Genomic DNA, 57671 nt, shown 5'->3' with positions numbered 1-57671 from the left:
TACATACGCTGTTTAAGAAGTGACGGTCGTGCGAGATGATGATCATGGTGCAGTTACGTTGGTTTAGTGTATCTTCTAGCCAGCGAATGGTATCCATATCCAAGTTGTTGGTTGGTTCGTCAAGCAGCATGATGTGTGGTTCAGCAAACAAAACTTGCGCCAATAGCACACGCAGTTTCCAACCTGGTGCCACTTCGCTCATCAAACCAAAGTGCTGTTCAAGAGGAATGCCCACTGCAAGCAACAATTCACCGGCTTTAGACTCGGCCATGTAGCCGTCCATTTCCGCGAATTCAGTTTCGAGATCCGCAACCTTCATGCCATCTTCTTCGGTCATTTCAGGCAGAGAATAGATACGGTCACGTTCTTGTTTAACTTTCCACAACTCTTTGTGGCCCATGATTACCGTGTCGATAACCGTGAACTCTTCGTAAGCGAATTGATCCTGATTCAGTTTCGCCACACGTTCGTTAGGATCATAGCTAACGTTACCACTCGAAGGTTCAAGCTCTCCGCTTAGAATCTTCATAAATGTTGACTTACCACAACCGTTAGCGCCAATCAGGCCATAGCGATTACCTTCGCCAAACTTAACGGAAATGTTTTCAAACAGAGGCTTTGCGCCAAATTGTTGAGTGATATTCGCGGTGGAGATCAAAACCAGTACCTTAATAAATGTGAATTGTATAAAAAACTGCGCAACGTTACTTGTTCAAGGCTCGAACTGCAAGCGATGTTTTTGTTTCACTGCCCTCGTAGTGCGAGTAACTCGCTCATTTAATGCCTACCTGCCACTGATCATAAGTTTCGAGAGAGCAATCACATCCCCTGCGCTGGTTTTTGATACTTATTGATACATCTGCGACTATCACTGCAAACCTATAGGATACCCGTATGATTTCAGTTGCTTTGGTGGATGACCACCTCATGGTTCGCTCTGGTTTTGCACAACTGTTATCGGTTGAACCAGACATTCATGTCCACAGTGAGTATGGTAGTGCGCGCGAAGCATTTCGTGCGCTGGTGAACGCTTCTATCGATGTGGCAGTTATCGACATTTCAATGCCCGACGAAAGTGGGCTTGTGTTGTTAGAGAAACTGCGCCGCGCTCAGCCGGACTTTAAAGCCATCATTCTCTCTATTTATGATTCAGCGTCCTTTGTCAGTAAAGCGCTAGAAGCTGGCGCTTGTGGTTATTTATCAAAACGTTGTGGGCCTGGAGAGTTAGTGAGCGCCATTCGTACCGTAGCTAATGGTGATCGCTATTTGTGTGCCGATGCCTTAATTAACCTAAGCAATGCTTCAGGTACGCCATCTGTCCTTGAAGGGTTAACTAAACGCGAAAGAGAGGTGTTTGATCACCTGATTTTAGGCAAAGACGTCAAAGAGATTGGTTACGATTTATCAATTAGCCACAAAACGATTCACGTGCATCGGGCAAATATTTTAAGCAAACTGGGGCTTACCAACAATGTGGATCTCATCCGCTTTGCTATTACTCACCAACTGTTGGTTACCGAGACGTTATAGAAGCGATTATGCATTTTCATCATCGATTTTCTGAAGCTTTACCTCGGTTGTCTCTCTCCTCTGGCTTTAGCTATGCATTTGCATGCGTTTTGTATTCAATTGGTTGGTTTTGTTTATGGAACATCAGCCGCTACTTAACTCCTGATTTATTGCTGGCTGGTCTGTTTTTGCCCACAGGCTTAAAGCTGGCCACACTCGCTCTTGCACCACGTCGTTTTTGGCTTGGGATCACTTTATGCGAAATGGCTATAGTGGCGTTGCTCGGGCATGTGTTGGCTATCGCTGCTCATGAATATCTATTACTGCTGTTTGCATTGATCGCTTATTGGCTGGCGATTGCCTTTCAATCTCTCTGGATATCACTACACGTTTATTGGAAAAAACTGTTGGCGCTTACCGGGTTGACGGTCGTTTACGGCATCTTATGTGGAAGCTCGGTTTTGCTGTTGGTCAAACCGCTCAACCTCGAACTGCATTACGTGGCACAAGCGACCGTTTCAGCTCTGACCGGCGGTATACTGCTCACTCCGTTCTTATTTCTCCTGTACGATTATCTACATCAGCAGATCTGGAGACCACTGTCACCCGATCTCATCCATCAGGACGTAACACTTCGCCCCTCTGCGTTGCTGTGGTGTTTGCTTTTTTTTAGTGGCGGATTGATCGCGGAGTTAACCTTGCTAGAGCAGCTCAAACCGATCGCCCTGCTCATTTTCCTGCTTCCCAATATTTTTATGGCTTATAAATACGGTTGGCAAGGCGGCGTATTGGCTAGTCTAATGAACAGTATTTTGCTTGCTACGGCACGGCAAATGACAGGTTCATTTGAATCCGATATTGAACTACAAAGTTTTATAGCGACGCAGGCTTTTGTTGGTTTAGGGCTTGGTATCGCGATTAGCCGTCAATATTTCTTGGCGCAACGCTTAGCTAAAATTAACCAAAAGCTGGCAATCGAACTCGCGAACAAACAGCAACTGGCTCGGCAATTAGTCAAGGTTGAAGAGCAAATCCGAAAATCAGTTGCACGCGAACTGCATGATGAAATTGGCCAAAATATCACCGCGATACAGATCCAATCCATGCTCGCTAGTCGCTTGGCACAAAATGAAAAACAAACCAACATCGCTGAGACGATCAACACGCTCGCGCTACGAATTCACTCATCGACACGTCAATTATTAACCGAGCTTCGCCCTCATGTGCTTGATGAATTGGGGCTTGAGAGCGCAATTCGGCAGCTTGCAAGTGAAATGAAATTTGCGGAACGACACGTCGATTTTCGTCTGAATTTCGGAATTTTTGCAGAGCGTTTAGATGACATTACGGCCGTTACACTGTATCGAATTATTCAAGAGCTGCTTAATAACGTGTGCAAACATGCACAAGCATCAGCCGTGCAATTAAGCCTTGTTCCCGGTGACATGTTCAGTGTCGAGCTGCGTGATGATGGCATTGGTTTAGCTTCCGATTGGCGCAGCAAAGGCCAAGGCTTACTCGGCATCGAAGAACGCGTCAGCGCACTGGGTGGCACATTTTTAATTGAATCGCAGCGTAGCCAAATACCGCTTGGGACGCGCATAACTGTTAACTTGCCCACAAAACCGCTCACAATATCAACAAACTAGGAAAATTTCCTAGTCACTTATAACTTTGTCTCATTCATTTGGTGAATCACTCCGATACCATCTCTTAGCACTAGGGAGAAACAAAGCATGCTGGGTTTTCTGATTTCAAAACCGACATCAGCACCTATAGAACCACAGGACATTGATGCAACCTATCGTTACTGGCGCTTGCATTTAATGTTATCGATGTACGTCGGCTATGGGGTGTTTTATTTCACACGCAAAAGTCTCAATTTTGCCATGCCTGCGATGCTCACTGATCTCGGGCTTGAACATTCCGATGTTGGTCTGCTTGGTACGCTCTTTTACATGACTTACGGTTTGTCAAAGTTTGTTTCTGGCATGGTCAGCGACCAATCAAAACCGAGTTACTTCATGGGTTTGGGGCTGGTTGCAACGGGCGTAGTTAATGTGCTGTTTGGTTTGAGCTCTTCCCTAGCCGCATTTACCGTGCTTTGGACATTGAACGCTTTTTTCCAAGGTTGGGGATGGCCGCCGTGCGCTAAATTGCTCACCACTTGGTATTCCCGATCTGAACGTGGGTTTTGGTGGTCTATCTGGAACACTTGCCACAATTTAAGTGGCGCACTCATTCCGATCAGCATTGGTTTTATCGCTGTGACTTTTGGTTGGCGGTACGGATTTATTGCACCGGGTTGCTTGGCGATCATCGTTGGTTTAGTGCTCTGCTTTCGCATGCAAGATAAGCCCACAACGTTAGGGTTACCCCCAGTGGGTGAGTGGCGTAACGATGAATTAGAAAAGCGCCATGAGTCTGAAGGTAAAGGGCTGCCATTTCGCCAAATTTTAAGTCGTTACGTGCTAGGGAATAAGTACATTTGGCTGTTATGTAGCTCCTATCTACTGGTGTATGTGGTGCGTATCGCGCTAAATGATTGGGGTAATTTATACCTCACTGAACGGCATGGTTATGAGCTTTTTTCGGCCAACGCTGCCGTATCAATGTTTGAAGTCGGAGGATTTTTAGGATCGCTATTTGGTGGTTGGGGCTCGGACAAATTTTTTAAAGGCAATCGAGCGCCGATGAACTTGATTTTTGCGCTAGGCATTTTCATTTCAGTGGCCGCGTTATGGCTAACACCGATTGACAACTTTGTGGTGTTGTCGGGCTGCTTCTTTTCCATCGGATTTTTTATTTTTGGTCCGCAAATGATGATAGGAATGGCCGCCGCTGAATGTTCGCACAAGGATGCGGCTGGAACCGCGACCGGTTTTGTCGGCTTATTTGGCTATCTTGGTGCAGCGTTAGCCAGTTACCCATTGGCTGTCATTATTGAACAATTTAGTTGGGAAGGATTTTTCAGTGTCATTACCCTCTCAGCCGCACTGATTGGATTACTGATTTTGCCCTTTTTAAAAGCGCAGCAGCGTGCAGGGAATGCCGTCACTATGTCATAACCTTTCCTCACGTTGTTTTCTGATTTCGCTGTGTCATGCAGCAAAAACGAAATCACAGGAATGTGATGAAACTTAACGCTGCCCTACGTCTACGTTAAGTAATGAAAATAACAAGAGGAAACAGACATGAAAGATAGATTACCTCGCAGTGTACTTGCTACCTGCATTCTCGGTGCTTCGCTTGCCGCGCCTCAAGCATTTGCTGAAGGCCGACTCGTGGTTTATTGCAGTGCCACTAACGCCATGTGCGAGACAGCGACTAAAGCATTTTCTGATAAATATGACGTAAAAACCTCTTTTGTTCGCAATGGCTCTGGCAGCACGCTGGCCAAAATCGAAGCAGAGAAGAAGAACCCACGCGCGGATGTTTGGTATGGCGGCACGTTGGATCCTCAATCACAGGCGGGTGAAATGGATCTCTTACACGCTTACCAATCCCCGCAGCTTGAATTCATTATGGATGGATTTAAAGATCCAGCGAAACGCAAAGGGAACTACTCTTCGGCCGTTTATATGGGTATTTTAGGTTTTGGGGTGAACACTCAACGTTTGGCTGAAAAAGGATTACCGATCCCGCGCTGCTGGAATGATTTAACCAAACCTGAATACAAAGGAGAGATTCAAATCTCTGACCCACAAAGTTCAGGAACAGCCTACACCGCATTAGCCACCTTCATTCAACTTTGGGATGAAGATAAAGCCTTTGATTATTTCAAAGCACTCGACAAAAACGTCTCTCAATACACCAAATCAGGTGTTACCCCTTCACGTAACTCAGCGCGTGGTGAAATTGCGATTGGTATTGGTTTTTTGCATGACTACTCACTCGAACAATCGAAAGGAGCACCGCTGGAGCTGATTTCTCCTTGTGAAGGTACAGGTTATGAAATTGGTGGTGTGAGCATTATCAAAGGGTCGCGTAACCTTGATAACGCGAAACGGTTTGTTGACTGGGTCATGTCAAAAGAAGGACAAGAGCTGGCATGGAAAGAAGGTCAATCTTTCCAAATTTTAACTAACACTCAAGCGGAACAATCCCCCAACGCCCTCGACCCTAAAAAGTTAACCTTGATCGACTATGACATGGATACCTATGGCTCCTCTGATGAACGTAAGCGATTGATTAATAAGTGGGTTAATGTCGTAAAAATGGGTGAATAGCCAACGCATTCCCTTATCTTAGCCTCGATGGGCAGTGCCTACTGCCCTTTTTATAAAGCCAATACCAGGCTTATCACCGTGTGGCTACAAACAACTTTGGTACAGAAAAATGAATGAATTTACAGCAGGCACTGCACCACATCGGCCGCTAAAAACCTCGCATAGGGACCCAATTTTTTATTGGATCCTGACGTTATTGTGTGCGTTTGTGCTGTTGCCCTCTTTTGCACTTGATTACGGAGTGTTTGATTCAACATCGCAAGAGTTTTATGCCGCTATGGGTTGGAGCCGTGCCAATATTTCTTGGTTATGGTTTGCGCTTCCGGGTGTACTTCTCATTCGCCCTTGCTATGCAGGTAATAAGTACGCCAAACACCGTCACTATTTTGATATCGGTTATTCAGCGGCATGCATGTTTTTCGTGTTGGTCAGCTCTTGGTATACCCAGCAAGGTTTAGGTTATTCAACCATTGCACTATTTATTGCCTTAAGTGCTGTCATGACATTGGCATTGGCTCGTCTTGAGTTTTTGGGCGGTGACAGCTTCGTGATTGGTGCTCTGATCTCGATTGTTCTCTTGATCACGATTTTTATTATCTTTCCGAGTATCGCCATCTTTGTACCGATGTTCCAAGATGAAATGGGGAACTTTGTTGCGTGGCAATTCATTGAAATTTTGAGCCGAGCGCAGATCATACAAATTGTTTGGAACTCCGTACTGCTTGGCGTATCTGTGGGTATAGGTGCCACTTTCTTTGGTTTGATCTTTGCTATCTATACCACACGCATTGCCACTCGCTCCGCTTTCATTGCGCGAATTTTTTCTATTCTTCCCATTGTGACTCCCCCTTTTGTCGTTGGGCTTGGGGTGACTTTAATGCTTGGGCGCTCCGGTTATATCACCGAACTCATGGTGGATTGGTTTGGGTTACAACAGACAAACTGGCTGTATGGTTTTACAGGCATTTGGATGGCACAAGTGCTCGCCTTTGCTCCTATGTCATTCATGATTTTAGATGGCGCGATGAAATCCCTACATCCATCATTGGAAGAGGCGTCCTACACGCTGCGTGCTAATCGTTATCAAACTTTTTTTAAAATTGTCATGCCATTGCTCAAGCCTGCTTTGGCCAACAGTTTCTTAATCATCTTTGTCCAATCACTGGCCGACTTCAGTAACCCGCTTGTACTTGGGGGCAGTTTCGATGTGTTAGCCACTCAGATTTACTTCTACATCGCAGGAGCTCAATTAGATTACGCTTCCGCCAGCACACTTGGAGCCGTCTTGCTGCTATTTTCGTTGGCGATCTTTGTTGTCCAATATCTGTGGATAGGAAAGCGTTCATACGTCACCATTTCCGGCAAATCATATCGTGGCGATGTGCAAGCGCTGCCTACCTTACTTAAACATACGGTTTCGGCACTGCTCTATTTTTGGATGGCATTTAACATCTTGCTTTATGGCAGCATCATCTTCGGCAGCTTCACCGTGAACTGGGGTGTAGATTACAGTTTAACGCTTAAAAACTATATTCATCTGTTTGGCATGGGAATGAGTGAAGGTGCTTGGCCATCACTTATCACGACGATGATTTATGCCGGCGTTGCAGCGCCATTAACCGCCTTCTTTGGTCTGTTGATTGCGTATATCGTTGTCCGTCAGCAATTTTACGGTAAGAAAGTGATTGAGTTTGCAACCATGCTTTGCTTCGCCGTTCCGGGCACGGTTGCGGGGGTATCTTACATTCTTGCATTTAATGATGCGCCTATTTACCTCACCGGTACCGCGGCCATTGTTGTGATTTCCATGGTGATGCGTAACGTGCCAGTAGGCATTCGCGCAGGTATTGCAGGGCTAGGCCAGCTTGATAAATCGCTCGATGAAGCGTCACTTAGTTTGCGGGCTAACTCCTTTAAAACCATTACTCATATTCTGTTGCCGTTATTACGACCAGCAATTCTCTCAACACTGATTTACAGCTTTGTTCGAGCAATGACGACCGTCAGCGCCATTATTTTCTTGGTGACGCCAGAAACACGGGTGGCAACGTCTTACATCCTGAATCGTGTAGAAGATGGTGAGTATGGCGTTGCGATCGCATATGGCTCGATTTTGATTGTTGTGATGTTGGCTATTATTTTAATTTTTGATTTTATCGTTGGCGAGGCACGTGTTTCTCGTTCTAAAGCCAATAACCAAGAATAACCGTTGGAGATATCACCATGGAAAATGAAAACTTTGTTGTTTTAAAGAATGTCTGCAAGCGTTTTGGCGATAAAACCGTCATTGGTAATTTGGATTTAGAAATCAAAAAAGGCAGCCTTGTAACACTGCTCGGCCCTTCAGGATGTGGAAAAACGACCGTGCTGCGTTTGGTCGCAGGGCTCGAAAAACCAACCAGCGGCCAAATTTTTATTGATGGTGAAGATGTCACGAGTACCTCCATCCAGCAACGTGACATCTGCATGGTGTTTCAATCTTACGCTCTGTTTCCTCACCTTTCTTTACATGACAACGTAGGTTATGGCCTAAGAATGATTGGCTTGAGTAAAGATGAAGTGAAACAGCGAGTGGATGAAGCCTTGAAATTGGTTGATTTAGAAGGCTTTGGGGAACGTTACGTTGACCAAATTTCCGGAGGTCAGCAACAGCGAGTAGCACTCGCTCGCGCGTTGGTGCTTAAGCCTAAGGTATTGCTATTCGATGAGCCGCTCAGTAACTTGGACGCCAATTTAAGACGCAGCATGCGTGAAACTATTCGAGAGTTGCAACAGCGTTTTAATATCACCTCTTTGTATGTGACGCACGATCAGGCTGAGGCCTTTGCCGTTTCTGATACTGTGATTGTGATGAAAGATGGCGACATCATGCAGCAGGGCTCACCAACTCAACTGTATAAGCACCCAACCTCGATGTTCATGGCCAACTTCATGGGCGAAGCCAATATTTTTGAGGGTCAATATGATGGTGAATACCTGATCATCAATGGCTATAAGATCCCCGCTAATGATGACAGTGTCACGGCTTTGCCTGCGGGGAATTATCAAATTGGTGTTCGACCAGAAGCTATTTTGCTCTGCGCGGACGGTGATGCCTGCCAACAGTGTCAAATTACCAGTATTGCTTACATGGGGTCGATGTATGAAGTGTTGGTTAAATGGCACAACAAAGAGCTGTTACTGCAACTCAACTCGTCACAATTTGACCCCAGTTACGCTGATCACCCTTACCTGACGATCAACCCCGTGGGGTTATTCCTACTACCTGAAGATGCATAATACTGCCTAGCTTGACCAAACGCCTCCAAACTAATGGAGGCGTTTGTGTCTTAGTGAGAGCAATGAACAACTTAACGAGAGCAATGAAAAAGATCCACCCGCGCAAGTGAGATTGGTTATAATCATCAGCCAGTTAGCACCAAGGCATGAGTTGGGTTATCATCCTTACCTTGGTTTGTCGCCACTAAAAATGGGCGAGTGATGCTCAATCAATGAGTTTAACTTGTCTGTACGGCGCTCTTCTCATCGCACAATTAAGAGACATTTCATGTTACTTCCCACACAAACAAGTTGGGTTATTTTAGCGGGTGGGCAAGCCAGCCGTATGGGTGGACAAGACAAAGGGCTGATTGAACTCAATGGCCAACCTTTGATTCAACATGTCATGAATAAGCTTAAGCCGCAATCTACTAGCCTGACGATTAACGCTAATCGTAACCATGCACAGTATCGTCAGTTTGCGCCTGTCATTTCCGATACCATGGCTGATTACCCTGGGCCACTCGCTGGAATTCAGGCAGGGTTAACCCATGCACAAACCGATTGGGTCGGATTTGTCCCTTGCGATTGCCCGTTGATCAATGACGATCTTGTTGCGCGTTTTTGTCATGCTGCTCAAGACTCGCATGATATTTTAGTCGCCCATGATGGTCACTTCGCTCAACCCGTATTCACCCTTATTCACCAACGTGTGCAGCCAACACTGACTGCATTTTTAGAACGTGGCGAGAGAAAAATCACCCGTTTTTATCAAGAATGCCACACAGATTACGTTGACTTTAGCGACTCGCCAAACTGCTTTTTGAACCTCAACACGCCTCAAGATCTGGCACAATTTGGAACTTTGACATCATGAAATATCAAGCGCCTTCATGCCCTTTACTTGGTTTTGCGGCCTACTCTGGCACAGGAAAAACGACCCTGCTTGAAGCCTTATTGCCCAAGTTAAGGGCAGCAGGCCTAACATTAGGCGTACTTAAGCACGCGCACCACGATTTTGATATTGATAAACCAGGTAAAGATAGCCATCGGCTGCGTAAAGCGGGGGCAAGCCAGATGTTAGTTGCATCGCGCTATCGTCATGCCATGATGACTGAGACGCCAGAAGCCGAACCCGATTTCGAATATCTTTTGTCTCGCTTTGATTGCGATAAACTCGACGTAATTTTAATTGAAGGGTGTAAAAACCTCACCTTTCCAAAAATTGAATTGCACCGTGCTGAAGTGGGTAAACCTTGGCTATATCCAAATGATGAAAATATCATCGCTATCGCCGCGGATGAAGTTGTGAAAAGTGCTTTACCACAGATGAACATCAATGATCTCGATGCAATAACGGCGTTTGTGATTGAATATGTACAGCGTTGTAAATGAAATATCCTGCGCTATTTCGGTGGTGAAAGCGTGACAATTATCCCACTTAAAGGCAAAATCTAGCCCATTACATGTTGGTTAGTCATGTTTCAGCGCTACCAACGCCCCCATTTTCAATTGGTTGATAGTAAGCGATCAGCCTTTGTTTATTTTCCCGAAATTGGGAATGACGATTTTAGAGAGATGATCATGGCTCGCACCATTTTGTACACTTACAAAAATGAAGATAAAACGCTGACTTTTTCTTACGAAAAGCATCACAACATTCAAGAAGCAGTAGCCGAAGCAGAAGGTATTGATATTACTGATTTTTTAAAAATGGAACAGCAGCTGGAAATGATTTCTGACGCAAAAGCGGTACGCAATTACCGCGATAACCACTTTAAAAAGTTAGGTTTTAGCAAGCTAACACTGCAACAAAAAGAAAACGTAGGTGTGGGTAAAAAAGGTGCTAACACCAAATAAACAGAACTTAGGTTAAAGAGTTAACTTTTGACTGATATAAAAAAGGGCCCGTTTGATTATAGGCCCTTTTTGTTTGATTTTATGATTTGATATTAAGGAAAGCCGCACCACGTACGCCGCCTGAATCACCATGTTTTGCTTTGATGATCTTCGGACATTTCGCGACAGAAAGCAGGTATTTCGGTACGCGTTTAGGCATCTCTTGGTAGATCAATTCAAAGTTTGATAAACCGCCACCGAGTGCAACAACGTGTGGGTCATTGGCTGTGAAAATGTTGGCAAAACAGATGGCAAGTAGTTCCATAAAGCGCTCAACATGCTCAACGGCTTTCGCTTCACCTGCTTCATTGGCGTGAATGATATCAATCGCTTTTTTGTGCTCGCCATAATAGTGCTCGTACAATAGCTCAAAACCGCGGCCAGAGAGATAACTGTCTAAGCATCCTTTCTTGCCACAACCACAGCCGAGCATCGGCGCGTTATCACCAAGATGTAACCATGCATCAAGAGGCAGACGCATATGACCAAACTCCCCTGCGACGTGGTTACGGCCAGAGAACACTTTCCCTTCATAGATAAGGCCGCCACCAAAACCTGTGCCGAGAATTAGGCCCATAACCGAAGGCTCATTTTTCAGCTCATCGTCCCATGCTTCAGAAAGCGCAAAGCAGTTTGCATCGTTTTCAATCTTCACGCTGCGGCCAATTTTTGCTTCTAAATCAGCGCGTAACGGCTTGCCTTTTGCAGCAGGAACGTTGACGGTTAATACCGTAGCATCATCAGCATCTTCCATACCTGGTAGGCCAAGGCCTATTTTGCCTTCCACACCCAATTGCGCGTCATATTTACTCACCAACTGCGCAATGGTTTCAACTAGCAGATTGTAGTCGTTTGTTGGGGTAGGAACGCGCTCCGTTGCTACGCGTTCTAACTTCTCATTAAACGCACCAAACTCAATTTTAGTGCCACCGACATCAAAGCCGTAGTACATGCAATCTCTCCTAAAATTTGCTCATCAATGAGCTAAAAATAAAACTTTGGGCATTATCCACAGAGCTCAGCCTACAATCCGTGACCGAGTACCAATTTATCTGGTCTATAGGTTCGATTGAACAATTACTCATCACCGAATCGATCAACTTTAGAGTCACGTCTCGCTTTGCTGCTGGTCGATGAAACGTTTCAAGACTGGCCTGCTCAAATCATGCTTTAGGCGGGTTTTGCTCAGCAAGTAACTTTCTCGAAACACTTCAAACCATTGGCTTAATAGCAGAGAGGCTTGATGCTCACCCACTTCAGCCAATACCAACGACGCCACTTCAGCCGTTGATAAATGCTGCTCATTATCAGATTTACGCATCATATATTGCGATACGCTTTTAGGTGCGATAGACATCACCGGAAGCGCATCCAAATAAGGTGATTTGCGAAACATTCGTCTAGCCTCGCGCCAGCTTCCATCAAGCAATATCAACAGTGGTTTGCGTTTATCGTGCGCGCTGGGAGGGCTTTGCATTACTCGAGGCTTTTCATCCACATACTCTTCGGGAAAAATGACGACTGGTTGATAGGCGGGGTTATTCAACAGTGCTAGCATTTCCGCGTGAGGTTCGGTGCGATTCCACTGATAAACATAAGTTTCTTTAATCACATCGGCAATTAGTCGACCAGTATTACTGGGTTTAAATACTTCATTTTCAGAAACCAGCAGTAATACTGCGATATCCGTATCCATATCCGGTTGATGGCCGCATAAGCAGTATTGCGTGGCGACCTGACAATAGGCGCAACGTTCAACTTTCGCACCACGAGCTTGAAAAGGTTTGGTCGATAACGCTAAGCGATGTTGGAACAAATGGTTAAATGCGTGGATTCTCATAAATCAGGGCGGCAAGCTGGAAAGTGCTGCCGATTGTACTTACAGTACAAGCAGATTCCTAGCACAAGACCATTGAAGATGAGCCATTAAGCATGAACCTGAACCCTGAATTGATCCGTTTGAGCATATTTTTCGCTGTATTTATGCTTTGTGCGCTGTGGGAATGGTCTTGCCCACGTAAAACACTCACCCAAAGTAAAGCCACTCGCTGGCTGAATAATTTAGGTTTGGTTGGTTTAAATAGCGTGTGCTTATCGCTATTGATGCCAGTGTTAGCCATTGAAGCGGCTTATTGGGCGCAGCAAGACTCGATTGGTCTTTTTAATTGGGTGGATTTACCACAAGTGGCTGAAATTGCGCTGTCAGTTATTATTCTTGATGGCGTGATTTACGCCCAGCATGTGCTTTTTCACTTCTCTCCTTGGTTATGGCGTTTACACCGCATGCACCACGCTGACCAAGATATTGATGTGACCACTGGCTCGCGGTTTCACCCACTTGAGATGATCCTCTCTTTGTGGATCAAAATCACTTGCGTGATCATTTTGGGTGTCAGCCCATTCGCGGTATTGATATTTGAGGTTGTGCTCAATGCGAGCGCGATGTTTAACCACAGTAACGCCAAATTACCGTTGAAAATGGACCGTTGGCTTCGCTGGTTGGTGGTGACACCTGACATGCATCGGGTGCATCATTCAGTCATTGTGCGAGAAACTCACTCCAATTTTGGTTTTTTCTTGTCATGTTGGGATCGGCTATTTCGTACTTATCGTGCGCAGCCAGAATTGGGCCATAAGCAGGTCATTATCGGCCTACCACTCTTTCGAGCGAAGCGTGAGCAGTGGTTGGATAAAATGCTTACCCAACCATTTAGAAAAAAGTGACAACGTCATGAAAATACAGAAATTCGCACTGGATAAGCTAGTTGAGCGTATATTTATGCAACATAGCCTGCTGTTCACCCGCAACTTCAGCTACCTGCTCTGAACTTTCGACCATGGCTTCAAGCTGTAATTTGGTTTGCTCACCTTGCGATGAAACATGGCTGATAGATTGGCTTACATCGGCCGTCGCTCGCTCTTGCTCTTCTGTTGCAACGCTTATCTGCTCAACTCGAGCACGAATCTGTTCCACTGCTTTTTCTATCTGCTCAAATGTTGTTTTGACTTCTTGACTCGATTGCAGCGCATTACTCATCTCTTGGCGCGAATCCGATACCGCTTGACGAGAGCGCTGCGTTGCATTGGTGAGTTCATTCATCATGTCTCGGATATTGGTGGTTTGCTGTGATGTATCGCTGGCCAATTTGCGTACTTCATCGGCTACAACCGCAAAACCACGCCCTTGTTCGCCAGCTCTTGCCGCTTCAATCGCGGCGTTCAACGCCAGTAAGTTGGTACTGTCAGCAATACCGCTGATCATATCCACCATCTCACGAATTTTCTTCACGCGCTGGTCAAGCTCGTGCATTGCTTCATCGTTTAAATGCAGTGTATTTTCAAGAGATTCCAAGCGAACACGGTTTTGTTCCACTACTTTCACCCCTTGCGTAGAAAACTGGCTGGCAGCCACTGATTCTTCATAAGATTCACTGGTCACAAGCGCGATATTCCGAATCGCCGATTCCAACTCACTCACTGTGGAAACCATGTTAACCAACGAATCATTTTGTGCGGCTAAACTGCGGTTGGATTTATCGGCTGCATCGTGACTGGTTTCGGCATTTTGGTAGAGCATTTCACAATTGCGCGTTACGGTAGAAATTGAATATTTTGTTGATTCAATAACTTGGTTTAGTTGTAGAGCAACTTCTTTAAATTCACTCGGGCCAATCAAGCTAGCGGGTTGAGAAAAATCGTGTTGAGTTAATAATGCAAGCTTGGCCAATAAGTTATTCAGCCCCAGCTTTAGCCAGTGGCGTAACCCTAGCCATGCAAGTAAAACCAAAGCGACCAGAATAATGCCGCCAGTATATTGTACTTGCTTAACCATTAGCATTGCGTCATGAACCACGTTCTCACTGTGTTTGATCAACTCACTTGCGGTGGCAGAAATCGTATTTAGCAGTGCTACCGTGTCTTTGGCTAGCTGCGCAGCTTGTGCCATTTCTTGTCGCTGCTGCTGTGCTTGCCCAATTTTATTTAAGATCAGTGCTAAAATGCCATGCTCAACAAAACCCGCTTTAACCATTTCATAAGGTGCCGTCAGGCTTGCAAACTCCATAACATCAGGATGCCACTCTTTGAAATCATCAAAGGCTAGCTCAATTCCTGCCATGCGATTACGGATTTCCTTAAATTGCACTTTGGCCTGTTCAGGATCGCTTTGCATCATTAACAGTAAGAAGGTACTTTCCATCGAACTTGCACTAGCAATAAAGCGGTTAGCCGCATCCATCGATTCCGGGTTATCTAATGCGAGAAATGAACTGATCCGGTTCATCTCCGGTCCAATGGAGCTTAATCCGTAACGAAACGCAGTGGCGGAGTTATCGATAGCATTCTGCTGTTTAAGCAAAGAGGCCTGCGTTGATAAAATAGAATAGGTGAGCTGCTGAAATGCCGCACTTTTGCTGCGTAACGACAATTGATGATCTTGAGTAATCGCGTTACCGATACGAGTAGCGATGGAGAAAAGCTGGTCAGTAAGTTGGTCCGTCTGCTGGTTTAAGTGGCTTAATTGCTGGTTTACCGCTTCTAATTCTGCCGATTCCGTTGTGCGGATGCCATCGCCGAGAGATTGTACTTGTTCTAATATATTTTGCGTCAACCTTGCATTATTTAATGCCAAAGGTAGTGTTTGTTCAGACAATCCAGAAAACTGTAGCCCTACCTTATCGATGCTTTTTAAACTGGTGATGGATAAAAGGACCACCAGTAACGTCATCGTGATGAAAATGGCACTGATGGTTTGAATCAACGACAGTGAATGTCGATTATTTATTGAGGAATTCATGATAAATGCAACTAAGTGATTAGAGAATGTGTTAAGGCTCAACCATAGTAGGAATGCAATATTTCAAAAATGTTTCAGTTACATTTCATTGGGATGATAAATGATTAAAAGTCCAATACTCTTCGCATTATCAATAACTAGTGTGCTAACGGGTTGCGTAGGATCGCCTATTTCGTCCAATTCTGGCCCTACTTATGTTACTCAAGAAGAGATTCTGTCAATTGTCCAAGATAAAGACGATGGATTAGGCACGGTTTTTCAGCGCTGGAAAGGAGTGCCGTACCGATTAGGTGGTGAAACGTTGAACGGAGTCGACTGCTCAGCATTTGTGCAAATAGCGTTTAAAGATGTATGGCAGATCCCTCTACCACGAACTACACGCTCACAGAGTCAAACGGGGTTTGAGGTAAATTATCAAAATGCGCAGCGCGGGGATTTGGTCTTTTTTAGAACATCAAGGACGAGCAATCATGTTGGAGTCTATCTAGGAGACAAAAAATTCATGCACGCCTCTACGTCTAAAGGTGTGATGATCTCAAGAATCGATAACCCCTATTGGGCTTCTAAATTCTGGCAATTTAGGCGGATTATAAGCCCGCCTAACTCTGATTAGTCATACTTCAATTAGTCGTACTTCGCAACGGCAGTATCGAACAGATTCTTCACTAAGGCGATGTATTCATCAAGAAAAAGGATCTGTTCATTGGTCGCAGGTTTACTCCAAACACCCGCCAATACTTCACCAAGATCTTCCACTACAGAATCGGCTTCTTTGAGCAACTGGAATCGAACACTGGAATGTAGCTCAGGGTTTTGTTCAAAAATAGCCATGATGTTGCTTGAAACCATGTCGGTCACAACATCTTCTACACTTTCAGCGCCAATATCTCCGCCTGATGTGAACACATCCATATTAAAAGAGAGATGCTCTATCAGAGCCAAATAACCATCGGTTTCTACAACCACTTTAATTCTCCGCTTTACCGCTAAATTGCTAGTAATCACTGTACCTTCAATAATACTAAGCCATGTCAGCCCATTTTCACAGATTTGATAGTTTAGACGTTCAAATTTCCCGCGATTTCTTGATAAGCATCTATTTCACGAGCATTTATTTTCCCCAAAGTAGGATACGCCATCCTATAAATTGGGTTACTAGCACCTAAGCAAGATCAACTTATGGAAAATATAGCGTTATTTTTAATACTATTTCTGTATTCGCATCTGCAAATTCTTGCACTTAATCACATTTATGAGCATTGGTGCTCCCTCAAAAGGAAAGTGGCTAAATTATGTGTCACGCACTTCTGAAATATTCGTAACCATGACCTAAACTACGAATTATTAAGTAAATCAAGGCAGAGGTCGTTATGTGGCAAACTCTCATTCAGCAGTTATCCGATACGCTCATGTTTGAATTTAACCCTGTTGAAAAAGAAAAAGTCAGCGGTGGTGACATTAGTGATTGCTACATGATCAGCGATGGCGAGCAACGCTATTTTGTTAAAGTAAACACACGAGACTTCTTAGCTAAGTTTGAGATTGAGGGTGAAAACCTACGTTCGCTTCGTGAAACGTCAACAGTACAGGTTCCCGAGCTAGTGATGATTGGAACCAGTAAAAATCATGCGTTCATTGTTTTAAACTATCTACCAACCAAACCCCTAGATAACGCGACGAACAGCTATGAGTTCGGTGTACAACTGGCCAAACTGCATCAATGGGGAGAACAAAAAGAGTATGGGTTTGATGCAGACAATTATATTGGTTCCACTTTGCAGCCAAATCCGTGGGACAAAAAATGGGGTCGTTTTTTTGCGGAACAACGTATCGGCTGGCAATTGCAATTGTTGCGTGAAAAAGGAATTGAGTTGTTCAATATCAGCGAGTTGGTCGACGTTGTCCAATCTCGCTTAGCTAACCATAGCCCTCGCCCATCTCTGCTGCATGGAGATTTGTGGCATGGGAATGTGGCAAACTCGGTATTTGGTCCAATTTGCTACGATCCTGCCTGTTATTGGGGTGATCGTGAATGCGATATCGCAATGACAGAATTATTTGAAGGTTTTCAACCTGAGTTTTACCAAGGCTATGAGAGCATCTTACCCTTGAGTTTGGACTATGTGGAACGTAAGAATATTTATAACCTCTATCATGTCCTCAATCACTACAATCAATTTGGTGGCCACTATCTGGTCGAAGCGGAAAGTTTGATCAAGAAAATCCTCTCCTTTTAACGGTGTAAACAACCGAGCTGTATAGACAACAAATGAGCCTTAATAAATGGCTCTTTTGTTGTTTTATGGGCCAATTCAAAGTTTGAACTTAATTTGCCGCTTAAAGGAACTTAGCGACTTAGTATTAAGGTATCTCCAAGGATGTAAGGAAAGAGATATGAAAAATTATACGGAAAGAATGGTCAACTGCCCTCACTGCGGTCATTCCATTCGGATCACCCTAGATGCATCAAATGGTAGCCAAGAGTTTTATGACGATTGCCCCGCCTGTTGCCATGCGATTCATCTCAATATGATGGTCGATGAACGTTTAGACAAAATAGAGTTGTTTGTTGATGCCGATGATGAACAAATCTTTTAAAAAGTGAGCGCTTGGCAAGCGCTCTTCTTAATGGTTACGTGCAACACGCCAAGCCCCCTATCTAGCCTAATCAAGCTTTGTCTGAAATAGATTTCACCGCATATAGCGCGACGAGCAACCTTCCCAATAAACATTAGGTAATTTCATCAGTTTTTCATGGAGCTTAGTGTGACATTTCTTTATCATCCATGCCTACGCGATAAGTTGATTATTGGTCGCGATTTTTGCTTGTCCTTCCTCTGGAGATATTTGTGCATCGTTATAAACAAGAAGCTTCAAATTTAATCAAATTGGCAACACCTGTGTTGATTGCCTCTATTGCTCAAACTGGAATGGGCTTTGTAGATACCGTCATGGCAGGTGGTGTGAGTGCGATTGATATGGCTGCGGTATCGATCGCGGCGAGTATTTGGCTACCTTCGATTCTGTTTGGTGTTGGGTTGTTAATGGCGTTGGTTCCTGTTGTAGCGCAACTCAACGGATCAGGGCGGCAAAAGAAAATTCCTTTTGAAATACAGCAAGGTGCAGCGCTAGCGTTGTTTGTCTCTATTCCCATTATTGGTGTTCTTTTTCAAACTCAATGGATTTTGGGGTGGATGGATATTGAGCCGTTGATGGCTGAAAAAACTAACGGGTACATGTACGCCGTGATGTTTGCCGTACCTTCTTATTTACTATTTCAAGCATTGCGCAGTTTCACGGATGGTATCTCACTGACGAAACCCGCTATGGTGATTGGTTTCGCGGGCTTATTAGTTAACATTCCACTTAACTGGATTTTCGTATACGGAAAATTTGGCGCACCAGAGCTAGGCGGTGTAGGTTGTGGTGTGGCGACGGCAATTGTCTATTGGTTGATGTTTTTTATGCTGCTGTTTTATGTCGTCACTTCTAAACGCATGGCGCACATTAATATCTTTGGTGAATTCCATAAACCACAATTGAAGGCGCAAATTCGCTTATTCAAGCTTGGTTTTCCTGTGGCGGCAGCGATATTTTTTGAAGTTACTCTATTTGCTGTGGTCGCATTGTTGGTCGCTCCACTCGGTTCATTGGTGGTGGCGGCTCACCAAGTCGCTTTGAATTTCTCATCATTAATTTTTATGTTACCGATGAGTATCGGCGCTGCAGTGAGCATCCGTGTTGGCCATAAGCTGGGCGAAAAAAATATTGAAGGGGCAACCATCGCTTCACAGGTTGGCTTGTTAGTCGGTTTATCTACTGCAATTATCACGGCGACGTTAACGGTTCTATTTCGTGAATATGTGGCTTTGCTTTATACGGAAAACCAAGCCGTTGTAGCCATGGCGATGCAGTTGCTTATTTTTGCGGCTATTTATCAATGTATGGATGCGATTCAAGTCGTTGCAGCAGGAGCGCTACGTGGTTATAAAGACATGACGGCTATTTTTAATCGTACCTTTATCGCTTATTGGATGATTGGCTTGCCAACCGGCTATGTATTAGCAATGACAGATTTCATTGTCGAACCTATGGGTGCCAGTGGGTTCTGGATAGGATTTATCGTTGGCTTATCTTCTGCTGCTTTAATGCTGGGTATCCGCTTACACTGGATGCATCAACAAGCCGATAGCGTACAACTCGATTTTGCATCGAAATAACGGCTTGATTCTCTGAATTTCAACGTGGCGAAAAGGCGTTGCGATGAAATAATAAGGTCAGACATTGTCTGGCCTTATTTATATTGCTGGCCTTTCTCTCATAAAACGTGCAAATCTTGGTTTTCCTTCTGCAGTGAGATCATTAAAACGAAAAGTAATAATGGATCCGATCTTTGGCGGATTATTTCTGATCTCATCAGAAAAACCGCTGCCGATATAGAACTCAACACCGTTTTCTAAGCGCACTAGCACTGATCCCATCATACCTTGGTATTTGCCAGAACCCAGTTTATAACCAATGACCGTAGCTTCAGCATCTTGGTGTTTTTTAAGCTTAAGTAAATCGTTACTGCGGCCGGCTTGGTAATGGGCATTAATTTTTCGCAGCATCACCCCTTCACCCTGCCCATCACTTACGTTGTCTAAATACCCAAGCAGCTCTTTTTCTGAGTGAATTGGTGAATGTTCAATATAGGTAATGTGCGGAGCATTCATGAGTGAGGATAAGTGGATAAGATTGTGGTATCGCTTTTGGTAGTCACCGATCGCTTCGGGCATATCAAACAGCATAAAGCGGATGCTTTGCCACGCTTCATCGGTTGGTATGGTATCCAATACCGTTTGTTGAACGTGATGAAACTGACCTCGTCCAGCCCAAAGCTCTCCTTCTAATGCTTTATTAGGTAATGGTGCAGTAAACCAAGCAGGCGCATTGATCTTATTACCATTACGCGTATGAAGATATTGTCCATTCCAGATGGCGCGAATTCCATCCAGTTTTTCACTTTTCCAGTACTCAGCAACATCAATGCCATGTTGGTAACTATTGGCTGCTGTGACCGGAATAAACATCTGAAAGTTTTCCGTTGCAGTGACAGGAATTGTGTTCAATAAAGCGATGGAGAGTAGCGATAGTTTCAGTTGCATGCCATCAGGCTCGATCAATCAAAATGTGGTACATACTTAACACGTGCCACTCATATGAAAACCATAAACAAGATAAATTGCGATGAAATTCATACTCAATCATCTCTAAAAAACAGCTTATTACATAGACAGTTACGACATGTAGATAGTGTTTTATCAGCCTTTTAAACCTAAGCGTTTTTAGGCTGCACGTGTGTATTCAAGCCACTCCAAATGATTTTGCCCGGCTTTTAAGCCCATGTCATAGCCTATGTTGAGCAACGGTAACTTCATCGTCAATCTCTTAACGGGAAACCCTTCAGGTGGCGCGATTACTCGAATGATGGCATCAGAAGGTGGATTGCGAATAAATTCAAGTGATTGGTTGTAATGTTTCGCACGAAATAGCATTGATTTAGCCATATTTGGATGGCGTGAAAAGAGTTTTTTCATCATCCACTTACTTTTAGGGGGCGACATGATATAGCTAAGTGGATGTGATAAAACAACCGTAATATCTCGTGCTCCACGGCGATACGCTTCTTTAACAGGGATCGAGTCAGCAACCCCTCCATCAGTGTAGCAACCACCATGGAAACAAGGCGTATGCTTATAAACTATCGGTAGCGCGGATGTGGCCTCAATTGCCGTACTCAAGTTTTCTTGAGTCACTCGATAATAATCGGCTTTACCCGTTTCGATATTGGTTGCAACGGCAAAGAAAGGGACTGAGTTAAACAGTTTGTCTTCATCAATAGGATAACGTCGGTTGGACTCATCGATTAGCCAACGCACATCGACGAGATTTCCCCCCTTAATAAAGCGAATTGGGTTAAAAAAAAGACGGTCGGTGGCAAGCTGAGTTACAACGTGATAACTACGTCTCGGTTGCTTCGCAAGGTAGCCGATTAAGTTTGAAGCTCCAGCTGAAACACCTAATACAAAATCAAATGGGTTATGCTGATGTTGTAAAAAACTATCCAAGACTCCACTGGCAAAAATGCCGCGCATCGCACCACCTTCAACCACTAACGCTTTCATCATGATTCTCTCTCTGTACTTCATCGTTAAACGTTATGGTACGGAAAAAATCAGAAAGACAATAATAGGTTCTCTTTATCACTAAGATAGGCAAAACCGAACCAATGTCAGTCTTGATAATGACGATTCAAAAATCGTAAAAGGTCAGACGCCTCATCATCGGGCAGATGAGGCGCTATGATCAGATATTAGCCGTTTGCGCTTGCTGAACTTTTTGTAAACGAGAAAGGAATTTGATCCATCCTTTGGCATGGCTTGATGGGTTTAGGTTTTCAGCTTGCTTGGCTTGGTATAGAGCATTATCGAGTTGATTGAGTTTGTACAGCGCATGAACTCGCGCTAACGCGACATCGGCTTTTTTCTCACGCGTGGTGACTTTATCCAACGCCTGTAACGCTTCTTTAAATTGCCCTTGCTGGTTGTACAGCAGCGCCACTTGCCAATAATATTGCTCATCCTGTTCAGCTGCTTTTGTCCACGTTCTGATCGCGGCTTGCCACTCTTTGGCTTGCTGCCAGTAAGTGGCTTGCTCTTTCAGTAAAGTTAAGTCTTGATCAGCATCAGATAATGTTTGCAGAACTTGCGCCGCACGTTCTGGAATGCCGTTTTGCGCATACAATTGCGCGAGCAAGTGTTTATCCTTATCGGTTAATTCCACACCTTGTAATTTGGCTAACGCTAAACTGTTTAATGCTTGACGACGCTGATCTAAACGCAGATGTAAACCGACTAACTGTCGCCACCAACTGGCTTGGTTAGGCTCCAGCATGATCAGTTTTTCTAAAGTTGGAATGGCCGCATTCCACTGTTCTAGCTGAAGCTGCGCACCTAATTTAAGTGATAATGGATTTTTAGTATTAAGTGGTGTCACGGTTTGGTATTTATCCAACGCATGCAGCACTTTTTTCCATTGTGCAATTTGGTAGTGGGTCTGTGCGATACGCAACCACAGATCGTCTACTTTCTGTGAAGGCGGAACGGATTTCAATAATTGGTAGTAGTGCGGTAACGCCTTTTCAAATTGTTGTTCATTGACATACAGATCAGCCAACATACGTTCGGTGGTCCATGCCTGCTCATCTTGCAGCTCTCCACTCTCTACAGCGTACTTGATCTGTTTGACTGCCGCTTTGGGCTGACCACTTTGCCAATAAAACACACCAAGCATCCGGGCGACAAATGCTTTATCATAAAGACGTGACGTTTCAACACTGCTCAGTACCTCAATGGCTTGAGTGAGGTTCTCTTCTAATGCAAATTGCTGTGCTTTTTGCACTTTCAGGACTGTTGTCGCACTTAATTCGCTCGCATTTAAAGAGAGCGAGCCGATAACAAGTGATAAGCCAATCAATATACGTTTCATCATTTGGCGATTTTAAACTCCACAGTCACGGTTTGTCCCGGCTGCTCAATGGCTTTACCGTCGACAATCTGAGGTTGATACTTCCATTTTTTCAGCGCTTGCATCGCTTCACGCTCAAACATACGTTTAGGATTGGCATCGACGACATTGATATCGACGGCTTTTCCTGTTGTATCAATAGTAAAGCTTAATGTAACGAAACCTTCTACGCCTCGCTTTAGAGCTCGGCTTGGATAAACCGGCTCGACACGATATAACGGCATTGCTTGCTGGTTTGAGCCAAAATCACCAAAGGTTGGTGCGTTAATCGCCACCCCATTAAGCGCGGTATCCAAACCCAAAGCTGGTAAACTAGTGAGTGATGTAGCGGCCGTAGCAGTAGTTTGTGACTGTGTCACTTGTGCTTGCGGTGGCGGCTCAGGCAACTTTAAAGGTTCCGGAACGCTACGTTGGCGACGCTGTAAATCGTGTTCTTGTTCCATCATCACCATGTTAAATCGCAGTGCTTGAGTTGGTTTTACAGCGCGTTGGTTACCGTTATCCACCATCCACGCCATAAAACTGAACAGCGCCAGCGAAATCGCTCCTGCAATTGGCAAAGCAAGCAGTAAACGTCCCATTAACGTTTCTCCGCCGCCAATGCGATATTTTTCACTCCGGCCCCTTTGGCCGCATCCATCACTTTAACAACCGTACCGTTATAAGCATGTTCATCCGCTTGAATCACTAACACCGCGTCTGGTTGTTCGAGCAACAGATGTTCTAGGGTGGCCTCTACACGTTCAACATCAATCAAGCGTTTGTCGATGTAAATATCATTGGATGCATTGATAGCGACAAAAATACCCGCATCTTTCTGACTCACCGCGTGAGAAGCTTGAGGACGGTTAACCTCAACACCTGATTCACGAACGAATGAACTGGTAACAATGAAAAAAATCAGCATGATAAAGACGATGTCGAGCATCGATGTTAAGTCTATCTGCGCTTCATCATTTCTTGGCTGGCGTCTGCCTAATCTCATCGCAAACTCCTTAACGATTTTTCTAATTTTAATTCAAGTAGATGACACTTTTTTGCAAGACGAGCATGCACAAACATGCCCGCAAGGGCCGCGACCATTCCGGCCATTGTCGGTAATGTGGCCAATGAAATGCCAGATGCCATCAATTTAGGATCGCTACTGCCTTGATTTGCCATCACATCAAACACAGAGATCATTCCGGTGACGGTGCCGAGCAGCCCTAACATTGGGCAAAGTGTGACGAGCAGTTTTATCATGTTAAGGTTGTGGCGCAGCATCTGCTGTGCTTCACCAAGCCAACCCTCGCGAATGGCATGGGCATACCATGAATGGTGTTCCGCGCGTTGATGCCATTGCTCTAACCACCTTTTTCGATATTTAGGAAAGCTCAATACCACAAACAGTACGCGTTCGATGATCAACAACCAATAAAGCGCCGCCACCCCAGCTAGCCACCATAAGACGATACCCCCTTGCTGCATAAACTGCTGCAAGGTTGTTAGCCAGTCATTGCTGAGCAGTGCGCTTGGCAATACGCTGTTCATTACGCCGCATTCCTCATTGAAGCTTGGCATTCTTGCTCTGCTTGCGCAGCAACGAGGCCAATCCCCTGTTTTTCTAAAATAGAGCGAATATTTTCGGCTTGAGAGCTTAAGATATTATGAGCTAATAATAGTGGAATCGCAGAGACTAAACCCAGAACGGTAGTCACCAAGGCCATTGAAATACCGCCTGCCATTACTTTTGGATCACCGTTACCAAATTGTGTGATCACTTGGAAGGTTTCAATCATGCCGGTCACCGTACCCAATAGCCCAAGCATCGGCGCAATCGCAGCTAATAACTTCAGCATCGATAAACCTTTTTCCAAATGCGCTTGTTCATCGACCACCGCTTCCAGCAAGCGCAGCTCCAACGCTTCTACGCTGCGATTTTGCTCTTTGTTATAGACGCTGAGTACACGCCCCAATGGGTTATTACCAATTTTCTGTACATCTTTAAGCTGCGCTTTGATCTTGTGGTGAGTCATCACCAATGCGAAGCCGCGATAGAAAGCGATGATTAAACCAATACCAAGCAGTACCAAAATGATGTTACCAACCGCCCCCCCCATTTGTAGCCGTTCGGCTAACGTTGGCGTAAGGGCTAGCTGTTCAAGCATGATGCCACGCGAAGGATCGGCCACTAAGCTTTCGATTTCTCCCGTATTTAGGCCAGAGAAAATCGGTCCATTGTCCGGTTGTTTCAAATAAGCGGTGGCGGCTTGTTTATCCCCGTTCCATTTGACATAACCTTGCTCTGTCACCAAACCAAAGGTTCCAATACGATAGGCGGCCACATTTTGCGTGACACCGTCACCATTGATAAATGCGATCTGAACGCGTCTTAGCTCACCACTGGCGATGATCTGTTCAACATAGCTGTGCCATAACCCCGTCAGCTGCGGCATCGAGGGTAAAGATTTTGCGGCGACAATTTCTTGTACCCGCGATGTATACTGATGGCGATCAACCGCAGTGATGGAAGATTCCAATTCACTGCTTAATGCTTTGGCATTTTGGCGTACCACACCAAACAGCTCTCCAAGGCTTCCTGTTTCTAAGAGAAGCTGCTCTTCTAAACGTGCTAGTCGGTTTTCATTATTACTGAATTGCGTGCTTAGCTTATCCGCTTGCGCTTGTAAATCTTGGCGCTGAGCTTCTAGCTCTGCTTTGGCGCGGCGTAGCTGCTGTTCGGTTTGTTTAAAACCCGCTTCGCGTTCGATATTGTGCTGCTGTTGCTGTTTGTTTTCCACTTTGGCGTTGCTGACTAATTCCGTAGAAGCAAAGCTGTTGAAAGCCAATAGTGTTAAACAGAGTGATGAGAGAGAGAAAACCATCTTCATTTGCTTTGCTCCTCTACTAACTCAAGTGAAACAGGAATCGTCATTAAGTTTGGTGTAATTAAATTGTTGGCCATTTTGAAAGCGGTATCTAAATCGGCATATAGCCCACTATCTACATCGGTCCACTGGTGCGAGTTTTGGCTCCAGCTCCAATACTGTTTGCCATTTAAGCTACGAGCCACCAGCGATAAACGGCCAACGTATAAAATGTCAGCTTCAATGGTTTTGTTTTCATTGAGCACCACTGCGCCTTGATAAACACCCAGTTTAGTCCCGTAATCAATTTCGATTTGGTACGCTTCAAGAATACGGCGGTATTTTTCAGCATCGCTGACATCCGATCGCACCATCATCGATTCCAGCTTTTCTAAACGCTCTAAACGCGTTTCGCGCTTTAATGGTTTGTCGTTTTCGATTAGGGTACGTAGCCCGTCGATCATCTGATACATCAAAGGAACGATGCCTTGGCGAGTCAGTTTTATCTCATCAATTTGTGACGATAGACTTTGCGCTTCCTGATTCTGGTTTTCCACCAGCGATGCCAAGTGATTACGATAAATAGTGAGATTTTTCACTTCTTCTTTTAACTGATCGATGTCAGCTTGCATCAGCAACGCTGATTGAGAACTGTGATTGATGTTCTGTTGGCTGGCGACTGAAGCCGAATTGGTTTTATTTTGGATGGCATTCGCGTCACTGAGTGTAGAAGCATTTACTGCGAACAAACTGGTAGTCGCCACCAAGGACAAGCTGATTTTTAAAAGATTCATAGACGTTATTCATTACCTTCAACGAAGTGTTATCATCTTGTTGATAAAAGCTCTCATTATCATCAAGGATCGCATTCTAACGATTTTTTCCGGTGCAAACAACCACAGTATGCGGCGAACACTCTTTGCTGATGAGTTTTAAAGCCACTTACCCTTTATTTACCTTTGCTGACCCCAAATTGCCAAACAGACTTCATTAAACTTTTGACTTTTATTTTGACCACTCGCCAATGTGTGATGGGCCGTATAGGTGCGGTATTTAGCAGGTGTTGGTAGGTTTTTTCGCTCAAACGCCCCTCTTTGCCGTGTGCAAGAAGCAGTGTTTCAGGGTTGAGCTTGAAGATCCGTTCAAGTGACTGGCGATATTGATTGGGATGGAAAATAGGAAAAGGGGCAATCAACTGCTTTTTCACTTCAACCATTAAATCAGCAACATACACAATGCCTTGCTGTGCATGGTAGACAGACAAATCTCGATCGGTATGCCCTGGAGTTTCTAAGATTTGCCATTCGTTAAAATGAGGAATAGTGTCGCCATCGTTGAGCTTAATGTCAGGCTTTAAGACACGTGGATACCATAAATTCTGCCGCGGGCGGCCTAGGCGATTCGCCATCCAACGCGCAAGCGCAAGATCGGCTAAATGCATACAAAATCCGTCCAAACCACAATACCAATCATGATCTTTATTGGCAGAGATAATTTTACAACCCGTTAATGCACGCAATTGATGAGCCGCCCCAGCGTGATCTGGATGCATGTGAGTTACCACAACGGTATGAAGATGAGAAAAAGGACGGTTCAGTTCATTCTCAATGAAGTGCTGCAACGTAGGTATGTCTGCTCGACTTGCACCGTCTAGCAGTAATAATCGTTCTGGATATTCAGCCAGATACATATTCTGAATATAGCCTTTGATCGTATGTAGCTTCACCGTTATCCCTACTTGACAGATCAGACCTCCTGCCTGATGTTGGATAAGCATAGCATTAGCGAAAGTGATGTCCAAAGCGCGTCGTCTCTCATTTCCATCAATTTGAAGACAAAATAGAAGGCGCGCGCTATGCTGAGCCGGTTTTAATTGTGTAGAGATAACGCTATGAAGCCTATGATTATTGGCCACCGCGGAGTGGCCGGCCATTACCCTGAAAATACGCAAGTGAGTGTGCAAGCCGCTATTGATTTAGGCCTAAAGTGGGTTGAAGTGGATGTGCAACCGACTCAAGATCACATATTGGTTGTTTGCCACGATCACACCATTAATCGTTGCAGTAATGGTAAAGGGCGCATTGATTCTTACACGCTTGAGCAATTACAACAGTTCGATTTTGGCGGTTGGTTTGACCCTCAATTTGCAGGCGAACCCATCATGACATTAGAGACGTTGCTGACACTCGCAAATCAGCACAGCCTTGGTTTAAACATTGAAGTCAAAGTGGATAAACACGATGTTGCTCAAGTCGCTGCTCAGCTTAAAGCGCAACTGGATCAATGTGGATTACCGAATGAACAGATTGTTCTCTCCAGTTTTAGCCACGCTATCATGCGCGAGCTTTATCAGCATTGTCCGGGTTATAAATTGGCGGTGTTGAGCGAGCGATTAACGCGTAAAGATAAGCAAGTGTTAGCCGAAATTGACGCCTTTGGCTGTAACCTTAACTATCAGTGGATCAGTGCAAAACACATTGCCGAATTACATCAAGCGGGTTACCAAATTTGGTGCTACACGGTGAATAATCCGAAAAAGTTCAAACATCTCAACTCGGTTGACGCCATTTTTAGTGACGATCCACAGTGCTTTTTGTAAGCCTGCAAGCGTTTAGCTGACTGGTAGAATCTCTTTATTGAGAATGATTCTTCATAATGCGCCACTCTTCCACTCTGTCATCACTCAATAATATGGATGATTTCCTAAGGTACTCTCTATGATACTTGACTCATCGTTATGGATTTGGATCCCGCTGCTTTTTGCCGTTATCTTCAGTTTTCAAAAGCAATTACGTCCAGCATTCGCCTTGCTAGCACTGTCGTTAGTGGGCGGATGGTTCACAGACCGATTATCGTTAATGGCCCTGCTGTATGTCGCCATTGGATTATGTGGTGCTTATTATATTCCACAACTGAAAGGCCGCTGGAAATGGTTTGCTCATGGTGCGTTGCTATTATGGGCAATTGCATTACTGCTGCATGCTATTCCTGGTTTTAATAATCCTAAAGTGCTGGATAATGTGGTTGCAGGTGCAAATAGTGCCCCCTTTCGTCTCTACTTGAACCTAGATAAACCTATGGTATTTTTTGCTTTGCTACTCGCTTGGCCGCCACTCCTTGGCAACCATCAAACCATTCGTTGGGCCGCGATCGGTAAAGTGTCGATTCCTCTTTTTGCTTTGCTTTTTGTCGCATGGGCGCTTGGCGCGATTAAGCCCGAGTTATCTTTACCGACTTGGTGGTGGCTCTTTGCTCTCAATAATTTGCTTTTAACCTGTGTGGTGGAAGAAGCATTTTTCCGGGGCTATTTACAAAAAGCCGTTAGTGAAAAATTCGGTCTATGGCTCGGTATTGCGCTCGCTAGTACCCTATTTGGTCTTGCGCATTTTTCTGGCGGCGTGACTTTGGTACTATTTGCCACATTAGCTGGTATTGGCTACGGCGCGATCTATCATCTAAGCGGGCGTTTATGGACGGCTGTACTCTTCCACTTTCTCTTTAATTTTTCCCACCTTATTTTCTTCACTTATCCAGTATGGGTACAGCGTTAAAACCTTTAAGCCAGCTGAAGTTTTCGCTGGCTTTTTTCTTTTTTTCAGTCGATGAAATACCTTATTGATAGTTTAGTGACAACCGTTATGAACAACTGAGTATAAAACGAATTGTTCTCATTATTCCTATTTTTGGCCTAGGGTTTATGGTCAACATCATGTTGATAATAATACTCCAGGGAGGAGAGAATGAACCAGAAACAAACGTTATTGGCGATTGCGCTAGCAGGCTGTTTCAGTACCGCTTATGCAGAAGAAAAGGTGTGGATTTCCATTGGTGGTGACGCGACGCAAACGGCGCTTCGCTCTGGAGCCCAAAGCCTATTACCTGAAAATCTTATCAATCAAACATCAGTATGGGTTGGGCAAGTACCAGTAAGCGAGTTAGCGACGCTTTCACATGAAATGCACGAAAATCATCAGCGATGTGGTGGTTATATGGTCCACCCTTCTGCACAAAGTGCGATGAGTGTCAGCGCAATGCCGCTGAATCTAAACACTTTCAGTGCACCAGAAATAACTCAGCAAACCAGCGTTAATGCTTGGTTGCCATCAGTATCAGCGCAACAAATCACCAGTACCATCACCACCTTAACCCAGTTTAAAAATCGCTTTTATACCACCTCGACTGGTGCTCAAGCATCGAATTGGATTGCAGATCATTGGCGCTCACTCTCTGCGTCACTGCCCGCAAGCAAAGTGGAACAAATCACACATTCAGGCTACAACCAGAAATCGGTAATGCTCACAATTACAGGCTCTGAAAAACCTGACGAATGGGTGGTGATTGGCGGGCATTTAGACTCGACACTTGGCTCTCGAACCAACGAAAGTAGCATTGCGCCGGGTGCGGATGACGATGCATCAGGTATCGCGGGCGTGACAGAAATCATTCGTTTGTTGTCTGAGCAAAATTTTCGTCCTAAACGCAGCATCGCTTTTATGGCTTACGCTGCCGAAGAAGTGGGCCTTCGAGGTTCACAAGACTTAGCCAATCGTTTTAAAGCCGAAGGTAAAAAAGTAATGTCTGTGATGCAGTTAGACATGACTAACTACCAAGGTTCACGCGAAGATATTGTCTTCATAACCGATTACACTGACAGTAATTTTACCCAGTATTTGACACAACTATTGGATGAATATTTACCGTCATTAACCTATGGATTTGATACCTGTGGCTATGCTTGCTCTGATCATGCCTCTTGGCATGCGGTTGGTTACCCAGCTGCGATGCCTTTTGAATCCAAATTTAATGATTACAACCCTAATATTCATAGCCCGCAAGACACTCTGCAAAATTCCGACCCAACAGGATTGCATGCGGTGAAATTTACTAAACTTGGATTGGCTTATGTGGTTGAAATGGGTAACGCCTCAACACCGCCTACGCCGAATAATCAACTGAAAAATGGCGTACCTGTGAACGGTTTATCGGCCAGCAGAAATAGCAAAACCTGGTATCAATTCGAACTGTCGGAAGCGGGCAACTTGAGTATTGTATTGTCAGGGGGAAGCGGCGATGCCGATTTATACGTTAAGTATCAAACTGATGCCGATCTACAGCAATACGACTGCCGTCCTTATCGCAGTGGCAATAATGAAACGTGTCAGTTCTCCAATGCTCAACCGGGCCGCTATTCTATTTTGCTGCATGGATACAACAATTACAGCAATGCAAGTTTAGTGGCGAATGCTCAATAAACAGCGCAAAGAAAAGCCAGCCGCAAGGCTGGCTTTTCGATTAACTCTCAGCATCGGGCTGGTTTTCTGGTGCAGCGGCAATAAACGCCGGATGAGCACGAAGCTCAGCAGTGATTCGTTTGATGATCGGAAACTGCGCCATATCAAGATTAAAGCGCTCCGCGTTATACACTTGTGGTACTAAACAAACATCCACTAAGCTCAGTTGATCACCAACACAGTACTCCCCTGATACTGTCGCCAATTTCTTTTCCAAGGCATAAAACCCCGTGGCTATCCAATGCCGATACCAGTTTCCTTTTTGACTTTCATCTACGTCCAGTTCACGCGTTAAATATTGTAAAACTCGTAGATTGTTCAGTGGATGAATATCAATAGCAATGTCTTGCGCCAGTGCTTTAACCTGATATTTCTCTTTACCTGATAACGGAACCAAACGGACTTGGGGATATTGGTCATCCAAATATTCGATGATGGTTAACGACTGAGTAATGCAATGTCCGTTATCTTCCAGTACCGGAATTAACTCACTCGGGTTGAGAGCGCTAAACTCGGTTGAATGTTGCACTCCGCCCTCCTTAACTAAATGGATAGCAATCGACTGGTAATCGAGCGCCTTGAGGTGAAGTGCGATGCGTACTCGGTAAGCGGCTGAAGAGCGCCAATACCCATATAACTTGAGGCTACTCATGACCCTTTCACCACGCGTTGATCGATTAAACCAAACAGGCTGTTCCCTTTATCATCACGCATTTCTAACGTTATCCTGTCACCAAATTTCATAAATTCGGTGCTTGGTTTACCGTCCCGAATGGTTTCAATCATTCGCACTTCTGCAATGCATGAATAGCCGACTCCCCCTTCAGCAATCGCACTGCCAAAATCGGTTCCCTGTTTATTAGAAACTGTACCAGAGCCAATAATAGTGCCCGCGCACAATGGGCGCGTTTTTGCTGCGTGAGCAATTAACTGTGGGAATTCAAACGTCATGTCCACGCCAGCATTGGGGCAACCAAATGGTTTATTGTTATAGGTTGATAGCAATGGCAGGTTGAGTTTTCCGCCGTCCCAATGGCAGCCTAGTTCATCGGGTGTCACAGCGACAGGAGAGAATGCTGAAGACGGTTTGGATTGAAAAAACCCAAATCCTTTAGCAAGCTCTTGAGGGATCAAACCACGCAGCGACACATCGTTAACCAACATCACCAATCGAATCGCTTGCGCCGCTTCACTTAGGGTTGCACCCATTCTGACATCATCGGTGATCACGGCCACTTCGGCTTCAAAATCAATTCCCCATGCTTCATCTTGCATTTGAATATCATCACGCGGTCCAAGAAAAGCATCCGAACCACCTTGATACATTAACGGATCACTCCAGAAGCTTTCAGGGATCTCCGCTCCTCGTGCTTTTCGTACTAACTCAACATGGTTGACGTAAGCAGAACCGTCGGCCCATTGATACGCTCTAGGCAGCGGCGAATGACACAAGGTTTGATCAAACAGCATCTCTTGCAGAAATTCGCCTTCATTCAGCGCCGTATAAATTTCGCTGAGCATCGGTGCGGTTTCCTGCCAACGGTCTAAGGCTTGCTGTAAATGCTCGGCAATCTCAGGCACAGCAACGCATTTTGATAAGTCATGGCTGACCACAACCAATAACCCATCTCTTGTGCCGTTTTTTAGCGTAGCTAACTTCATGTCACTTCCTTATTCTTATTCGTTTATTCGCTCTTCCAACTGTAGACGTACTGTTGATTTTCAACCTGCTGCGCCGCCTCACTAAAGTGTAATGCATGCCGCGTATCAATCATCACTGCCACTTCATCGGTAAATTTTTTCTTATGCTCTTGCCCAGCTTGGAACGCTTTCGGATGTGGGCCATGGGTAAACCCGGCAGGATGAAAAGTGACCATGCCAGCTTCAATATTATCGCGGCTAAAGAAATCACCCGCATGGTAGAAGAGCACTTCATCGTAATCATCATTGTTATGATAAAACGGAACCTTTAAAGCGCCGGGGTCACTCTCAATCGGCCGAGGCACAAAGGTGCAGACCACAAAACCTTGGCCAACAAAGGTTGTGTGAGCGGAGGGCGGCAAATGATAGCGATGCGACATCAACGGCCGAATGTCTCGCCAGTTGAGTTTCACCACAGAAAGATCACCGTGCCAACCTACTGCATCCAATGGGTTAAATGGATAAGTAATGACGCTGATTTTCTCATGACGTTTTAAATGAACTTGGGTGGTCTTTTCTGAATACTGCGCTTTAAACTCTGGATTAATCGACGGGACTTGCAAAACCGCAGGATCGAATATGGCGTGGTTCCCTACTAGCCCTTTTTCTGGCAAAGCATACGCCGCATCCGTATTCTCTATCATTAGAATGAACATCGGCTCACTTGGCTCCAGCCGCCAATTGGTTGAGCGCGGGATCAACACATAATCCCCTTGTGAAACGCTCAAATGCCCGTAATCGCAATAAAAATCAGCGCTTCCTTGATGAATAAAAAGTAACTCATCCCCATCGGCGTTACGCACTAAATGATCCATCGCTTGAGCCAGCTTCCATACTCGGACTTTACATTGTGCATTATGCAATAGATGCGGCACGCTCCATGGTGAACTTTGCTTGGCTTGCTCGATCAAATTAAAATTAAAGGCTCTCGGCCTTAACTCACCTTGCCATTCACTCCACCCAGTCGGTGCATGTTGGTGATGGAAATGGGCCGCAGGGCCAAAAAAACCACTGCGCCCTGCTTCTCTTTCATAGATAGCCTCTTGCGGGAAGTCGGCATGAGCTTGGTTTGAACATACCCCTTCCCGATGAGGAAATGTGATCCATTTATGCATCGCTGAGTACTCCTCGCCGAATTTGATCTTTTTCAATCGACTCAAATAACGCTTTGAAATTACCTTCCCCGAACCCTTCATTACCTTTACGTTGAATGATCTCAAAAAAGACTGGGCCAATGACGGTTTGAGTAAATATTTGCAGCAAAATTCCATCTTTCATCGGTGCGCCATCAATCAGGATCCGCAGCGCTTTTAACTGATCAACATCTTCTTGATGCCCTTCAACTCGATCACTGACTTTTTCGTAGTAAGTATCCGGTGTCGGCATGAAATCCATCCCTCGTTCGCGCAGAGTACGTACCGTCTGATAGATATCATCAGTGGATAAAGCGATGTGTTGGATCCCCTCACCATTGTATTCACGAATAAACTCTTCTATTTGTGATTTATCGTCAGACGATTCATTGATTGGGATGCGAATTTTGCCGCAAGGCGCTGTCATTGCGCGGCTAACTAACCCAGTTAGCTTCCCTTCAATATCAAAATAGCGAATTTCACGGAAGTTACCAATCCGCTCATAAAAGCCAGACCAAACGTTCATATGACCTTGTTTAACGTTATGCGTTAAGTGGTCAATTTCGAACAAGCCAACATTGGCGTCGGTCATTCGTTGATTAGCATCGGCATAGAACTTGAAATCCACATCATAAATGCTCTGGCTACCATAACGATCGACAAAATAGAGCAAGCTATCACCAATTCCATAAATCGCAGGAATACTCAGTTCCATTGGGCCAATTTGTGTTTTGTATTCTCGCCCGCCATTTGCCTGCACATGCTGCATGGCGACAGATGCATCATGAACGCGAAACGCCATCCCACACACTGAAGGTCCATGCACTTTGGCAAACGCTGCAGCTTGGCTATGGGGTTGAGAGTTAACGATAAAATTAATATCCCCTTGACGATATAACCACGCCTCTTTTGAGCGGTGCTTGGCTATCTCAGCAAAGCCAAGAGAAGTAAACAGCTCTTTTAACTGCGCGATTCCAGCGGGATCAGCCGCGGTGTACTCCACAAATTCAAAACCGTCTGTTCCCAATGGGTTAAATGTTGAGGTCATCTCGCGCTCCTTTTTTGTTAACGCTTGTGTTGAGTATTGCGAACATGGCGTAATTTTCAGCAAAAATGAACCCTATAACGAAAAACGGTTTAGCGGAGAACAAATAGTGTCGATGTAATTAAAATGTTACACAAATCTATTAATGAGCAGTAGGATAGTAAATTAGCGAATTTCACAGAGATGATTTATTTTTATTACACTGAATATTAAGCGCTTTTTCTTAATCGGCCACGTTAATCACAAGTCAATCATAACCAGTTGCTCAGTAAAGCGAATAGCACGGCGTAACATTTTAGCTACATTTATTAAAAGCCGACACTGCCTCCGGCAAAAAACACACAATCGGGCGAGGTGTTAGGCGCACATGATTTTTATATGCCGAGCTACACGAACAAAACATTAGGCCAATACAGGTGAATCATTAAGTTTAAAACAATAGTCATTGGCTATATATAAGCGAAAAATTCGGTTATTTTGTCGTGCTTCTTTGATTTATCGCAGAACATCGCGTCATCCACACGCGATATGGTATGGCTTCTGTTTCCTACGAGATAACAAAATGACCATGATAAATGAACAGCGCTTGGTTGAGCACTTTCTACAACTAATTCAAATTGACAGCGAATCGGGTAACGAAAAACAGATTGCAGAAACGCTGTCTGAACAATTGGGTGAGCTCGGTTTTTCAGTCCAAAAACTGCCCGTACCTGAACATGTTTCCAATGGCTTTAACCTTTATGCTCGCCTAGCAGGACAACTCGATGACAGTGTCGTACTGAGCTGTCACATGGATACCGTCAAACCGGGGATTGGTATCACACCCGTCATTGAAAATGGCGTCATTCGCTCTAACGGTGAAACCATTTTGGGCGGCGATGACAAATCGGGTATTGCGGCCATTATGGAGGCGATCCGAACGATTAAAGCGCAAAAACAACCTCATAAAACCATTGAAATTGCATTCACCGTCCATGAAGAAGGCGCGCTACAAGGCTCCAAACACTTTGATATGTCTCATATTCAATCGGCTAAGGCGATTGTGCTCGACACTGGTGGTCCAATAGGAACCATTGTTAAAGCAGCCCCAGGGCAGCAAAAAATCATCGTTAATATCAAAGGCAAACCCGCACACGCAGGCCTTGCCCCTGAAGAAGGTATTAGCGCTATCGCCGTCGCGGCCGATGCGATTACCCAAATGAAATTGCTGCGTATTGATGAGGAAACCACGGCGAATATCGGCCTTGTTCATGGCGGTGGCGCAACGAATATCGTCATGCCTGATCTTAGAATTGTCGCTGAAGCCCGCTCATTGAATGATGATAAGTTGAGCCTACAAGTTGAACATATGGTGTCAACATTTCAGGCCGCGGCGCACAAGCATGGCGCGCAGGTTGAGATTGAATCTACTCGTGCTTACAACGCCTTTGTATTGGATGAAGAGCATCCGCATATCGCTGCGATCAAAAAGAGCTTTGAATCGGTTGGGATTGCACCAAAAACCAAACGTACTGGTGGAGGCAGTGATGCAAACAACTTTAACGAAAAAGGATTAGTGACCGTCAATTTGTCAACGGGTATGGCGAAAGTTCACACCACAGAAGAGTATATTGCGATCAGTGATATGGTGAAGATTGCAGAATTCCTAACAACGTATTTGACCGAATAAGCCTTACGATAAAACAGGCCTCATTTTCGCGAGGCCTGCTAAAGAAACATTGGTGGGATTGGTATAAATTATAAGCCTATATTTTCCGTTAACGCTTTGATTTGTTCTAAATCCATGCGGTGAACTTGGATCATCTGATCGATTTGGCTAATTCTTGAATTCGCTTCATCTTGCTTATCACATGCGTCTGATTTTGCATCCCACGACTTACCTTCTAAGTAGACATCACAATCGGTTTTGAGCGTTTTGAGCTTCGGTACTAAACTTTCTTTCTCTTTTTGCAGCGCTTCTAACTCTTGCTTAATTTTCAATTCACGTTGGAACAGTTCGCGTGAACGTTCAAAAATCGTTGCCTGCATATCGGCTTGCCGATTTAATTTAGAATTTTTGTTCTCAACTTGCGCTAGTGCATTTTCCTGTGTATTGAGTTTCGCTTGCAGCGCTTTATTTTCTGCCATTAACGCTTGGTATTGGCTTTGCGCTTGATCCAGCTCTTGCTGATACTGCTTTTGTTGCTCTTCTAATGCTTGTTGAAGTTTATTTGCTACTTCAGCGTCGACACTGGCGACTTTTAATTGCACTTTTTCAGCTAATTGGCTTTTATCTTGGGTGAGCTGTTCATATTTTTCTTCTAGCTGATGGTATGTTTTTTGCCAGTTATTCGTGGTGATACTTGAACCGATTAAGCCACCTAATGCTAACCCCAACACCCCTGCTAACGCGATGTAGACGTAGGTGCGTTTGTCTCGTTCTTCAATCACTACGACATCGTCTTGTGCATCAATGTCCGTCTGTTTGTTCACTCTTTCGCTCCTATCTATCTCAGCGAGTTAATTCAGTAATCACAATTGAGGCAGCATAAATGACAAAAGCAGTGAGTAAAGAAACCACCACCCCTTTTTGCAACTTTTCGTTGGTACGATAACGAATAAAAATAAAAGCAATGGCGATCAATAAAATAATGGTGATGAGTCGTGTCATTAGCCTATCCTCTCACGTAGTGTATATCATTTATAACACGCGATAAGTCAGAAAAAAGTAGAACAATCGACAACAAGCGTAAAGTTTTCCCCCCTCATCCTACGTTTACGTCTATAAATGGTTAACAAACCACCAAACGGCAGCAAATTGAGATCAAAAGCACAATTTTTCTTGTCTTGAAAAACGCTTTATGTAACATATCTCGCCTTGATGGTAAGCGCACTTATCATCAGTTCCGATGAAGACTGCAGGAGAGTAGCCTTAGTTTATTCAAAGTATGAGTAAACAGGCTCGCCGAAGAAGTAAATCTTTCAGGTGCTAATGCTCTCTCTTATGAGAGCTGGCGAGGACTGTAGTTGGAGGAACCTCTGGAGAGAACCGTTTAATCGGTCGCCGAAGGAGCAAACCCTATTTGGGGTGAAACTCTCAGGCAAAAGGACAGAGGAGTGGAAAGTTACAATCATAAATAGGTGTGGTTTCTTCACCACCGGCCTGCTGTGATCTTTTTGTGGGATCTTTTCAGATTACTGCCCTTTCCCTCTTCTCCTTAACTGTCGTTTTATTAAGGGGAACTAATGAACAACCTGCAATCTATTCTTGAATCTATAGACAACTTTGTCTGGGGACCACCACTTTTAATTTTATTGGTCGGTACAGGCATCTATTTTACGTTTCGTCTCGGTCTTATCCAATTTCGACATTTGCCTACCGCACTTAAGATGGTGTTTAGTAAAGACAAAGACGCCGGTAAACAAGGCGATGTATCAAGTTTTGCCGCCTTATGTACCGCACTTTCCGCGACGATTGGAACCGGTAATATCGTTGGCGTAGCGACAGCGATTAAGCTCGGTGGGCCGGGCGCGCTATTTTGGATGTGGTTAGCCGCGCTGTTTGGTATGGCGACCAAATACGCTGAATGTTTACTGGCAGTAAAGTATCGTCAAGTGGATGACAAAGGCCAAATGGTTGGTGGCCCGATGTATTACCTGCAATATGGCGTGGGCTCGCGAACTTTGGCGGTTTTATTCGCCCTATTTGCCATCGGTGTCGCTTGTTTCGGCATCGGTACATTCCCACAAGTCAACGCGATTTTAGATGCTACTGAAATCTCTTTTGGTGTGTCACGCGAAATATCAGCAGTGGTTCTAACGCTGTTAGTCGCATTTGTCACGGTCGGTGGTATTCAATCAATTGCTAAAGTGGCTGGGAAAGTGGTACCTGCCATGGCCCTTTTTTACATCCTTGCGTGTTTGAGTGTGATCATCAGCAACAGCGATCAATTACTCACGGCCATCAGTTTAGTTATTACTTCTGCCTTCACTTCCACAGCCGCTACTGGTGGTTTCTTAGGAGCGAGCATCATGCTAGCGATTCAATCAGGGATTGCGCGCGGTGTATTTTCTAATGAATCTGGTCTTGGCAGCGCGCCAATGGCCGCGGCGGCAGCGAAAACTGACTCTTGCGTAAAACAAGGGTTGATTTCAATGACTGGTACTTTCTTTGACACCATCATTATTTGCACCATGACCGGGCTTGCGCTGATCTTAACTGGCGCATGGCAAAGTGATTTTTCTGGCGCCGCTATGACAACCTATGCATTTGCCGTAGGCTTAAATGCGCAAACCTTGGGCCCAATGATGGTCTCCATTGGTTTGATGTTTTTTGCTTTTACGACGATTTTAGGCTGGAACTATTACGGTGAACGCTGCGTGGTGTTTTTGTTTGGCACCAAAGCAGTAATGCCTTATAAGCTGATTTTTATCGGTTTGGTGGCATCAGGTGCGTTCTTGCACCTTGATATGATTTGGATTATTGCTGATATCGTTAACGGTTTAATGGCTATCCCTAATCTGATCGGATTAATCGCATTACGTCATATTGTGCTTGAAGAGACCAAGCTATTTTTTGAAAAACAGTCAGCGCCTTTTACCCGTGGTGCTCAAACCCAACATTAATCGTTTGCCAGCCGATAAGCATGTGGCAATGCTTATCGGCAACTTTAGGCGACTAAAGAGCAACTTCTTAAGCCGCTTCATCTTCTAGTAGCAATTTCACCCCAAGCGCGACTAGCACAACGCCTGTTGTCCCTTCCATCCATTTCATAAACGACGCATTTTTGAGTAAGTTTTTTGCAAAACTCAATGCGCCCGCTAAACCGCACTGCCAGCACATAGCGATAACAAAATGAATGGCAGCCATCAAAAGCGATTGCAACAACGGAGAATATTCTGGGTTAATAAATTGCGGCAAAAATGCGAGATAAAATACTGCCGTTTTAGGGTTCAACACATTGGAAAGAAAGCCTTCACGCAATGACCGCTTCAGCGTAAATTCACTGTGTGAAATCGCCGTAACCTGCATACCTTGGCTACTTTTCAGCAACGCTTTTAAGCTGGATAGTCCCAGCCAAATTAAATACGCCGCACCAATCATTTTAACCACATGAAACAGCTCGGCCGATTGTGCCAAAATCGCCGAAATACCAACGGCGGAAAAGGTCGCATGCACAAATAGCCCCATGCAAATACCCAAACTTGTTATGCTGCCGTCAGTGAACCCTGCTCGTGATGTGTTACGAATCACCAGTGCCGTATCTAGCCCTGGAGTTAGCGTTAATATAGTAATTGCGATCAGAAAGGCTTCAACGTTTTGGATATACATACCCGTCCTTGTATAAAAGAAATGTCATCGTTTGCCTTTTTATACCTGAGCTCTTTTATAAAGTCTTTAACAGTTTTCACTGGATAAGAAAATAATGAAATACTCACAGCTTTGTCGGTTTGGGTCACGCTCTTTCACCTTGATTGCCTTGGATAGCCTTGGTTAGACACTTAATGGTTGCTACACTTACTTCTCTTTTACGTCACGGAAGGCTAATTCCATGGATGCATTCAATCAATTAGTTCAACATTCTAAGAAAATTTCACATTTCAATCATTTAGCGGCTATTTGTGGCTGGGATCAAGCCGCAGTAATGCCTGCTGGCGGCGCTCAAGCTCGCTCGGAAGCGATGGCGCACTTGTCCGTTCATATTCATAGTTTACATACTCAACCTCAATTGGCTGAATGGTTTGATAAAGCACAAAATGGGCCATTGGACGATGAGCAAAAAGCAACTCTGCGTGAACTCAAACGCCACTGGCAGCAGGCAAACGTACTGCCTGAAGCTTTGGTGCAAGCGAAATCTCTTGCTGGTTCAAAGTGTGAACATGCTTGGCGTACCCAACGCAAAAACAATGATTGGGTCGGTTTTGAGAAAAACTGGGCTGAGGTGGTCACACTCTCACAGCAAGAAGCGCAGATCCGCGCTGATGCTACAGGTTTAACGCCTTATGATGCGATGCTCGATCTTTACGAACCGGGTACAACAACTCAATCATTGGACGCTGTTTTCAGCGATGTTAAAACTTGGCTGCCAACGTTAATCGATCAAGTCATAGAGAAGCAACGCGCCGAAGAGATAATCATACCGACTGGCCATTACCCTGCTGAAAAGCAAAAGGCGCTAGGCTTAGAAGTCATGAAACTGCTTCAGTTTGATTTTGAACACGGTCGCCTTGATGAAAGCGTTCACCCTTTTTGTGGCGGTGTTCCAACCGATGTTCGGATCACCACTCGTTATAATGAGTTGGAGTTTATTCAGTCTCTAATGGGCATTGTCCATGAAACGGGCCACGCACGTTATGAGCAAGGCTTGCCTAAACATCTTGCTGGTACACCAGCAGGAGAAGCGCGTTCGATGGGTATTCATGAATCTCAATCGCTCTTTTTTGAAATGCAGATGGGGCGCAGTGAACCCTTTATTGAGCACTTAGCCACCCTAGCCGCCCGCTATTTTTCAGGTAGTGAAGATAAAGTATTTGCACAAGCGAATTTCCAGAAGATCTACACTCGCGCTGAAAAAGGCTTTATTCGTGTCGATGCCGACGAGTTGACTTATCCAGCGCACGTCATTTTACGTTATGAAATTGAACGTGATTTGATCAATGGTCATATCAAACATACCGATGTGCCTGAGCTATGGGATCACAAAATGCAGGCTTACCTCGGCCTTTCTACCCAAGGAAATGACCAAAACGGCTGTATGCAAGACATCCACTGGACAGATGGCGCTTTCGGATATTTTCCAAGTTATACACTTGGCGCGATGTACGCTGCGCAGTTTATGGCAGCTATGAAGAAAACGGTGGATGTTGATGCCGCCATTCGCAGTGGCAATTTATCACCAATATTTACTTGGCTTGCCGATAATATTTGGCGAAAAGGTAGCCTATTAACAACCGATGAATTAGTGAAACAAGCAACTGGGGATGTGCTTAACGCTCAATATTTCCAAGACCACCTAAAGAATAGATACCTTTAGCGCCAAACTTAAAAAGCAGCTTAAATCGCTGCTTTTTTTACACTTAGTTAACGCTCAATAACACGCAGGAATTCATGATGAACTTTTCATCAATGCATCTTTACGCAAGCGCCATACTGTCAGTAACATCGCCAGTAATGCTAGTACGCTCATGCCAATATAAACCAAGCTAAAACCTTGTGATAATACCTGAGTGGAAACGCCGGCCTGCTCGGCACCGTGTTCAGCAACCATGACTTCGCTTGGCACTCTCAGATAAAAGAGCGCAGAACAGAACGCAACACCGAGTGCACCGCCGAGTTCTCGTCCAAAATTAAACAGTGACATGCCAATGCCGCGATCACGTGCGGGTAAGACACTTTGTACGACAACGCCTAAGGCCGGTAAGGTTAAACCAATACCTATACCCGCAAAACCCAATGCAAATTTCACCCACATATCGTAATGAACTTGCCACAATGCAGCCATAGCCAAAGCAAAACCGACGCTCACTAACATCTTATAACGGCCAAACTTCGCGATGAGCTTCCCACCCACATAAGCGCCAGAGGTAATACAGACCATGAAGATCACCATAATCGCACCACTTTCTGACGGAGTGAGTCCTTTTTGCCACTGAAACTGCAGCGGCAAATAAACCAAAAGCGCAAACATCAGCATTTGCGATCCCATAATAAGAACAATCGCGGTCAGATAATTCGGAAGACGTGCTAAACGCGCCGGTAAAATAGGATCACTCACTCTGCGTTCAACAACCACCAAAGCAACTAAACACGCCAGTAATGCAAACGCCCCCCAGCCAGTAGGGATAAATGAATGTGAAGAAAGTAATAACAGCAGCAAAGTCGTCGCACTCATGAGTAACGCTGCTCCCACCCAATCAAAGCGACTATCTCTGCGTTTATTGAGATGCTTCAAATAGCGGTTAACCATGTAAAGTGTCACCAACCCTAACGGTAAATTAATACCGAATACCCACCGCCAACTGAGGTAGTCAGCAAAATAGCCGCCAAGCAGTGGCCCTGCAATACTGGACACCGCATAAACCGCTGAAATATAACCTTGGTACTTGCCCACTTCGCGCGCAGGAATTGAATCGGCGATAACGGTAAATGCCAGAGCTATTAAGCCTCCACCGCCAATCCCTTGAATCACACGAGCACCAATTAAACTGGGTAGATCAAAAGCAAAGGTACACAGCGCGGAACCCAACATAAAGATCACGATACTGACATTTAGCATCCGAACTCGTCCGAACAAGTCGCTCAGTTTACCGTAGACGGGCAATACAGCGGTCGATGCTAATAGATAAGCAGTAATCACCCATGTTAATGCTTGTCCTGCCGAGAGATCTTGCCCAATAAGAGCCAATGGAGTGGTAACGATGCTTTTTTCAAGCGAGCCTAAAGCGATGACTAAAGCAACGCTGGCAAAAATAATTTTCGGATTAGCTGAATAAGTTGAATCGGTAGGCATGTGCCCCTCATATGAACTTGATTAGAATGCGCGACCGACACGATAACGTAATAGTGCACATCCTAAAATAGGATAGAATGGGATGGCTTATTGCATAAATGGGATTAATGATGAAACTTGATGATTTATCACTCTTTTTAACGGTAGTGAAATGTGGCAATTTTACGCTGGCAGCAAAACAAAAAGCCTTGTCCACCAGCACGTTGAGCCGCAGAATTCAGCAGTTGGAGCAAGATATTGGCAGCATTCTACTGATCAGAAACAGTAAAGAAGTGGTACTAACGAAAGAAGGCGAGCATTTGTTTGAAACCTATGCCAACCTATTTAGCCAAATAGAAGATAAACAAGCACAAGCTTTAAAAGCCAAACAAGAGTTTAGAGGCGAGATCGTCATTAACGCGCCAATCCTACCCATTCGGCATCAGCTAAGTCCATTAGCACTGGAATTTTGTCAGCAACATCCTAAAGTCAACATTCGTATTCAAGTCGGTGCAGGGCTGGATTATCATACCCAGCACGACCTTGATATAGCGCTACGTTTTGGTCCACAACCTCAATCCGATTGGGTTGCGCGCAAACTAGCTAATAACCCTTCCGTGTTGTGCACAAGCCCTGACTACTCGGCCTCTTTGCTGCTAAAACATCCAGAGCAATTACTTTCTCTGCCACTACTCACTTTAAATACCAAACAAGCGTGGATATTTGAACATCAGCAAAGCAAAGAACGTTTTCAATTTATCCCTCAGGCACGTATTAGTTCTGAGGAAATTGATACGATTTTACAAGCCACATTCATGAATATGGGTATTGCAAGGTTACCTAAAGGATTAATTGATAAGGAGTTAGAGGAGAAACGATTAGTGCCATTATTGCCTAATTGGCAGATTGAAGGAGCGGATGTTTATTTGCTGCACCCTCAGAGACGTTTTCTTCCTGAGCGAACTCAGGCATTTATTGACTACATCATCAATCACTGGTCGCGCTTTGCTTTCAGTTACTGGCGTACTTGAGAATGTACACCACACCATACTGCTCAAATAAAAAACCACTTCTTGCTACTAACGAGCAAGAAGTGGTTGAAAGCGATTGAGTGACTAGATTAAAGAAAGTGGAAGGTCGCGTTGAATGAAACCGTACCAATATCGTCATCGCCCAGAGTGTAATTCATGTAACTTGCACCAACTGAAATGGGCCCCATCAGGAAGTATTCAGCGCCTACACCGTACATGATGTCAAAACCATCATCTATTTTATTGCTGTTTAATTTTTTATCCCAAGAATGCAAACCACCCTTGGCATACACATGCAGAGGGCCAAAATCAATGCTTGGCTTTACCGCAAAATAAACAGAAGAGGCCGCGATTTCATTCGTGGCACTGACTTCAAATTTGCCATGGTCGGTGTAACCCGCTTCGAGGCCAATCAGAGGAAGAATACCCGTACCGGCATGAATGTTGTACGAAGTACCGCTTTTACCATTCAAATCCGATTGGCCTACCGATGCGCCGCCATAAATCCAAGAGTCAGCAAACGCCATTGAAGATGTACTGATCAGCGCCAGTGCGATTAAAGTCTTTTTCATGATGAACCTTCTTTATTTAATTTGGCAGTGGCCTCAAAACGGCGACCGATTGCCACATAGCGTCAAATTATAGTGAACTGTTGGTTAGATGCAAATCTTATACCTAACAAGCATCAATCGCATTTTTTATACGTTTATCTGAAACTGGATAAGGAGTGCCAAGTTGCTGAGCAAATAAACTCACGCGAAGCTCTTCAATCATCCAACGGATCTCTTTAACATTTTCAGGTACTTCTGCACCACGAGGTATCTTGTTTAGTAGCGCTTTGTAATCATTGGTTACCGCTTCAATTTTCAACATGTGCAAACGATCCTTATTTGGATCAATGGGTAACTTCTCCATCCGACGTTCAATCGCGCGCATGTAACGCAGAATATCCGGCAAACGCTTCCAGCCGCATTCGGTGGCAAAGCCTTTAAAGATCAAACCTTCGATCTGCGCTTTGATATCCGATAACGCAAAGGCCATCGTAAAATCGATTTTCCCTTTCAGCTTTTTATTAATGTTGAATGCCGTGGTAAGAATCGTCTCCACTTGTTGGGCGATATCGACCACAGTATCGCCCAATTCAGCACGCACAAACTCTTTCAGTGCCTCAAACTGCTCCGGCTCCCACACTAAACCGCCTTGCTGCTCAATTAACTTATCAATCCCACAAGCAATACAGTCATCAATCAGGTCTAGTACTTTGCCATACGGGTTAAAGTAGAGCCCCAATTTTGACTTGTTCGGTAAATTGGTGTGCAGATATTTAATCGGTGAAGGAACGTTCAGCAAAATCAGACGCCTTTGCCCTGCTTTCATTGTATTGAGTTGTTCTTGCTCAGTCTCAAAAAGCTTAATTTCAACACTTTCTTTACTATCCACTAACGCTGGATAGGCTTTAACCTCGAAACCGCCGCGCTTTTGTTGGTACACTTTCGGTAATTCACCAAAGCTCCACGTATGCAAACCTTGCTGTTCAATATCATCGTCTGCCACTTGAGAGAGTGTTTCTTGTACTTTCTCTTTCAAACTCTCTTTCAGCTGATATAAATCTTTATGCTCATTGAGTTTGCGATTTTTATGATCCACCGCGCGAAAAGTGATTTTTAAATGATCCGGAACTTGCTCTAACTTCCAATCTTCACGCTTCACCTCGACGCCCGTCATGCGTCTTAACTCTTTTTCCATCGCATCCAATAAAGGCAATTCCATCGGTGTGACACGAGCTAAAAACGCATCCGCATAGTTAGGTGCTGGTACAAAGTTTTTGCGCAGTGTTTTAGGCAAAGACTTGATGAGGCTGACAACCAATTCATGACGTAACCCGGGGATCTGCCAATCAAACCCTGTCGGCTCAATTTGATTTAGGATCGGCAATGGCAAATGTACCGTGACACCGTCACTATCCACGCCAGGTTCAAATTGATAGCTGAGCTTCAGCTTAATACCATTTTGATGCCAAAAGTTGGGATAATCTAAATCAGTGATGTGGCTAGCATCACCTTTAAATAGCATCTCTTTTTCAAAGTTGAGTAGATCTGGGGTGGCTTTGCTGGCTTTTCGCCACCACGCATCAAAATGACGCCCAGAGGCCACATCCGTTGCGACTCGCTGATCGTAGAACTCGAAAAGCTGTTCATCATCAATCAAAATATCGCGGCGGCGAGATTTATGCTCAAGCTCCTCGACTTCAAGTAATAAGCGACGGTTTTGCTTGAAAAACGCATGTTTGGTTTCCCAATCACCTTCAACTAATGCGCTGCGAATGAAAATCTCACGACATAGTGGCTCGTCAATGGTGCTGTAGTTAATCAAACGTTTAGGCACAATAGGAATGCCATATAACATCACTTTTTCATAGGCCATGACGGCGGCTTGTTTTTTTGACCAATGCGGTTCGCTGTAGCTACGCTTGATCAAATGCTGTGCCAGCGGTTCCACCCATTCAGGCTGGATTTTAGCTGCAATACGCCCCCACAGTTTAGAGGTTTCCACCAATTCGGCGACCATCACCCACTTGGGCTGCTTTTTAAACAGACCAGAAGCGGGAAAGATATTAAAGCGGGCGTTACGAGCCCCTTGGTATTCATTTTTCTCTTGGTCTTTGATACCGATGTGCGACAGTAAACCAACCAAAATTGCACTGTGGATACTTTGGTAATTGCCCGGTTCGTCGTTCAATTTGTAATCCATTTCACGCATCGATTGGTGAATTTGGAAGTAGACATCCTGCCATTCGCGTACCCGCAAATAATTGAGGTAATCTTGTTTACACTGCTTACGAAATTGGCTGCTGCTTAACGCTTTTTGCTCAGTTTGAATGTGGTTCCACAAATTCACTAGACTCAGGAAATCGGACTCTTCATCAAAAAATCGGCGATGTTTCTCATCTGAGGCTTGTTGTTTATCTGATGGGCGTTCACGTGGGTCTTGAATCGAAAGTGCAGCGGCAATCACCATCAGCTCTTTTACGCAGCCAAGCTTTGGCGCTTCGAGCACCATACGCGCCAAACGGGGATCAATCGGCAAGCGTGCTAATTTGCGCCCCATATCCGTCAACTGCTTTTTGCTGTCGTGACCGTGTTTATTGGTATCAGGAAGAATCGCACCAAGCTCTTCAAGCAAACGCACACCATCTTGAATGTTGCGTTTATCCGGCGCTTCCACAAATGGGAATGCTTCAATATCACCCAGCCCAAGTGCGGTCATTTGTAAAATAACCGAGGCTAAGTTGGTACGCAGTATTTCCGGATCGGTAAATTCTGGGCGTGAAAGAAAATCCTCTTCGGAATAGAGGCGTATGCAGATCCCTTCTTCAACACGGCCACAACGTCCTTTACGCTGATTTGCACTCGCTTGAGAAATTGGTTCAATCGGCAAACGTTGGACTTTGGTGCGGTAGCTATAACGGCTGATACGCGCCGTACCTGGGTCAATGACATATTTGATCCCCGGAACGGTAAGGGATGTTTCTGCCACGTTGGTGGCTAAAACAATGCGCCGCCCTATATGGGGCTGAAAGATTTTATTCTGCTCACCGGCGGATAATCGTGCATAAAGCGGCACAATTTCAGTATCACGTAAGTTACGTTTACTGAGCGCATCGGCCGTATCACGAATTTCTCGCTCGCCATTCATGAAGATCAGAATATCGCCAAGCCCTTCAGCGCAAAGCTCATCGACGGCTTCAAAAATACCTTCCAGCTGATCGCGGTCCTCATCCTCTTCGCCAAGCAGTGGTCGATAACGCGTATCGACCGGATAAGTACGACCCGACACTTCAATGATAGGCGCGCCACTAAAATGGTTAGAGAAGCGTTCAGGATCGATGGTGGCCGAAGTAATGATGACTTTGAGATCCGGACGACGCGGCAGCAGTTCTTTCAAATAACCTAAGATAAAATCGATATTTAAGCTGCGCTCATGCGCTTCATCGATAATGATGGTGTCGTACTGATTGAGAAAACGATCATGCTGGATTTCAGCCAACAATATCCCGTCAGTCATCAATTTGATCTGAGTCTGCTCGGAAATTTGATCGTTAAAACGAACTTTATAGCCAACAAAGCCACCCAGTTCTGTTTCCATCTCTTGCGCTATTCGGCTCGCGACCGAACGCGCAGCAAGGCGACGGGGCTGAGTATGGCCAATCAGGCCATATTTACCGCGCCCAAGTTCTGCGCAAATTTTGGGTAACTGAGTCGTTTTGCCTGACCCTGTTTCACCCGCCACAATTACCACTTGGTTTTCAGCAATCGCTTTGGCGATATCATCGCGTTTTTGGCTTACGGGCAATAAATCAGGGTAGTCGATGGTAACGCGGTTGTTGAAACGCTGCTGCGCCACCATCATTGACTGAGCAATATCGAGCGCAATTTGATCAAAAACGGCATGTTTGGCTTGCTCATTTTTTATTTTGCTCGCACCAGAGATGCGTTTACTCAGACGAAAACGATCACGCATCATGCATTCTTTCAATGCATTGCGCAGAGATGCCGCACTGTTGCTGCTAGCGTTCATTGACTTGTGTTGATTGGGCTGTGACGAGGTCAAAGCATTTCCTATTCATTTCATTACATAAAACTGAGCGGATTGTAGCATAATCAACGCGCCTGCAATCAGTTATCCTTTCACAAACGGCGAGCATTTATTCGCTTCCTCCTCGATTCCGGTATGTTTTGCCATCGTTCGTATGATTAAGCGATTTAAAATTGGGCAATCGGATCAGGATTTCTTATGTTTATAAGAAAATCGCCGCTACAATAGCGACATGATTACTGAAACGATAAAACTGTGAAAGCATCTGAACTGAAACACATACTCGATTCACTACCCGATAACACCGATCCAGAATTGGTGATGGGTGAGGCTTGGTTGCCTGAACGTCTTATTGACACACAATTGGACGGCCATTTTCTGTTTCTGGAGTTTGATAATGCGCCCGAGGAAGGTGAAGGAGAGGAAGAAGGTCGCGGTTTTGTTGAACATGAGATTGCCATGATACGGCGACGCTTTGAAGAAATTTTGCTAGAAAAAGCGGACAATAAATCCAAAGCCGATGCCATGTTAGCGCTTTTCCTGATGGGGCATGAATACTCAAGTTCAGAAGTCATTGAAATACTAGAAGACCCTAGCGTTCCTCAAGATCCGAATGATTTTTATCACGAGAGCGATGAAGATGAATCTCGTGATATTTAGAATCTCACTTTATTCTGACTTGTGTTTTGCTCAATACGCCACTATTTAAACAATAATGACTCGAAATTTTCAGTAGGTTTTTTTATGTTTAATGCCATTACATCGCTATTCAAGCAACTCTTGGACGGAGAAGATTTAGGCCAGCGCTCCAACACTAACCCCAACCTAGCGATTGCTTGTTTGCTCAGAGAAGTGGCAGGAGCCGATCATCAAATTGACACACGAGAAAATGACGCTAAGTTTCAATTAGTTAAACGACTATTAGCGTTAGATGATACAGAAACCACGGAACTGCTCATTCGGGCAGAACAAAGCGTCAAACAGTCAGCTTCATTGTATGATTTCACTTCACAATTACGCGAGCTCTCACAAGATACGCGATATGAACTTATCAAGGCGATGTGGCAAGTGGCGCACGCGGACGGTGAGATAGACCCACTCGAAGAGGCGGTGATCCGCAAAGTGGCAGAATTATTGTATGTCGACCACAGTGAATTTATCCGCGCTAAACTTTCCGCTCAAAAATAGAGCGGATTACAACATCGTTAACGCCAATTTCGCAAGGTTGTAGGCATCAACATAAGCGGAGTGCTGTCGCCCTTCCCACTCAATGCCTTGCGCTTCTTGTGCGGCGCGGTGACCAATACGTTTTTCTTTCATTCTCTGCTGAATACGGTAAAGCGTTGCTAGGTTGATGAACTCGCTAAAAGGCATAACGATCCCCTTCTGCTCACACTCTTTAGCTAAAATTTGGTCATCACGCCCCCACGAAACATAAATCTTATTTGGGCCGCCAAAGTTCTTAACCATTGATTGAATGACACCTGCGAGTGATCGCCCCTGTTTTTCAATTTTACGCGGAGTTATCCCGGTTAACTCACTACAAAACAGCGAAATTTCGTCTTGCTCTGGCCTGACATAATATTGAGCACGCTTCACAATCGTGCCCAATTGCACATCAATTTCAGCTAAACCCACTTCAATGATTTCACCCGTTGTCCCAACCCCATTTTCATTCCAGCAGCACATTTCTAAATCGAAGCAGACAACTCGGTTATAGTTCATTGTTCAGGCGTATCCTTTAAATATAAGTAGTCAAAGAACGTTATCTTACTCGACTCCTCTCAAAAACTCGACTCTCGCCCTTTCGTTCGGACAGTTATTGGGCGATTGAAACTCGGTTGCGACCATTTTCTTTGCTTTCGTATAACTTACTGTCTGCCAAATGTAATAAAGACTCTTGATCATAAGTATGATTGATCGCCGCCCCAATACTGAGCGTGCAATACAGCACCTCATCCATAAACTCATATCCGGTTGATTCAACAGCCGCTCGTAACGTTTCTAGATAACACTGCAAAGGTTGAAGTTCTGACAATTCACAAATAATGCAAAATTCGTCCCCACCTAACCGAGCTAAAACATCATTATTTCCCATATGACGTGAAATAACCGTTGCGATATGTATTAGCATCTCATCGCCTGCAATGTGGCTATGGTTGTCATTAATCAGTTTAAAATCATCGACATCAAACATTACCAACGAAAAAGCTTTTTTCTGTAAGACGTTCTCTTGCAGTAAACGTCCGAATGCACGTCGGTTATACAACCCAGTCAAACTATCGTGGTCCGCTAAAAAGCGCAGTTCTTCAGTACGTTCTTCTAGCATCTCGCTAAGATGAAGTTTTTCTCTCATCAACAAATAGACAACATAACCTAACAAGATCGAAATAATTAAACCACCGACGCTGAGCGCTACTAAAATCCACTGTATGTTGCTCGCTATTGGTTCTGAGAACTTAAAATCAATTTTCCAATCACGGTTAGGCAGAGATAAGCGTTTCTCTATTTCGATGCCTTTAATAGAATCCCAATCTGGGCTTTGGAATAGAATCGGATCATCTTCGGCATCAAATCCGAGATCGGTTACTTTCATATACAATCGATGATCGGACGCCGTGCGGCTCACCAATCCATCAAAATAAGTAGAGAGTCGAATAACACCCACTACCACACCAATCATTTCCTGTTTGTTGTAGCTAAAAACGGGATGATATACCAATAATCCATCCTTTTTGTGGTGTGCTTCTATGCCATCTTGCAATAGGCGGACCTTATCGGATATAGCAGGTAGCCCCGTACTCTCAATATGTGCAGCAATTCTTTGAAAGCGAGGGCGTAGCGAATAGAAGCCGAGCAATTCAAGGTTACTTTTGGTTTGAGGATAAATATCACTCAGAACATAAACGGGTTGTTCATTCTCTTCAGAAAATCCAATCACCTTTTGAGCCGCTTTAGGTACTGTAAATAACTCAAATTGAGGCAAACGATCCCTCATTAATGTTACAAATTCGTCAGCATCATCTTTTGTTACTTTCGCTAACCATTGCAAACCGATAAGGCTGTAGGATGTTGACATAACCCCATGGGCAAAAACGTCAAATCCTTGCACACTCCCCCCCTCGGTAGCATGCAAAAAATTGGCAGCCGAACCAATAAAACTGACATCATTTGCAACCAACGTGTCTAATATGCTTGCTTGATGCTCGGCGTGGCTATCAAACAACATGACAATATGATTCTTTTGATTAATGTAGAGTAATGAGATGACTGACGCTGTCATCATTAAGGTAATAATTGAAATACATAAAGGATAGATCACCTTTTTGTCGCTCTCGAACATAACAGCCTCTCCGTGACTCAGGACTCAGGACTCAGGACTCAGGACTCAGGACTCAGGACTCAAATTACTCTTATAAAAGTAGGTAAATCAATAGCCAGTCACCAATTTATTAACCAATTAATCTTAAAGTTGAACCAGAATAGAGAATTAATGATTGATACTGCTCAAAACGCAAGCAATCACTTTAGCTTAAACGTGATGATGCGGACTTTCTATCCTGTATTCGCCTTGAATATGGTAAGCTGCGCCCCTATTTTTAAGTCTATTCACCGTAGGCTCACGAGAATTCCCACGCCTACTTCATTGTGTAAAGAGAATTGTGATGAACTTCGATTTAAATATGATCCCTACCACCTTTGATATGCTGCATGCTGGGCTAAGTGCATCAAGCCTTTTGCTACTTCTCATTGTGGTATCACGCAAATCAAAAGTCGTTGAGAAAGTTGTTGAAAAACCTGTCGAGAAAATTGTCGAAGTCGAAAAGCCGGTTGAAACGATTGTTGAAGTCGAAAAAATCGTAGAAGTAGAAAAAGTGATTGAGCGCGTAGTTGAAGTCGAATCTAAATTAGCGACAGCGCCAACCGATTCCGCCCTACAACTTTTGTCGTTAATGCAGCAAGAAGCTCGTCTGATTGACTTCTTAAATGAAGATGTCACCGCCTTTTCAGATGAGGAAGTTGGAGCCGCGGCGCGCGTGATCCACGCCGGTGGTAAAAAAGTTCTACAAGATTACATTCAGCTCACGCCCATTCGCGGCGAAGATGAAGAGAGTCGAATTACCATTGAAGCTGGTTTCAACCCGCAAGAAGTTCGCTTAACGGGTAATGTGACGGGTTCAGCACCCTTTAATGGCACCTTAGTCCATAAAGGCTGGAAAGCAACAGCTATCACTTTGCCTAAATTGGCTGAACAGTATGATGCTTCAATCATCGCCCCTGCCGAGGTTGAATTGTAATGGAACAGACAGCGCCAAAATTTAGTATTGGTATTGACTTAGGCACAACACATTGCGTGCTCTCTTATGTTGATACACAGGATGAAAACGCTCGCGTTTCAGTAATGAGCATCCCTCAACTTACCGCGCCCGGTACGGTTGAAAGCCGTCATCAATTAGGCTCGTTTTTATACCAGCCTCATGAACATGAGATGAGCCCTGCCGCACGCGTTTTGCCTTGGTCGGCCGAGCCAAAAGCCTTAGTCGGAGCCATTGCGCGCAACCTTGGCAGTAAGACACCGATTCGTTTAGTCGCCAGTGCCAAATCATGGCTATGTCATGGTGGCATCAATCGACGTGATGCATTTTTACCCGTGGGTAGCAGCGATGAAGTGGAAAAGATCTCGCCATTAAAAGCCACTGAGTATTATCTAGAGCATTTAAAAAGCGCTTGGGATCACGCTCACCCTAACTTCCCCTTAGCCACACAAGATGTCACGTTAACAGTACCCGCTTCATTTGATCCAGCCGCCCGAGATTTAACCGCTGAAGCAGCACGCAACGTTGGTTTTGAGCAATTAACGCTGCTTGAAGAGCCACAAGCGGCTTTATACAGTTGGATAGATAATAGCCACGATGCGTGGCGCGATGAAGTCAAGGTGGGTGACATTGTTCTCGTGGTTGATATTGGTGGGGGAACCACTGATTTATCCTTAGTGGAAGTGACTGAAGACGCTGGTAACTTAACGCTCAATCGGATTGCGGTTGGTGAGCACATTTTGCTCGGCGGCGACAACATGGACCTTGCCCTTGCTTACCGTTTAAAAATGAAATTGGTGCAAGAAGGTAAAGAATTAGCCCCTTGGCAAGTGCAAGCAATGACGCACGCTTGCCGAGATGCCAAAGAGGCGCTTCTTAATGACAGTGCCCTAAATTCCGTACCGATTGTGGTACCAAGTCGCGGTTCAAAACTACTCGGTACAACGCTTAAAACCGAATTGACTCAACAAGAAGTGCAACAAACCTTGGTCGATGGTTTTTTCCCACAAGTAAATATCACTGATCATCCCGTACAAAAAGCACGTGGCGCATTAACGCAAATGGGCCTTCCCTACGCGCAAGACGCTGGAATTACCCGCCATATCGCCGCGTTTTTGGCAAAACAAGCCCATGCAATGGGTGGCGACATATCCGCTCTAGAAAAATCCGCTCTGAATGATAACCCATTTGCTGGCATGCCCGGTATGGGCGAAGCTCCGGAGATGGATTTTATCAAACCGACCGCCATCTTACTAAACGGTGGCGTGTTAAAATCCGATTTATTAGCAAACCGTCTTCTCAGCACGATTAATGCTTGGTTGAGCACTGTGGGAGCACCACAGATGAAGCGCTTAACAGGCTTAGACCTTGATTTAGCCGTCGCATGTGGCGCAGCGTATTACGGCGCAGTTCGTCGTGGACAAGGTGTGCGTATTCGCGGTGGCATTGCCTCGAGTTATTACGTCGGTATTGAAAGTGCTATGCCTGCCATTCCGGGGATCGCACCGCCGATGGAAGCCTTGTGCGTCGCTCCATTTGGCATGGAAGAAGGAAGCAGTGTCAGCGTACCAAGCCAAGAGTTTGGATTGGTCATTGGTGAGCCTGTACATTTTCAATTCTTTGGTTCAACAATACGCCGCGATGACGAAGCTGGCATGCACTTAGATTATTGGGCTCCAGAAGAACTTGTAGAGCTGCCCGAGATCCACGTCACCTTGCCTGTTTCTGAAGGACGTCGACAAGGCGAAGTCGTTCCGGTTCACTTAGCCTCAACGATCACAGAACTCGGGACACTTCACTTAGAAGCCATTGCGACCGACAACGGCCAAACATGGCACGTTGAGTTCGATGTGCGTGAAGATCCTCAAGTCACTCAATAATCCCCACACGGCATCTTCGGATGCCGTTTTTGAAATTCAGGAGCCTCCATGTCTTCTCCTCGCTTTCTCGTCGGTATCGATTTAGGCACCACCAATACTGTGGTGGCATTTTGTGAAATCACCGAATCGTTAGAAGACTCACCCGTGCATCTTTTTGAGGTCGACCAATTGATTGGCCCCGGTGAAGTGGTTCGAAAACCACTCCTTCCGTCATTTCGTTATCACCCAGCCGACGGACAGATCGCACCTGATGCCCTATCGCTCCCTTGGCAAATTGAACCGATTATGGGCGATAGCAAAGAAGTAATTATTGGCCAATGGGCAAGAGATTTAGGTGCAAAAGTAGAAGGGCGACAAGTATCCAGCGCGAAAAGTTGGCTCTCCCACCAAGGGGTTGATCGCAAGCAAGCCATCTTACCGTGGGCAGGCGCTCACGATGTGGCGAAAGTTTCCCCTGTGATTGCCAGCGCCAGTTATCTCAATCACATCCGGCAAGCATGGAACTACCGTCATCCAAGTCATCGACTTGAAGATCAAAATGTCATTATCACCGTACCGGCATCATTTGATGAAACGGCTCGTAAGCTCACCATCGAAGCTGCAACGCTGGCGGGGTTAAGCTCAATTGTACTACTTGAAGAGCCACAAGCCGTTTGCTATGACTGGTACGCACGTCACCGCCATTGTGCCTCACAGCAACTGCAATCACTCCCTTTGATCTTGGTTTGTGATGTGGGCGGTGGTACGACAGACCTCAGTTTAATTGAAGCGAAACACAGCGCAGACAACCAACTTTCTCTTGACCGAATTGGCGTGGGTGATCACTTAATGCTCGGAGGTGACAACCTTGATTTAGCATTAGCTCATCTAGCTGAGCAACGCTTTGACGGTTCGAAAAAATTAACCGCCGCCAGTTTGAGCAAACTAATTCAGCAAACTCGCCAAGTAAAAGAGCAGCTCCTATCAAACCAAGCCCCAGAGCAGCTAAAAATTACGCTCCTTGGCAGTGGGTCAAAGCTATTAGGCGCAGCAAAAAGCATTTCCCTGACGAAACAAGAGGTACATGAGATTGCACTGGAAGGCTTTTTCCCACTTTGCTCGGTACAAGAACGTCCAAATAAACGCCGCAGTGCAGTAGTGGAATTCGGTTTGCCCTACGCAGCCGACCCTGCCGTGAGTAAACACATTGCTGAATTTTTAGCTGAACACCAAGCCGTTTCTCGCCTTGCGCTCAAGCAAGAGTCAAACGCAACGGCCATTCCAGTTGGATTACTACTTAATGGCGGCGTATTTAATAGTGAGCTTATCACAAAGCGCATCACTCAATTGTTGACCGATTGGCGAGGTTCGCCGATCACCCTGCTTGATAATCCTCACCCTGATTGGGCAGTCGCACTCGGTGCTGTCGCGTATGGTAAAGCTCGCCAAGGTGCACAGCTTAAAATCGGCGGTGGATCGGCACGCTCTTATTTTTTACACCTGCCTGAAAAAAACAGTGCGGGACATGCTCTGTGTGTCTTGGCTAAAGGCACCGAAGAAGGACAAGAGATACGCTTAACCAGCCGTCGATTTTCACTGACGTTAGGTGAACCCGTACGCTTCAACATCCTGACCTCGACTCACGATATGTTTGCTGATCGCCGCGTTCAAAATGGTCTGTTATTGGCTGTTGAACATGAGCTTTTTACGCCACTGCCTCCTTATATAACGGCGTTAAAAGGAAATGATGATGCTCTATTGCATGCTAACCAAAAGCAACGGGTGGAAGTTCAACTGGCTTGTCAATTAACTGAAGTCGGCACGCTCAAGATTGAATGTGTCAGTATTGAGGACGAAAAAAACCGATGGCAACTTGAGTTTGAAGTTCGCAAGCACAGTGAGTCAGACAGTGAAATCCAACGTCATCCTCGCTTGTCAGAGGCGATTTCGCTCATCACACACCTTTATAGTGGCAATAAAAAAGCCTCTGATAACAAAGCCATTAAAACGCTTGGCAAAGATTTAGATAAGCTTTTAGGGCCACGTGATGAATGGGATTTCGCCACGCTACGACCGCTCTTTGATGCATTTTCTCAAGGCCGTAAACGTCGACGTCGCTCAGAGCA

General features: G+C 44.9%; 51 protein-coding genes, 1 pseudogene and 1 riboswitch (2 of these 53 only partly in view). Of the genes and pseudogenes, 26 read left to right on the top strand and 26 right to left on the bottom strand.

The window, feature by feature from the left end:
* Window positions 1–658 carry the start of an ABC-F family ATPase gene (locus tag AACQ75_RS06270; RefSeq protein WP_017042874.1) on the bottom strand. It extends 932 nt beyond the left edge of the window, so the window shows 658 of its 1590 coding nt (coding positions 1–658); it begins with the start codon at window positions 656–658; its stop codon lies beyond the left edge, outside the window.
* Between the two features lie 236 nt (window positions 659–894).
* Here AACQ75_RS06270 and AACQ75_RS06265 point away from each other — a divergent pair, with 236 nt between their 5' ends.
* The 9 genes and pseudogenes from AACQ75_RS06265 to AACQ75_RS06225 all read left to right on the top strand — a co-directional run bounded on the left by AACQ75_RS06265 (window position 895) and on the right by AACQ75_RS06225 (window position 10856).
* A complete protein-coding gene (locus AACQ75_RS06265; protein ID WP_170888421.1) occupies window positions 895–1530 on the top strand; it encodes a response regulator in 636 nt (211 codons plus the stop codon).
* A gap of 8 nt (window positions 1531–1538) precedes the next feature.
* Window positions 1539–3158, top strand: coding sequence for an MASE1 domain-containing sensor histidine kinase (locus AACQ75_RS06260; protein WP_170888420.1), 1620 nt, complete (start codon window positions 1539–1541; stop codon window positions 3156–3158).
* Between the two features lie 87 nt (window positions 3159–3245).
* Entirely contained in the window at window positions 3246–4577 is a 1332-nt protein-coding gene (gene uhpC, locus AACQ75_RS06255; RefSeq protein WP_069212172.1) for an MFS transporter family glucose-6-phosphate receptor UhpC, read from the top strand.
* Between the two features lie 126 nt (window positions 4578–4703).
* A complete protein-coding gene (locus AACQ75_RS06250; RefSeq protein ID WP_013856874.1) occupies window positions 4704–5738 on the top strand; it encodes an ABC transporter substrate-binding protein in 1035 nt (344 codons plus the stop codon).
* Window positions 5739–5847: 109 nt separating this feature from the next.
* Window positions 5848–7944, top strand: coding sequence for an ABC transporter permease (locus tag AACQ75_RS06245; protein WP_029388220.1), 2097 nt, complete (start codon window positions 5848–5850; stop codon window positions 7942–7944).
* Window positions 7945–7961: 17 nt separating this feature from the next.
* Window positions 7962–9017 (top strand): ferric ABC transporter ATP-binding protein, encoded by a 1056-nt coding sequence (gene fbpC / locus AACQ75_RS06240; RefSeq protein WP_017044718.1) that lies wholly within the window; start codon window positions 7962–7964, stop codon window positions 9015–9017.
* Between the two features lie 268 nt (window positions 9018–9285).
* On the top strand, window positions 9286–9873 hold the full coding sequence (mobA, locus tag AACQ75_RS06235; RefSeq protein WP_170888419.1) for a molybdenum cofactor guanylyltransferase MobA: 588 nt from the start codon (window positions 9286–9288) through the stop codon (window positions 9871–9873).
* Window positions 9870–10382, top strand: a pseudogene (gene mobB / locus AACQ75_RS06230) (molybdopterin-guanine dinucleotide biosynthesis protein B); the annotation flags it as partial. The gene mobA and the pseudogene mobB, both read left to right, overlap by 4 nt.
* A 198-nt stretch (window positions 10383–10580) precedes the next feature.
* Entirely contained in the window at window positions 10581–10856 is a 276-nt protein-coding gene (locus AACQ75_RS06225; RefSeq protein ID WP_026027239.1) for a DUF2960 domain-containing protein, read from the top strand.
* A gap of 79 nt (window positions 10857–10935) precedes the next feature.
* Here AACQ75_RS06225 and nagK read toward each other — a convergent pair whose 3' ends face one another.
* Both nagK and AACQ75_RS06215 read right to left on the bottom strand, forming a co-directional pair.
* Entirely contained in the window at window positions 10936–11847 is a 912-nt protein-coding gene (gene nagK, locus AACQ75_RS06220) for an N-acetylglucosamine kinase (RefSeq protein ID WP_017047631.1), read from the bottom strand.
* Window positions 11848–12003: 156 nt separating this feature from the next.
* Complete coding sequence (locus tag AACQ75_RS06215) at window positions 12004–12735, bottom strand: tRNA-uridine aminocarboxypropyltransferase (RefSeq protein WP_017042509.1); 732 nt, start codon at window positions 12733–12735, stop codon at window positions 12004–12006.
* A 92-nt stretch (window positions 12736–12827) separates the two neighbouring features.
* Between AACQ75_RS06215 and AACQ75_RS06210 the strand changes: the two genes are divergently transcribed.
* A complete protein-coding gene (locus tag AACQ75_RS06210) occupies window positions 12828–13619 on the top strand; it encodes a sterol desaturase family protein (protein WP_170888418.1) in 792 nt (263 codons plus the stop codon).
* A gap of 37 nt (window positions 13620–13656) precedes the next feature.
* On the opposite strand, the gene AACQ75_RS06205 is transcribed toward AACQ75_RS06210, so the two are convergent.
* Entirely contained in the window at window positions 13657–15732 is a 2076-nt protein-coding gene (locus tag AACQ75_RS06205) for a methyl-accepting chemotaxis protein (RefSeq protein WP_170888417.1), read from the bottom strand.
* A gap of 58 nt (window positions 15733–15790) precedes the next feature.
* On the opposite strand from AACQ75_RS06205, the gene AACQ75_RS06200 reads away from it, so the two are divergent.
* Window positions 15791–16303, top strand: coding sequence for a C40 family peptidase (locus AACQ75_RS06200; protein ID WP_088732437.1), 513 nt, complete (start codon window positions 15791–15793; stop codon window positions 16301–16303).
* An 11-nt stretch (window positions 16304–16314) separates the two neighbouring features.
* On the opposite strand, the gene AACQ75_RS06195 is transcribed toward AACQ75_RS06200, so the two are convergent.
* A complete protein-coding gene (locus AACQ75_RS06195; protein ID WP_026027237.1) occupies window positions 16315–16656 on the bottom strand; it encodes a DUF3802 family protein in 342 nt (113 codons plus the stop codon).
* Between the two features lie 404 nt (window positions 16657–17060).
* Between AACQ75_RS06195 and AACQ75_RS06190 the strand changes: the two genes are divergently transcribed.
* The 3 genes from AACQ75_RS06190 (at window position 17061) to AACQ75_RS06180 (ending at window position 19910) form a co-directional block, all read left to right on the top strand.
* Window positions 17061–17927, top strand: a complete 867-nt coding sequence (locus tag AACQ75_RS06190) for a fructosamine kinase family protein (protein ID WP_017042505.1) — start codon at window positions 17061–17063, stop codon at window positions 17925–17927.
* Window positions 17928–18084: 157 nt separating this feature from the next.
* The gene (locus AACQ75_RS06185) at window positions 18085–18288 is read left to right on the top strand and encodes a CPXCG motif-containing cysteine-rich protein (RefSeq protein ID WP_010320526.1); all 204 of its coding nucleotides are present in this window, start codon (window positions 18085–18087) and stop codon (window positions 18286–18288) included.
* Between the two features lie 251 nt (window positions 18289–18539).
* Window positions 18540–19910: an MATE family efflux transporter gene (locus tag AACQ75_RS06180; RefSeq protein WP_026027236.1), complete on the top strand. Its 1371-nt coding sequence runs from the start codon at window positions 18540–18542 to the stop codon at window positions 19908–19910.
* A 78-nt stretch (window positions 19911–19988) separates the two neighbouring features.
* Here AACQ75_RS06180 and AACQ75_RS06175 read toward each other — a convergent pair whose 3' ends face one another.
* The 9 genes from AACQ75_RS06175 to AACQ75_RS06135 all read right to left on the bottom strand — a co-directional run bounded on the left by AACQ75_RS06175 (window position 19989) and on the right by AACQ75_RS06135 (window position 27831).
* Window positions 19989–20831, bottom strand: a complete 843-nt coding sequence (locus AACQ75_RS06175; RefSeq protein WP_445285780.1) for a DNA ligase — start codon at window positions 20829–20831, stop codon at window positions 19989–19991.
* A 186-nt stretch (window positions 20832–21017) separates the two neighbouring features.
* Complete coding sequence (locus AACQ75_RS06170) at window positions 21018–21881, bottom strand: patatin-like phospholipase family protein (protein ID WP_017047626.1); 864 nt, start codon at window positions 21879–21881, stop codon at window positions 21018–21020.
* Window positions 21882–22038: 157 nt separating this feature from the next.
* Complete coding sequence (locus AACQ75_RS06165) at window positions 22039–23223, bottom strand: tetratricopeptide repeat protein (RefSeq protein WP_170888415.1); 1185 nt, start codon at window positions 23221–23223, stop codon at window positions 22039–22041.
* The gene (locus AACQ75_RS06160; RefSeq protein WP_094164347.1) at window positions 23220–23840 is read right to left on the bottom strand and encodes an energy transducer TonB; all 621 of its coding nucleotides are present in this window, start codon (window positions 23838–23840) and stop codon (window positions 23220–23222) included. The genes AACQ75_RS06165 and AACQ75_RS06160 overlap by 4 nt, the downstream gene beginning before the upstream one ends.
* The gene (locus AACQ75_RS06155) at window positions 23840–24244 is read right to left on the bottom strand and encodes an ExbD/TolR family protein (protein WP_170888414.1); all 405 of its coding nucleotides are present in this window, start codon (window positions 24242–24244) and stop codon (window positions 23840–23842) included. The genes AACQ75_RS06160 and AACQ75_RS06155 overlap by 1 nt, the downstream gene beginning before the upstream one ends.
* Window positions 24241–24789: a MotA/TolQ/ExbB proton channel family protein gene (locus AACQ75_RS06150; protein ID WP_017044730.1), complete on the bottom strand. Its 549-nt coding sequence runs from the start codon at window positions 24787–24789 to the stop codon at window positions 24241–24243. The genes AACQ75_RS06155 and AACQ75_RS06150 overlap by 4 nt, the downstream gene beginning before the upstream one ends.
* Window positions 24789–26129 carry a MotA/TolQ/ExbB proton channel family protein gene (locus AACQ75_RS06145; protein WP_170888413.1) on the bottom strand — a complete coding sequence of 447 codons (1341 nt, stop codon included), beginning with the start codon at window positions 26127–26129 and terminating at the stop codon, window positions 24789–24791. The genes AACQ75_RS06150 and AACQ75_RS06145 overlap by 1 nt, the downstream gene beginning before the upstream one ends.
* The gene (locus AACQ75_RS06140; protein WP_019282153.1) at window positions 26126–26899 is read right to left on the bottom strand and encodes a DUF3450 domain-containing protein; all 774 of its coding nucleotides are present in this window, start codon (window positions 26897–26899) and stop codon (window positions 26126–26128) included. Before AACQ75_RS06140 ends, AACQ75_RS06145 begins: the two co-directional genes overlap by 4 nt.
* 155 nt (window positions 26900–27054) lie before the next feature.
* On the bottom strand, window positions 27055–27831 hold the full coding sequence (locus AACQ75_RS06135) for an MBL fold metallo-hydrolase (protein ID WP_115339916.1): 777 nt from the start codon (window positions 27829–27831) through the stop codon (window positions 27055–27057).
* A gap of 165 nt (window positions 27832–27996) precedes the next feature.
* Between AACQ75_RS06135 and AACQ75_RS06130 the strand changes: the two genes are divergently transcribed.
* From AACQ75_RS06130 to AACQ75_RS06120, 3 genes are all read left to right on the top strand, one after another.
* Complete coding sequence (locus tag AACQ75_RS06130) at window positions 27997–28704, top strand: glycerophosphoryl diester phosphodiesterase (protein ID WP_170888412.1); 708 nt, start codon at window positions 27997–27999, stop codon at window positions 28702–28704.
* Between the two features lie 118 nt (window positions 28705–28822).
* Window positions 28823–29656, top strand: coding sequence for a CPBP family intramembrane glutamic endopeptidase (locus AACQ75_RS06125; protein WP_170888411.1), 834 nt, complete (start codon window positions 28823–28825; stop codon window positions 29654–29656).
* A gap of 189 nt (window positions 29657–29845) precedes the next feature.
* Complete coding sequence (locus AACQ75_RS06120; RefSeq protein WP_170888410.1) at window positions 29846–31357, top strand: M28 family metallopeptidase; 1512 nt, start codon at window positions 29846–29848, stop codon at window positions 31355–31357.
* 40 nt (window positions 31358–31397) lie between these two features.
* Here AACQ75_RS06120 and maiA read toward each other — a convergent pair whose 3' ends face one another.
* From maiA to hppD, 4 genes are read right to left on the bottom strand one after another with little or no spacing between them, the layout of a single operon-like run.
* A complete protein-coding gene (maiA, locus tag AACQ75_RS06115) occupies window positions 31398–32048 on the bottom strand; it encodes a maleylacetoacetate isomerase (protein ID WP_170888409.1) in 651 nt (216 codons plus the stop codon).
* Window positions 32045–33058, bottom strand: a complete 1014-nt coding sequence (locus tag AACQ75_RS06110) for a fumarylacetoacetate hydrolase family protein (RefSeq protein WP_170888408.1) — start codon at window positions 33056–33058, stop codon at window positions 32045–32047. Before AACQ75_RS06110 ends, maiA begins: the two co-directional genes overlap by 4 nt.
* A gap of 23 nt (window positions 33059–33081) precedes the next feature.
* On the bottom strand, window positions 33082–34212 hold the full coding sequence (locus AACQ75_RS06105; protein WP_017042493.1) for a homogentisate 1,2-dioxygenase: 1131 nt from the start codon (window positions 34210–34212) through the stop codon (window positions 33082–33084).
* On the bottom strand, window positions 34205–35278 hold the full coding sequence (hppD, locus tag AACQ75_RS06100) for a 4-hydroxyphenylpyruvate dioxygenase (protein WP_170888407.1): 1074 nt from the start codon (window positions 35276–35278) through the stop codon (window positions 34205–34207). Before hppD ends, AACQ75_RS06105 begins: the two co-directional genes overlap by 8 nt.
* 559 nt (window positions 35279–35837) lie before the next feature.
* On the opposite strand from hppD, the gene AACQ75_RS06095 reads away from it, so the two are divergent.
* Complete coding sequence (locus tag AACQ75_RS06095) at window positions 35838–36944, top strand: M20/M25/M40 family metallo-hydrolase (RefSeq protein ID WP_170888406.1); 1107 nt, start codon at window positions 35838–35840, stop codon at window positions 36942–36944.
* 68 nt (window positions 36945–37012) lie between these two features.
* Here AACQ75_RS06095 and AACQ75_RS06090 read toward each other — a convergent pair whose 3' ends face one another.
* Window positions 37013–37747 (bottom strand): hypothetical protein, encoded by a 735-nt coding sequence (locus AACQ75_RS06090; protein WP_017050909.1) that lies wholly within the window; start codon window positions 37745–37747, stop codon window positions 37013–37015.
* A gap of 19 nt (window positions 37748–37766) precedes the next feature.
* On the bottom strand, window positions 37767–37925 hold the full coding sequence (locus tag AACQ75_RS06085; protein WP_010319274.1) for a hypothetical protein: 159 nt from the start codon (window positions 37923–37925) through the stop codon (window positions 37767–37769).
* Between the two features lie 358 nt (window positions 37926–38283).
* Window positions 38284–38377, top strand: a riboswitch (glycine riboswitch).
* Window positions 38378–38500: 123 nt separating this feature from the next.
* Here AACQ75_RS06085 and AACQ75_RS06080 point away from each other — a divergent pair.
* On the top strand, window positions 38501–39880 hold the full coding sequence (locus AACQ75_RS06080) for an alanine/glycine:cation symporter family protein (protein WP_096036407.1): 1380 nt from the start codon (window positions 38501–38503) through the stop codon (window positions 39878–39880).
* A gap of 67 nt (window positions 39881–39947) precedes the next feature.
* On the opposite strand, the gene AACQ75_RS06075 is transcribed toward AACQ75_RS06080, so the two are convergent.
* The gene (locus AACQ75_RS06075) at window positions 39948–40586 is read right to left on the bottom strand and encodes a LysE family translocator (protein ID WP_170888405.1); all 639 of its coding nucleotides are present in this window, start codon (window positions 40584–40586) and stop codon (window positions 39948–39950) included.
* Window positions 40587–40806: 220 nt separating this feature from the next.
* On the opposite strand from AACQ75_RS06075, the gene AACQ75_RS06070 reads away from it, so the two are divergent.
* Window positions 40807–42288, top strand: coding sequence for a carboxypeptidase M32 (locus AACQ75_RS06070; RefSeq protein WP_170888404.1), 1482 nt, complete (start codon window positions 40807–40809; stop codon window positions 42286–42288).
* 72 nt (window positions 42289–42360) lie between these two features.
* Here AACQ75_RS06070 and AACQ75_RS06065 read toward each other — a convergent pair whose 3' ends face one another.
* The gene (locus tag AACQ75_RS06065; protein ID WP_170888403.1) at window positions 42361–43764 is read right to left on the bottom strand and encodes an MDR family MFS transporter; all 1404 of its coding nucleotides are present in this window, start codon (window positions 43762–43764) and stop codon (window positions 42361–42363) included.
* A gap of 98 nt (window positions 43765–43862) precedes the next feature.
* On the opposite strand from AACQ75_RS06065, the gene AACQ75_RS06060 reads away from it, so the two are divergent.
* A complete protein-coding gene (locus AACQ75_RS06060) occupies window positions 43863–44774 on the top strand; it encodes a LysR family transcriptional regulator (RefSeq protein ID WP_013856811.1) in 912 nt (303 codons plus the stop codon).
* Window positions 44775–44863: 89 nt separating this feature from the next.
* On the opposite strand, the gene AACQ75_RS06055 is transcribed toward AACQ75_RS06060, so the two are convergent.
* Together AACQ75_RS06055 and hrpA are read right to left on the bottom strand one after the other, a co-directional pair.
* Window positions 44864–45346, bottom strand: coding sequence for a porin family protein (locus AACQ75_RS06055; protein ID WP_013856810.1), 483 nt, complete (start codon window positions 45344–45346; stop codon window positions 44864–44866).
* Between the two features lie 103 nt (window positions 45347–45449).
* On the bottom strand, window positions 45450–49385 hold the full coding sequence (gene hrpA, locus AACQ75_RS06050; RefSeq protein ID WP_170888402.1) for an ATP-dependent RNA helicase HrpA: 3936 nt from the start codon (window positions 49383–49385) through the stop codon (window positions 45450–45452).
* A 240-nt stretch (window positions 49386–49625) separates the two neighbouring features.
* Here hrpA and AACQ75_RS06045 point away from each other — a divergent pair, with 240 nt between their 5' ends.
* A complete protein-coding gene (locus tag AACQ75_RS06045) occupies window positions 49626–50030 on the top strand; it encodes a hypothetical protein (RefSeq protein WP_088732475.1) in 405 nt (134 codons plus the stop codon).
* Between the two features lie 84 nt (window positions 50031–50114).
* Window positions 50115–50558 carry a tellurite resistance TerB family protein gene (locus tag AACQ75_RS06040; protein ID WP_170888401.1) on the top strand — a complete coding sequence of 148 codons (444 nt, stop codon included), beginning with the start codon at window positions 50115–50117 and terminating at the stop codon, window positions 50556–50558.
* Window positions 50559–50564: 6 nt separating this feature from the next.
* Here the strand turns inward: AACQ75_RS06040 and AACQ75_RS06035 are convergent, their stop codons facing one another.
* Together AACQ75_RS06035 and AACQ75_RS06030 are read right to left on the bottom strand one after the other, a co-directional pair.
* A complete protein-coding gene (locus AACQ75_RS06035; RefSeq protein WP_017050534.1) occupies window positions 50565–51095 on the bottom strand; it encodes a 3'-5' exonuclease in 531 nt (176 codons plus the stop codon).
* Window positions 51096–51189: 94 nt separating this feature from the next.
* Window positions 51190–52713, bottom strand: coding sequence for a sensor domain-containing diguanylate cyclase (locus AACQ75_RS06030; RefSeq protein ID WP_170888400.1), 1524 nt, complete (start codon window positions 52711–52713; stop codon window positions 51190–51192).
* A gap of 322 nt (window positions 52714–53035) precedes the next feature.
* Here AACQ75_RS06030 and AACQ75_RS06025 point away from each other — a divergent pair, with 322 nt between their 5' ends.
* The 3 genes in view from AACQ75_RS06025 to AACQ75_RS06015 are tightly spaced (at most 48 nt apart) and all read left to right on the top strand, a layout consistent with a single transcriptional unit that may run on beyond the window.
* Window positions 53036–53668 (top strand): DUF2760 domain-containing protein, encoded by a 633-nt coding sequence (locus tag AACQ75_RS06025; RefSeq protein ID WP_026028849.1) that lies wholly within the window; start codon window positions 53036–53038, stop codon window positions 53666–53668.
* Entirely contained in the window at window positions 53668–55566 is a 1899-nt protein-coding gene (locus AACQ75_RS06020) for an Hsp70 family protein (RefSeq protein WP_170888399.1), read from the top strand. The genes AACQ75_RS06025 and AACQ75_RS06020 overlap by 1 nt, the downstream gene beginning before the upstream one ends.
* 48 nt (window positions 55567–55614) lie before the next feature.
* Window positions 55615–57671, top strand: the 5' portion of a protein-coding gene (locus AACQ75_RS06015; protein WP_170888398.1) for an Hsp70 family protein. Its footprint extends 748 nt past the window's final position; only the first 2057 of its 2805 coding nucleotides appear in the window; the start codon lies at window positions 55615–55617; its stop codon lies off the right edge, out of view.

This window comes from Vibrio sp. B1-2 (genome assembly GCF_963888445.1).
In the GTDB taxonomy this organism is placed as follows: Bacteria; Pseudomonadota; Gammaproteobacteria; order Enterobacterales; family Vibrionaceae; genus Vibrio; species Vibrio anguillarum.
This window is presented reverse-complemented; position numbering and strand designations above follow the sequence as displayed.

Bases quoted from the DNA above. Each gene is read 5' to 3' on its own strand.
- AACQ75_RS06060 (WP_013856811.1), top strand. From the start codon at position 43,863: ATGGGATTAATGATGAAACTTGATGATTTATCACTCTTTTTAACGGTA.
- AACQ75_RS06265 (WP_170888421.1), top strand. From the start codon at position 895: ATGATTTCAGTTGCTTTGGTGGATGACCACCTCATGGTTCGCTCTGGT.
- AACQ75_RS06210 (WP_170888418.1), top strand. From the start codon at position 12,828: ATGAACCTGAACCCTGAATTGATCCGTTTGAGCATATTTTTCGCTGTA.
- AACQ75_RS06075 (WP_170888405.1), bottom strand. From the start codon at position 40,586: ATGTATATCCAAAACGTTGAAGCCTTTCTGATCGCAATTACTATATTA.
- AACQ75_RS06120 (WP_170888410.1), top strand. From the start codon at position 29,846: ATGAACCAGAAACAAACGTTATTGGCGATTGCGCTAGCAGGCTGTTTC.
- AACQ75_RS06250 (WP_013856874.1), top strand. From the start codon at position 4,704: ATGAAAGATAGATTACCTCGCAGTGTACTTGCTACCTGCATTCTCGGT.
- nagK (WP_017047631.1), bottom strand. From the start codon at position 11,847: ATGTACTACGGCTTTGATGTCGGTGGCACTAAAATTGAGTTTGGTGCG.
- AACQ75_RS06140 (WP_019282153.1), bottom strand. From the start codon at position 26,899: ATGAATCTTTTAAAAATCAGCTTGTCCTTGGTGGCGACTACCAGTTTG.
- AACQ75_RS06095 (WP_170888406.1), top strand. From the start codon at position 35,838: ATGACCATGATAAATGAACAGCGCTTGGTTGAGCACTTTCTACAACTA.
- AACQ75_RS06065 (WP_170888403.1), bottom strand. From the start codon at position 43,764: ATGCCTACCGATTCAACTTATTCAGCTAATCCGAAAATTATTTTTGCC.
- hppD (WP_170888407.1), bottom strand. From the start codon at position 35,278: ATGACCTCAACATTTAACCCATTGGGAACAGACGGTTTTGAATTTGTG.
- AACQ75_RS06225 (WP_026027239.1), top strand. From the start codon at position 10,581: ATGGCTCGCACCATTTTGTACACTTACAAAAATGAAGATAAAACGCTG.
- AACQ75_RS06190 (WP_017042505.1), top strand. From the start codon at position 17,061: ATGTGGCAAACTCTCATTCAGCAGTTATCCGATACGCTCATGTTTGAA.
- AACQ75_RS06155 (WP_170888414.1), bottom strand. From the start codon at position 24,244: ATGAGATTAGGCAGACGCCAGCCAAGAAATGATGAAGCGCAGATAGAC.
- AACQ75_RS06185 (WP_010320526.1), top strand. From the start codon at position 18,085: ATGAAAAATTATACGGAAAGAATGGTCAACTGCCCTCACTGCGGTCAT.
- AACQ75_RS06145 (WP_170888413.1), bottom strand. From the start codon at position 26,129: ATGAAGATGGTTTTCTCTCTCTCATCACTCTGTTTAACACTATTGGCT.
- AACQ75_RS06035 (WP_017050534.1), bottom strand. From the start codon at position 51,095: ATGAACTATAACCGAGTTGTCTGCTTCGATTTAGAAATGTGCTGCTGG.
- mobA (WP_170888419.1), top strand. From the start codon at position 9,286: ATGTTACTTCCCACACAAACAAGTTGGGTTATTTTAGCGGGTGGGCAA.
- AACQ75_RS06020 (WP_170888399.1), top strand. From the start codon at position 53,668: ATGGAACAGACAGCGCCAAAATTTAGTATTGGTATTGACTTAGGCACA.
- AACQ75_RS06110 (WP_170888408.1), bottom strand. From the start codon at position 33,058: ATGAAGTTAGCTACGCTAAAAAACGGCACAAGAGATGGGTTATTGGTT.
- AACQ75_RS06215 (WP_017042509.1), bottom strand. From the start codon at position 12,735: ATGAGAATCCACGCATTTAACCATTTGTTCCAACATCGCTTAGCGTTA.
- uhpC (WP_069212172.1), top strand. From the start codon at position 3,246: ATGCTGGGTTTTCTGATTTCAAAACCGACATCAGCACCTATAGAACCA.
- AACQ75_RS06130 (WP_170888412.1), top strand. From the start codon at position 27,997: ATGAAGCCTATGATTATTGGCCACCGCGGAGTGGCCGGCCATTACCCT.
- AACQ75_RS06125 (WP_170888411.1), top strand. From the start codon at position 28,823: ATGATACTTGACTCATCGTTATGGATTTGGATCCCGCTGCTTTTTGCC.
- AACQ75_RS06030 (WP_170888400.1), bottom strand. From the start codon at position 52,713: ATGTTCGAGAGCGACAAAAAGGTGATCTATCCTTTATGTATTTCAATT.
- AACQ75_RS06170 (WP_017047626.1), bottom strand. From the start codon at position 21,881: ATGAAGTACAGAGAGAGAATCATGATGAAAGCGTTAGTGGTTGAAGGT.
- AACQ75_RS06260 (WP_170888420.1), top strand. From the start codon at position 1,539: ATGCATTTTCATCATCGATTTTCTGAAGCTTTACCTCGGTTGTCTCTC.
- AACQ75_RS06085 (WP_010319274.1), bottom strand. From the start codon at position 37,925: ATGACACGACTCATCACCATTATTTTATTGATCGCCATTGCTTTTATT.
- fbpC (WP_017044718.1), top strand. From the start codon at position 7,962: ATGGAAAATGAAAACTTTGTTGTTTTAAAGAATGTCTGCAAGCGTTTT.
- AACQ75_RS06055 (WP_013856810.1), bottom strand. From the start codon at position 45,346: ATGAAAAAGACTTTAATCGCACTGGCGCTGATCAGTACATCTTCAATG.
- AACQ75_RS06040 (WP_170888401.1), top strand. From the start codon at position 50,115: ATGTTTAATGCCATTACATCGCTATTCAAGCAACTCTTGGACGGAGAA.
- AACQ75_RS06070 (WP_170888404.1), top strand. From the start codon at position 40,807: ATGGATGCATTCAATCAATTAGTTCAACATTCTAAGAAAATTTCACAT.
- AACQ75_RS06200 (WP_088732437.1), top strand. From the start codon at position 15,791: ATGATTAAAAGTCCAATACTCTTCGCATTATCAATAACTAGTGTGCTA.
- AACQ75_RS06150 (WP_017044730.1), bottom strand. From the start codon at position 24,789: ATGAACAGCGTATTGCCAAGCGCACTGCTCAGCAATGACTGGCTAACA.
- maiA (WP_170888409.1), bottom strand. From the start codon at position 32,048: ATGAGTAGCCTCAAGTTATATGGGTATTGGCGCTCTTCAGCCGCTTAC.
- AACQ75_RS06245 (WP_029388220.1), top strand. From the start codon at position 5,848: ATGAATGAATTTACAGCAGGCACTGCACCACATCGGCCGCTAAAAACC.
- AACQ75_RS06160 (WP_094164347.1), bottom strand. From the start codon at position 23,840: ATGGGACGTTTACTGCTTGCTTTGCCAATTGCAGGAGCGATTTCGCTG.
- AACQ75_RS06025 (WP_026028849.1), top strand. From the start codon at position 53,036: ATGAACTTCGATTTAAATATGATCCCTACCACCTTTGATATGCTGCAT.
- AACQ75_RS06080 (WP_096036407.1), top strand. From the start codon at position 38,501: ATGAACAACCTGCAATCTATTCTTGAATCTATAGACAACTTTGTCTGG.
- AACQ75_RS06165 (WP_170888415.1), bottom strand. From the start codon at position 23,223: ATGATGAAACGTATATTGATTGGCTTATCACTTGTTATCGGCTCGCTC.
- AACQ75_RS06105 (WP_017042493.1), bottom strand. From the start codon at position 34,212: ATGCATAAATGGATCACATTTCCTCATCGGGAAGGGGTATGTTCAAAC.